The organism is Halopenitus salinus, from assembly GCF_055397165.1.
The window spans coordinates 2400557-2453132 of record NZ_AP043853.1 but is presented as its reverse complement, the minus strand read 5'-3'; the positions used below and the strand labels follow the sequence as shown (position 1 = coordinate 2453132).

General features: G+C 68.4%; 64 protein-coding genes, 3 tRNA genes and 1 pseudogene (1 of these 68 only partly in view). 37 read left to right on the top strand and 31 right to left on the bottom strand.

All coding sequences use genetic code 11. The features are described 5' to 3' along the window. Positions 1 to 137: 137 nt before the first annotated feature. The 3 genes from ACZ5YD_RS14155 to ACZ5YD_RS14145 all read left to right on the top strand — a co-directional run bounded on the left by ACZ5YD_RS14155 (position 138) and on the right by ACZ5YD_RS14145 (position 3560). The gene (locus ACZ5YD_RS14155) at positions 138 to 1490 is read left to right on the top strand and encodes an RNase J family beta-CASP ribonuclease (RefSeq protein ID WP_379740898.1); all 1353 of its coding nucleotides are present in this window, start codon (positions 138 to 140) and stop codon (positions 1488 to 1490) included. Next, positions 1487 to 2539, top strand: coding sequence for a geranylfarnesyl diphosphate synthase (idsA3, locus tag ACZ5YD_RS14150; protein ID WP_379740901.1), 1053 nt, complete (start codon positions 1487 to 1489; stop codon positions 2537 to 2539). Before ACZ5YD_RS14155 ends, idsA3 begins: the two co-directional genes overlap by 4 nt. Before the next feature lie 94 nt (positions 2540 to 2633). Beyond that, positions 2634 to 3560, top strand: a complete 927-nt coding sequence (locus tag ACZ5YD_RS14145; protein ID WP_379741344.1) for a DMT family transporter — start codon at positions 2634 to 2636, stop codon at positions 3558 to 3560. 26 nt (positions 3561 to 3586) lie between these two features. Here the strand turns inward: ACZ5YD_RS14145 and bcp are convergent, their stop codons facing one another. The 3 genes from bcp to priS form a co-directional block, all read right to left on the bottom strand. Further along, a complete protein-coding gene (bcp, locus tag ACZ5YD_RS14140) occupies positions 3587 to 4063 on the bottom strand; it encodes a thioredoxin-dependent thiol peroxidase (protein ID WP_379740904.1) in 477 nt (158 codons plus the stop codon). Positions 4064 to 4164: 101 nt separating this feature from the next. Continuing rightward, on the bottom strand, positions 4165 to 5217 hold the full coding sequence (locus tag ACZ5YD_RS14135) for a DNA replication complex subunit Gins51 (RefSeq protein WP_379740907.1): 1053 nt from the start codon (positions 5215 to 5217) through the stop codon (positions 4165 to 4167). Beyond that, on the bottom strand, positions 5214 to 6377 hold the full coding sequence (gene priS, locus ACZ5YD_RS14130) for a DNA primase small subunit PriS (RefSeq protein ID WP_379740910.1): 1164 nt from the start codon (positions 6375 to 6377) through the stop codon (positions 5214 to 5216). The genes ACZ5YD_RS14135 and priS overlap by 4 nt, the downstream gene beginning before the upstream one ends. 334 nt (positions 6378 to 6711) lie before the next feature. On the opposite strand from priS, the gene ACZ5YD_RS14125 reads away from it, so the two are divergent. Then, the gene (locus ACZ5YD_RS14125) at positions 6712 to 6987 is read left to right on the top strand and encodes a PadR family transcriptional regulator (protein WP_379740912.1); all 276 of its coding nucleotides are present in this window, start codon (positions 6712 to 6714) and stop codon (positions 6985 to 6987) included. A 76-nt stretch (positions 6988 to 7063) separates the two neighbouring features. On the opposite strand, the gene ACZ5YD_RS14120 is transcribed toward ACZ5YD_RS14125, so the two are convergent. Next, entirely contained in the window at positions 7064 to 7384 is a 321-nt protein-coding gene (locus ACZ5YD_RS14120) for a hypothetical protein (protein WP_379740915.1), read from the bottom strand. 114 nt (positions 7385 to 7498) lie between these two features. Here ACZ5YD_RS14120 and ACZ5YD_RS14115 point away from each other — a divergent pair, with 114 nt between their 5' ends. The 4 genes from ACZ5YD_RS14115 to ACZ5YD_RS14100 all read left to right on the top strand — a co-directional run bounded on the left by ACZ5YD_RS14115 (position 7499) and on the right by ACZ5YD_RS14100 (position 10522). After that, the gene (locus ACZ5YD_RS14115; protein WP_379740918.1) at positions 7499 to 8500 is read left to right on the top strand and encodes an HhH-GPD family protein; all 1002 of its coding nucleotides are present in this window, start codon (positions 7499 to 7501) and stop codon (positions 8498 to 8500) included. A 3-nt stretch (positions 8501 to 8503) separates the two neighbouring features. After that, positions 8504 to 9016 carry a SprT-like domain-containing protein gene (locus ACZ5YD_RS14110; RefSeq protein ID WP_379740922.1) on the top strand — a complete coding sequence of 171 codons (513 nt, stop codon included), beginning with the start codon at positions 8504 to 8506 and terminating at the stop codon, positions 9014 to 9016. Between the two features lie 259 nt (positions 9017 to 9275). Continuing rightward, positions 9276 to 9848 (top strand): NADPH-dependent FMN reductase, encoded by a 573-nt coding sequence (locus ACZ5YD_RS14105; RefSeq protein WP_379740925.1) that lies wholly within the window; start codon positions 9276 to 9278, stop codon positions 9846 to 9848. Between the two features lie 134 nt (positions 9849 to 9982). Beyond that, the gene (locus tag ACZ5YD_RS14100; RefSeq protein WP_379740928.1) at positions 9983 to 10522 is read left to right on the top strand and encodes a universal stress protein; all 540 of its coding nucleotides are present in this window, start codon (positions 9983 to 9985) and stop codon (positions 10520 to 10522) included. Here the strand turns inward: ACZ5YD_RS14100 and ACZ5YD_RS14095 are convergent. Next, positions 10519 to 11511 carry a biotin--[acetyl-CoA-carboxylase] ligase gene (locus ACZ5YD_RS14095; protein ID WP_379740931.1) on the bottom strand — a complete coding sequence of 331 codons (993 nt, stop codon included), beginning with the start codon at positions 11509 to 11511 and terminating at the stop codon, positions 10519 to 10521. The genes ACZ5YD_RS14100 and ACZ5YD_RS14095 overlap by 4 nt on opposite strands. Positions 11512 to 11623: 112 nt before the next feature. Between ACZ5YD_RS14095 and cofD the strand changes: the two genes are divergently transcribed. The 8 genes from cofD (at position 11624) to ACZ5YD_RS14055 (ending at position 17247) form a co-directional block, all read left to right on the top strand. Next, positions 11624 to 12694: a 2-phospho-L-lactate transferase gene (gene cofD / locus ACZ5YD_RS14090; RefSeq protein ID WP_379740934.1), complete on the top strand. Its 1071-nt coding sequence runs from the start codon at positions 11624 to 11626 to the stop codon at positions 12692 to 12694. After that, a complete protein-coding gene (locus ACZ5YD_RS14085) occupies positions 12694 to 13560 on the top strand; it encodes a tRNA-dihydrouridine synthase (RefSeq protein ID WP_379740937.1) in 867 nt (288 codons plus the stop codon). Before cofD ends, ACZ5YD_RS14085 begins: the two co-directional genes overlap by 1 nt. Positions 13561 to 13652: 92 nt before the next feature. Next, the gene (locus ACZ5YD_RS14080; protein WP_379741347.1) at positions 13653 to 14513 is read left to right on the top strand and encodes a triphosphoribosyl-dephospho-CoA synthase; all 861 of its coding nucleotides are present in this window, start codon (positions 13653 to 13655) and stop codon (positions 14511 to 14513) included. Beyond that, on the top strand, positions 14510 to 15151 hold the full coding sequence (locus tag ACZ5YD_RS14075; RefSeq protein WP_379740940.1) for a DUF447 domain-containing protein: 642 nt from the start codon (positions 14510 to 14512) through the stop codon (positions 15149 to 15151). The genes ACZ5YD_RS14080 and ACZ5YD_RS14075 overlap by 4 nt, the downstream gene beginning before the upstream one ends. Before the next feature lie 23 nt (positions 15152 to 15174). Further along, positions 15175 to 15369, top strand: coding sequence for a 30S ribosomal protein S17e (locus ACZ5YD_RS14070; RefSeq protein ID WP_379740943.1), 195 nt, complete (start codon positions 15175 to 15177; stop codon positions 15367 to 15369). Between the two features lie 103 nt (positions 15370 to 15472). Continuing rightward, the gene (locus ACZ5YD_RS14065) at positions 15473 to 16708 is read left to right on the top strand and encodes a tripartite tricarboxylate transporter permease (RefSeq protein WP_379740946.1); all 1236 of its coding nucleotides are present in this window, start codon (positions 15473 to 15475) and stop codon (positions 16706 to 16708) included. A gap of 91 nt (positions 16709 to 16799) precedes the next feature. Next, positions 16800 to 16979 carry an HVO_2753 family zinc finger protein gene (locus ACZ5YD_RS14060; protein WP_379740949.1) on the top strand — a complete coding sequence of 60 codons (180 nt, stop codon included), beginning with the start codon at positions 16800 to 16802 and terminating at the stop codon, positions 16977 to 16979. Between the two features lies 1 nt (position 16980). Next, positions 16981 to 17247, top strand: a complete 267-nt coding sequence (locus ACZ5YD_RS14055; RefSeq protein WP_379740952.1) for an elongation factor 1-beta — start codon at positions 16981 to 16983, stop codon at positions 17245 to 17247. Positions 17248 to 17414: 167 nt separating this feature from the next. Here ACZ5YD_RS14055 and ACZ5YD_RS14050 read toward each other — a convergent pair. The 6 genes from ACZ5YD_RS14050 to ACZ5YD_RS14025 all read right to left on the bottom strand — a co-directional run bounded on the left by ACZ5YD_RS14050 (position 17415) and on the right by ACZ5YD_RS14025 (position 20806). After that, positions 17415 to 17488, bottom strand: a tRNA-Thr gene (locus ACZ5YD_RS14050). A 106-nt stretch (positions 17489 to 17594) separates the two neighbouring features. Further along, positions 17595 to 18110, bottom strand: coding sequence for a GNAT family N-acetyltransferase (locus ACZ5YD_RS14045; RefSeq protein WP_379740955.1), 516 nt, complete (start codon positions 18108 to 18110; stop codon positions 17595 to 17597). A gap of 246 nt (positions 18111 to 18356) precedes the next feature. After that, on the bottom strand, positions 18357 to 18986 hold the full coding sequence (locus tag ACZ5YD_RS14040; protein WP_379740958.1) for a CBS domain-containing protein: 630 nt from the start codon (positions 18984 to 18986) through the stop codon (positions 18357 to 18359). A 92-nt stretch (positions 18987 to 19078) separates the two neighbouring features. Then, positions 19079 to 19396, bottom strand: coding sequence for a DUF5785 family protein (locus ACZ5YD_RS14035; protein ID WP_379740961.1), 318 nt, complete (start codon positions 19394 to 19396; stop codon positions 19079 to 19081). A gap of 55 nt (positions 19397 to 19451) precedes the next feature. Continuing rightward, positions 19452 to 19766, bottom strand: a complete 315-nt coding sequence (locus tag ACZ5YD_RS14030; protein WP_379740963.1) for a hypothetical protein — start codon at positions 19764 to 19766, stop codon at positions 19452 to 19454. Beyond that, positions 19763 to 20806 (bottom strand): Mrp/NBP35 family ATP-binding protein, encoded by a 1044-nt coding sequence (locus tag ACZ5YD_RS14025; protein WP_379740966.1) that lies wholly within the window; start codon positions 20804 to 20806, stop codon positions 19763 to 19765. The genes ACZ5YD_RS14030 and ACZ5YD_RS14025 overlap by 4 nt, the downstream gene beginning before the upstream one ends. Before the next feature lie 117 nt (positions 20807 to 20923). Between ACZ5YD_RS14025 and glmM the strand changes: the two genes are divergently transcribed. Continuing rightward, a complete protein-coding gene (glmM, locus tag ACZ5YD_RS14020) occupies positions 20924 to 22288 on the top strand; it encodes a phosphoglucosamine mutase (RefSeq protein ID WP_379740969.1) in 1365 nt (454 codons plus the stop codon). A 30-nt stretch (positions 22289 to 22318) separates the two neighbouring features. Here the strand turns inward: glmM and ACZ5YD_RS14015 are convergent, their stop codons facing one another. The 17 genes from ACZ5YD_RS14015 to ACZ5YD_RS13935 form a co-directional block, all read right to left on the bottom strand. Next, positions 22319 to 23077: an isopentenyl phosphate kinase gene (locus ACZ5YD_RS14015; RefSeq protein WP_379740972.1), complete on the bottom strand. Its 759-nt coding sequence runs from the start codon at positions 23075 to 23077 to the stop codon at positions 22319 to 22321. Then, positions 23074 to 24093: a mevalonate kinase gene (gene mvk, locus ACZ5YD_RS14010; protein WP_379740975.1), complete on the bottom strand. Its 1020-nt coding sequence runs from the start codon at positions 24091 to 24093 to the stop codon at positions 23074 to 23076. The genes ACZ5YD_RS14015 and mvk overlap by 4 nt, the downstream gene beginning before the upstream one ends. 119 nt (positions 24094 to 24212) lie before the next feature. After that, positions 24213 to 25025, bottom strand: a complete 813-nt coding sequence (gene rpsB / locus ACZ5YD_RS14005; protein ID WP_379740978.1) for a 30S ribosomal protein S2 — start codon at positions 25023 to 25025, stop codon at positions 24213 to 24215. Between the two features lie 43 nt (positions 25026 to 25068). Then, on the bottom strand, positions 25069 to 26271 hold the full coding sequence (gene eno, locus ACZ5YD_RS14000; RefSeq protein WP_379740981.1) for a phosphopyruvate hydratase: 1203 nt from the start codon (positions 26269 to 26271) through the stop codon (positions 25069 to 25071). Then, a complete protein-coding gene (locus ACZ5YD_RS13995; protein ID WP_379740984.1) occupies positions 26271 to 26447 on the bottom strand; it encodes a DNA-directed RNA polymerase subunit K in 177 nt (58 codons plus the stop codon). The genes eno and ACZ5YD_RS13995 overlap by 1 nt, the downstream gene beginning before the upstream one ends. A 2-nt stretch (positions 26448 to 26449) precedes the next feature. Next, on the bottom strand, positions 26450 to 26644 hold the full coding sequence (locus ACZ5YD_RS13990) for a DNA-directed RNA polymerase subunit N (RefSeq protein ID WP_379740988.1): 195 nt from the start codon (positions 26642 to 26644) through the stop codon (positions 26450 to 26452). A gap of 12 nt (positions 26645 to 26656) precedes the next feature. Further along, a complete protein-coding gene (locus ACZ5YD_RS13985; RefSeq protein ID WP_379740991.1) occupies positions 26657 to 27055 on the bottom strand; it encodes a 30S ribosomal protein S9 in 399 nt (132 codons plus the stop codon). After that, the gene (locus ACZ5YD_RS13980) at positions 27049 to 27498 is read right to left on the bottom strand and encodes a 50S ribosomal protein L13 (protein WP_379740994.1); all 450 of its coding nucleotides are present in this window, start codon (positions 27496 to 27498) and stop codon (positions 27049 to 27051) included. The genes ACZ5YD_RS13985 and ACZ5YD_RS13980 overlap by 7 nt, the downstream gene beginning before the upstream one ends. Further along, a complete protein-coding gene (locus ACZ5YD_RS13975) occupies positions 27495 to 27848 on the bottom strand; it encodes a 50S ribosomal protein L18e (RefSeq protein ID WP_379740997.1) in 354 nt (117 codons plus the stop codon). Before ACZ5YD_RS13975 ends, ACZ5YD_RS13980 begins: the two co-directional genes overlap by 4 nt. An 89-nt stretch (positions 27849 to 27937) precedes the next feature. Further along, positions 27938 to 28022: transfer RNA gene (locus tag ACZ5YD_RS13970), tRNA-Leu, on the bottom strand. Positions 28023 to 28235: 213 nt separating this feature from the next. Beyond that, positions 28236 to 28988: a DNA-directed RNA polymerase subunit D gene (locus ACZ5YD_RS13965; protein WP_379741000.1), complete on the bottom strand. Its 753-nt coding sequence runs from the start codon at positions 28986 to 28988 to the stop codon at positions 28236 to 28238. A gap of 1 nt (position 28989) precedes the next feature. Continuing rightward, positions 28990 to 29379: a 30S ribosomal protein S11 gene (locus ACZ5YD_RS13960; RefSeq protein WP_379741003.1), complete on the bottom strand. Its 390-nt coding sequence runs from the start codon at positions 29377 to 29379 to the stop codon at positions 28990 to 28992. 6 nt (positions 29380 to 29385) lie between these two features. Continuing rightward, positions 29386 to 29913 carry a 30S ribosomal protein S4 gene (locus ACZ5YD_RS13955; protein ID WP_379741006.1) on the bottom strand — a complete coding sequence of 176 codons (528 nt, stop codon included), beginning with the start codon at positions 29911 to 29913 and terminating at the stop codon, positions 29386 to 29388. After that, positions 29910 to 30449: a 30S ribosomal protein S13 gene (locus tag ACZ5YD_RS13950; protein ID WP_379741009.1), complete on the bottom strand. Its 540-nt coding sequence runs from the start codon at positions 30447 to 30449 to the stop codon at positions 29910 to 29912. Before ACZ5YD_RS13950 ends, ACZ5YD_RS13955 begins: the two co-directional genes overlap by 4 nt. A 58-nt stretch (positions 30450 to 30507) precedes the next feature. Continuing rightward, a tRNA-Ser gene (locus ACZ5YD_RS13945) sits at positions 30508 to 30593 on the bottom strand. A gap of 164 nt (positions 30594 to 30757) precedes the next feature. After that, positions 30758 to 31591, bottom strand: coding sequence for a beta-keto acid cleavage family enzyme (locus ACZ5YD_RS13940; protein ID WP_379741012.1), 834 nt, complete (start codon positions 31589 to 31591; stop codon positions 30758 to 30760). Then, complete coding sequence (locus ACZ5YD_RS13935) at positions 31588 to 31866, bottom strand: hypothetical protein (RefSeq protein WP_379741015.1); 279 nt, start codon at positions 31864 to 31866, stop codon at positions 31588 to 31590. The genes ACZ5YD_RS13940 and ACZ5YD_RS13935 overlap by 4 nt, the downstream gene beginning before the upstream one ends. 161 nt (positions 31867 to 32027) lie before the next feature. On the opposite strand from ACZ5YD_RS13935, the gene ACZ5YD_RS13930 reads away from it, so the two are divergent. From ACZ5YD_RS13930 to ACZ5YD_RS13900, 7 genes and pseudogenes are all read left to right on the top strand, one after another. Further along, positions 32028 to 32486 carry a hypothetical protein gene (locus ACZ5YD_RS13930; RefSeq protein ID WP_379741018.1) on the top strand — a complete coding sequence of 153 codons (459 nt, stop codon included), beginning with the start codon at positions 32028 to 32030 and terminating at the stop codon, positions 32484 to 32486. Positions 32487 to 32488: 2 nt separating this feature from the next. Beyond that, positions 32489 to 33628 (top strand): nicotinate-nucleotide--dimethylbenzimidazole phosphoribosyltransferase, encoded by a 1140-nt coding sequence (gene cobT / locus ACZ5YD_RS13925; protein ID WP_379741021.1) that lies wholly within the window; start codon positions 32489 to 32491, stop codon positions 33626 to 33628. 108 nt (positions 33629 to 33736) lie between these two features. Next, positions 33737 to 36877, top strand: coding sequence for an isoleucine--tRNA ligase (gene ileS, locus ACZ5YD_RS13920; protein ID WP_379741024.1), 3141 nt, complete (start codon positions 33737 to 33739; stop codon positions 36875 to 36877). A gap of 102 nt (positions 36878 to 36979) precedes the next feature. Next, entirely contained in the window at positions 36980 to 37450 is a 471-nt protein-coding gene (locus tag ACZ5YD_RS13915; RefSeq protein WP_379741027.1) for a GNAT family N-acetyltransferase, read from the top strand. Between the two features lie 29 nt (positions 37451 to 37479). Then, the gene (locus ACZ5YD_RS13910; protein WP_379741350.1) at positions 37480 to 38088 is read left to right on the top strand and encodes a class I SAM-dependent methyltransferase; all 609 of its coding nucleotides are present in this window, start codon (positions 37480 to 37482) and stop codon (positions 38086 to 38088) included. Between the two features lie 110 nt (positions 38089 to 38198). After that, on the top strand, positions 38199 to 38612 hold the full coding sequence (locus ACZ5YD_RS13905; protein WP_379741030.1) for a DUF3054 domain-containing protein: 414 nt from the start codon (positions 38199 to 38201) through the stop codon (positions 38610 to 38612). Positions 38613 to 38747: 135 nt separating this feature from the next. Continuing rightward, a pseudogene (locus ACZ5YD_RS13900) lies at positions 38748 to 39905 on the top strand (multicopper oxidase domain-containing protein). A gap of 34 nt (positions 39906 to 39939) precedes the next feature. On the opposite strand, the gene ACZ5YD_RS13895 reads toward ACZ5YD_RS13900, so the two are convergent. After that, positions 39940 to 41262, bottom strand: coding sequence for an MFS transporter (locus tag ACZ5YD_RS13895; RefSeq protein WP_379741033.1), 1323 nt, complete (start codon positions 41260 to 41262; stop codon positions 39940 to 39942). Positions 41263 to 41582: 320 nt separating this feature from the next. Here ACZ5YD_RS13895 and ACZ5YD_RS13890 point away from each other — a divergent pair, with 320 nt between their 5' ends. Further along, positions 41583 to 41834, top strand: a complete 252-nt coding sequence (locus tag ACZ5YD_RS13890; RefSeq protein WP_379741036.1) for a DUF8015 family protein — start codon at positions 41583 to 41585, stop codon at positions 41832 to 41834. Between the two features lie 193 nt (positions 41835 to 42027). Here the strand turns inward: ACZ5YD_RS13890 and ACZ5YD_RS13885 are convergent, their stop codons facing one another. Next, a complete protein-coding gene (locus ACZ5YD_RS13885) occupies positions 42028 to 43095 on the bottom strand; it encodes an mRNA surveillance protein pelota (RefSeq protein WP_379741039.1) in 1068 nt (355 codons plus the stop codon). 259 nt (positions 43096 to 43354) lie between these two features. Between ACZ5YD_RS13885 and ACZ5YD_RS13880 the strand changes: the two genes are divergently transcribed. The 3 genes from ACZ5YD_RS13880 (at position 43355) to ACZ5YD_RS13870 (ending at position 45245) form a co-directional block, all read left to right on the top strand. After that, positions 43355 to 44365 carry an AIR synthase family protein gene (locus tag ACZ5YD_RS13880; protein WP_379741042.1) on the top strand — a complete coding sequence of 337 codons (1011 nt, stop codon included), beginning with the start codon at positions 43355 to 43357 and terminating at the stop codon, positions 44363 to 44365. A 147-nt stretch (positions 44366 to 44512) separates the two neighbouring features. After that, entirely contained in the window at positions 44513 to 44890 is a 378-nt protein-coding gene (locus ACZ5YD_RS13875) for a helix-turn-helix domain-containing protein (protein ID WP_379741045.1), read from the top strand. Between the two features lie 76 nt (positions 44891 to 44966). After that, positions 44967 to 45245 (top strand): DUF7521 family protein, encoded by a 279-nt coding sequence (locus ACZ5YD_RS13870; protein ID WP_379741048.1) that lies wholly within the window; start codon positions 44967 to 44969, stop codon positions 45243 to 45245. Positions 45246 to 45257: 12 nt separating this feature from the next. Here ACZ5YD_RS13870 and ACZ5YD_RS13865 read toward each other — a convergent pair whose 3' ends face one another. Beyond that, positions 45258 to 46019, bottom strand: coding sequence for a TetR/AcrR family transcriptional regulator (locus ACZ5YD_RS13865; protein ID WP_379741051.1), 762 nt, complete (start codon positions 46017 to 46019; stop codon positions 45258 to 45260). Between the two features lie 207 nt (positions 46020 to 46226). Here ACZ5YD_RS13865 and ACZ5YD_RS13860 point away from each other — a divergent pair, with 207 nt between their 5' ends. The 9 genes from ACZ5YD_RS13860 to ACZ5YD_RS13820 all read left to right on the top strand — a co-directional run. Then, a complete protein-coding gene (locus ACZ5YD_RS13860) occupies positions 46227 to 47531 on the top strand; it encodes an amidase (RefSeq protein ID WP_379741054.1) in 1305 nt (434 codons plus the stop codon). Positions 47532 to 47762: 231 nt separating this feature from the next. Continuing rightward, the gene (locus ACZ5YD_RS13855) at positions 47763 to 48614 is read left to right on the top strand and encodes a putative RNA uridine N3 methyltransferase (RefSeq protein WP_379741057.1); all 852 of its coding nucleotides are present in this window, start codon (positions 47763 to 47765) and stop codon (positions 48612 to 48614) included. 4 nt (positions 48615 to 48618) lie between these two features. Next, positions 48619 to 49635 (top strand): 50S ribosomal protein L3, encoded by a 1017-nt coding sequence (locus tag ACZ5YD_RS13850; RefSeq protein ID WP_379741060.1) that lies wholly within the window; start codon positions 48619 to 48621, stop codon positions 49633 to 49635. A 3-nt stretch (positions 49636 to 49638) separates the two neighbouring features. Next, positions 49639 to 50385, top strand: a complete 747-nt coding sequence (gene rpl4p, locus ACZ5YD_RS13845; protein ID WP_379741063.1) for a 50S ribosomal protein L4 — start codon at positions 49639 to 49641, stop codon at positions 50383 to 50385. Continuing rightward, on the top strand, positions 50382 to 50636 hold the full coding sequence (locus ACZ5YD_RS13840; protein ID WP_379741066.1) for a 50S ribosomal protein L23: 255 nt from the start codon (positions 50382 to 50384) through the stop codon (positions 50634 to 50636). Before rpl4p ends, ACZ5YD_RS13840 begins: the two co-directional genes overlap by 4 nt. 2 nt (positions 50637 to 50638) lie before the next feature. Beyond that, on the top strand, positions 50639 to 51361 hold the full coding sequence (locus ACZ5YD_RS13835; RefSeq protein WP_379741069.1) for a 50S ribosomal protein L2: 723 nt from the start codon (positions 50639 to 50641) through the stop codon (positions 51359 to 51361). Then, entirely contained in the window at positions 51358 to 51783 is a 426-nt protein-coding gene (locus ACZ5YD_RS13830) for a 30S ribosomal protein S19 (protein ID WP_379741072.1), read from the top strand. Before ACZ5YD_RS13835 ends, ACZ5YD_RS13830 begins: the two co-directional genes overlap by 4 nt. A 3-nt stretch (positions 51784 to 51786) precedes the next feature. Further along, a complete protein-coding gene (locus ACZ5YD_RS13825) occupies positions 51787 to 52254 on the top strand; it encodes a 50S ribosomal protein L22 (protein ID WP_379741074.1) in 468 nt (155 codons plus the stop codon). Further along, positions 52254 to 52576: the 5' end (the start) of a 30S ribosomal protein S3 gene (locus ACZ5YD_RS13820; protein ID WP_379741077.1), read on the top strand. 688 nt of this gene lie beyond the right edge of the window; only the first 323 of its 1011 coding nucleotides appear in the window; its start codon is at positions 52254 to 52256; its stop codon lies beyond the right edge, outside the window. The genes ACZ5YD_RS13825 and ACZ5YD_RS13820 overlap by 1 nt, the downstream gene beginning before the upstream one ends.

Here is a 52576-nt window from a genome sequence, read left to right as displayed (position 1 = left end):
GGCGAGCCGGTGTCGGCTCGGCCGTAGCGGGGCCCTCGCCGACGCGCTGTAAGACGCCGGGGCCTTGGCCCCCAGATTGCGGGTTTCAGTGAGCAGTATCGCCGTGTACGCGGCTTTGGATGCTCGAGGAGACAACTATGGAAATAGAAATCGCAACGATAGGCGGATACGAAGAGGTCGGCCGACAGATGACTGCCGTCCGTGCGGGGGACGACATCGTCATCTTCGACATGGGCCTGAACCTGAGCAAGGTCCTGATCCACGACAACGTGGAGACTGAGAAGCTGCACAGCCTCGATCTGATCGACATGGGCGCCATCCCGGACGACCGGGTGATGTCCGAACTGGAGGGCGACGTCCAGGCGATCGTGCCCACACACGGGCACCTCGACCACATCGCGGCCATCCCGAAGCTCGCCCACCGCTATGACGCGCCGGTCGTGGCGACGCCGTTCACGATCGAGCTCGTCAAACAGCAGATCCAGGGCGAGAGCAAGTTCCAGGTCGACAACGACCTGATCAAGATGAACCCGGGCGGGACGATGCGGATCGGCGACTCCGAGCAGGTGGAACTCGAGTTCGTCAACGTCACTCACTCGATCATCGACGCGATCAACCCGGTCCTCCACACGCCCGAGGGCGCCATCGTGTACGGTCTCGACAAGCGGATGGACCACTCGCCGGTCATCGGGGACCCGATCGACATGGACCGGTTCCGCCAGATCGGCCGCGAGGACGGGGGCGTGCTCGCGTACATCGAGGACTGTACGAACGCCGGACGCAAGGGTCGGACCCCCTCCGAGTCGGTCGCGCGCGAACACCTTCGCGACGTGATGCGCTCGGTCGAGGACTACGACGGCGGGATCGTCGCAACGACGTTCTCCTCCCACATCGCACGGGTCTCGAGTCTCGTCGAGTTCGCCCGGGACATCGGTCGCCAGCCCGTCCTGCTCGGCCGTTCGATGGAGAAGTACTCCGGGACTGCGGAGCGTCTCGACTTCGTCGACTTCCCCGGCGACCTGGGGATGTACGGCCACCGGAAGTCCGTCGACCGGACGTTCAAGCGGATCATGAAGGAGGGCAAGGAGGACTACCTGCCCATCGTCACGGGCCACCAGGGCGAGCCGCGCGCGATGCTCACCCGGATGGGCCGCGGCGAGACCCCCTACGAGCTGGACGACGGCGACAAGGTCATCTTCAGCGCCCGGGTCATCCCGGAGCCGACCAACGAGGGCCAGCGCTACCAGTCCGAACAGCTGCTCCGGATGCAGGGCGCCCGGATCTACGACGACATCCACGTCTCCGGCCACCTGCGCGAGGAGGGCCACTACACGATGCTCGATGCCCTCCAGCCCCAACACGTCATTCCGGCCCACCAGAACCTCGAAGGATTCGCGCCGTACGTCGACCTGTGTCGTTCCCAGGGCTACGAACTCGGGCGTGACCTCCACGTCACACAGAACGGGAACACCTTCCAGCTCGTCGAATGACGAACGAAGCGACGGAGGAACGGGTACTCGAGACCATCCGCACGCGGCGCGAACTCGTCAACGCCGCGATCGACGAGGAGCTGCCGCTGGCCGAGCCGGAGCGGCTGTACGAGGCCTCGCGATACATCCTCGAGGCCGGCGGCAAACGCCTCCGGCCGACGGTCGCGCTACTGGCGGGCGAGGCGATCGCCGACGTCGACGTCGAGTCGTCGGACGTCGAGTATCGCTCGTTCCCCGCCGTTTCCGGCGACCCCGTCGATCTGATGCGTGCTGCCGTCTCGATCGAGGTCATCCAGTCGTTCACGCTGATCCACGACGACATCATGGACGAGGACGACCTCAGACGCGGCGTTCCGGCCGTCCACGAGGCCTACGACACGTCGACGGCCATCCTCGCCGGCGACACGCTCTACTCGAAGGCCTTCGAGATCATGTCCGAGACGGGCGCCGATCCGAAAAACGGCCTGGAGGCGATGCGGCTGCTCGCCTCGACGTGCACCCGGATCTGCGAGGGGCAGGCGCTCGACGTCGCATTCGAGCGGCGTGCGGAGGTTCTCCCCGAGGAGTATCTGGAGATGGTCGAGTTGAAGACGGCGGTCCTCTACGGGGCGGCCGCCTCGACGCCGGCCGTCCTGTTGGGCGCCGACGAGGAGGTCGTCGACGCCCTGTATCGCTACGGGATCGACTCCGGGCGGGCCTTCCAGATCCAGGACGACGTCCTCGATCTGACGGTTCCCTCCGAGGATCTCGGAAAGCAGCGCGGCTCCGACCTCGTGGAGGGCAAGGAGACGCTCATCACGCTTCACGCCCGTCAACAGGGCGTCGACGTCGACGCCCTCGTCGACGCGGAGACGCCGGCGGAAGTGACCGAGTCCGAAGTCGAGTCGGCCGTCGCCGCCCTCGAGGAGTCGGGATCGATAGACTACGCCCGCGAGAAGGCGGAGGAGCTCACCGAGCGCTCGAAGCGGCACCTCGAGGTCCTCCCCGACAATGAGGCGCGCCGGCGGCTCGCGGAGATCGCGGAGTACCTGATCAGCCGCGGTTACTGACCCAGCGGACCCCAGTCGGTCGTCCCGTGGTCGACATCCGGCAAGTCGTCCGGGGATGCGAGGAGGTATGTCCCCCCGGGCCCGCGATCGGATCGTGTCCCGCTATCGTGATGCGGCCGGATTCCTCCTGCTTTCCACCCTGTGGGGCGGCTCGTTCATCGCCATCGAGATCGGATTAGAGTTCTACCCGTCGGTCCTGTTTGCGGCCTACCGGTTCGATCTCGCCGCGATCGTTCTCGCCGGGTACGCGCTCGGATACCGGGGCGGAGCGCCGCCGCGAACGCGCGATGACCTGCTGGCGATCGCCTTCAGCGGCGGGCTCTCGATCGGCGTCAACAACTCCGTCCTGTTCATCGGCCAGCAGTACACCACGAGCGGCATCGCGGCCGTGACCTACAGCCTCGTACCGATCGCCACCGCCGCGGTCGCCGCCCTGGTCGTCGCCGACGCGCGGATCGACGGCCGCGACGTGGTCGGGATCGGGCTGGCGTTCCTCGGCGTCGCCCTCGTCGCCCAGCCCGATCCGGCGAACCTCTCGTCGGGAGTCACCCTCGGCGTCTCGATCATCCTGGTCGGCGTCATCGCGGCCGCGGTCGGGAGCGTGGGACTCCAGGAACTCGATCCCTCCTTCTCGAGTCTGACGCTCACGGCGTGGGCCATGCTCTTCGGCGCGAGCGTGTTACACGCCTTCAGCCTCCTTCGCGGGGAGCCGCAGATGCCTCCCTCCACCGAGCCGTTGGCGGTCGTCGCGGTCGTTTTCCTCGGCGTGTTCTCGAGTGCGATCGCCTTTGCGATCTACTTCGAACTGCTCTCGCGGCTCGGCGCCTTCCAGATCAACTTGACCTCCTACGTCGTACCGGTGGTGACGACGGTGGCCGGCTGGGCGCTGTTGGGCGAGGCCGTGACGGGCTGGACGGTCGCGGGGTTCGGCGTCATCGTGGTCGGGTTCGTGCTCGTCAAACGCGAGGCGATCCGTCGGGAACTGCCCGGGATCCGGGCGGCGATCGGCGGCCGTCGCTGAGAGGGATCGGTCGTCTCCGGGACGCTTCAATCGTCGGTCGATCGGACTGACCGAAGGTCCTCGAGGATCGCCTCGGCGTGTGCCTCCGGGTCGACGCCCTCGTAGGCGAGGACGATCTCCCCGTCGGAGTCGACGACGTACGTGTTTCGAAACGTCCCGTCGACGACGTTTCCGAAGACGTTCTTCTCCCCGTAGGAGTCGTAGGCCGACGCCACGGCCCCGTCGGGATCGGAGAGCAGATCGAACGGGAGGTCGTGTTTCGCGGCGAACGACTCGAGGTCCTCGACCGGATCGTCGCTGATCCCGACGACGGTCACGTCGGCGTCCGCAAAGGCGTCCCATCGATCACGGAAGCCGCACGCCTCGGTCGTACAGCCGGGCGTGTCGGCTCGGGGGTAGAAGTAGACGACGACGTACTCGGCGTCGATCGACTCGAGCGAGACGTCCTCGCCGCGGTGGTTCGAAAGCGAGAACGTGGGTGCGGTGGCGCCGACTTCGAGCATGCTCCGAGGTGGCGGGGCGGCAACAAAAACACGACGGTCGGAGCCGTTCGGTCGAACCGACCGGTGAACCGGTGCGATCGCGACGGCTCCCGAGGAGGTCGCTACTCGATCCGCTCCGCCGCATCGCGGGCCAAGAGCGGCTCGGCGTTGCTCGAGGGGAGACGCACCACGTCCTCGCTCTCGAGGTCGTACTCGCGCTCGTCGACGCCGAGTATGGATCCGACGTCACGTTTGATCCGAACCGTGGTCCGTTCTGGATCCTCCTCGGCCGCCGCGTCGTCGCTCGGATCCCCGATCGTTCCGTCATCGTCAGGCGGCTGCATCCCCTCGTGGGACCCCGTAGCGGAGCCGGTTGGGGGGCCGTCGGCGTTCGGGCCATCCCCGGCGACCGCATCGCCGCTCGGGACGGCGGCGGGTGAGTCCCCGGACGGATCGTCGGATCCGTCCGAGGCGTCCCCCCCGGCCATCGCATCGGCAAGCATGCCGCCGTCGTCGGGCTTCGCGGAACCGGTCCCGTCCGGCCTTGCCGATTCGGTCCCGTCCGGCCTTGCCGATTCGGTCCCGTCCATCCCGGCCGATCCCGGCGGATCCTCCGGCGGCACGGGTGGCTCATCGTTCGACGGACGCGACCGGGAGTCACCCTCCACGGGGTCGGTCGAGGCCTCTTCAGTCGGATTCGCCTCGAGCGACTCCGGGCGAGCGTTCGGTTCCGCGTCGACGCGGGGTGGATCCGCCGTTGCGTCGGACGAGGCCTCGCCCGCCTTGGTCGTCCCCGATAGCACGTCGAGGACTGACGACTTGTTCCGCTCGATCCGCTCGACGAGATCCTCGAAGAGCGCGCGCTCCTGGCTCGTCATTCCCTCCTGTTCGACGGGCATGTCGGCCGCCGCGAAGGAAGCCAGCTTGACGACCTTGCCGACCCGACGCTCGTAGAGCGCCTCGGCGACCTCCTCTGCGGTCTCGATCTCATCGGAGAGCCGCCGCACGTCGTCGTCGGAAAAGGGGTTCTCCACCTGCTCGGCTCGTCTATCGCGCGCGTCGCGCAGATCCGATATGTAGGCGGCGACGTCGTCGTAGAACGCGTCTCGGAGATGCTGCAGGCTATCCTTTCGGCGCTCCTTCGCCTGGACCGAGCGGAGTTCATCGAGATTCATCGTTCCGGTGCCTTCCTCGCTCGTCCGCGGGCCATCGCGAAGACGCCCACGTACTCCGGGACAGTCGTTTCTCCGGGCTCCAGTATGAAGCTATCGCCACACAGCTCGATCGTCGTTCGTTCTGAACACTCGATCGCGATCGACCGCCCGGTGAATCGGTCGGGAACCGCATCGACGAGGGGATCGAAGGCCGCGAGGTCCTCGCGGTCGATCCGCCGAACCTCGAGGCCGGTTCCGCCGTGGAGGGTCCCCGGAAGGCGGATGAGCCGGTGTGTGTCGGTCGTCACCGGCTCGTCGACGGGTGCGATGGTCTCGTCCGTCACCCGCTCGCAAAGCGCCTCGACGAGCCGTCGAGCGCCCGGGCCGCCCGCCTCGAGGTTCCCCTCCCGGATCGCCTCCGGGTTCCGCCGGAACGCGCCGAGGATCGTCTCGGCGCGTCCCTCGCCGATCCCCTCCAGATCCTGAAGTCGATCGGTGGCCGCCTCGTCGTCAAGCTCGCGCAGCTCCTCGGCGTATCGGACGAGCGCCTCGTGGACGCGTTTGCCCCACCCACCTTCGGTACGAAGCACGCGCTTGTTCGTGCCGCGTTCCTGTACGGTGTGGATCAGCCCGTCGACGTCGAGGTCGATCGCCCGAACGTAATCGACGATCTCCCGTCTCGCGTCGCTCGCAAGCTCCAGGACGTCCGGATCGCGAACGTGGACGTGGTAGCCGCGGCCGCCCGAAAAGACGATCTCGAGGTCCTCGAACGCGAAGTCCTCCTCGAGGAATCGAACGAGCCGGACGAGCGCGTCCTTACACGCGGCGAGCATCTCCGCGTACGAGGCCGAATCGGGGTCGACGCTCGGGAGGTGGTCGGCGTCGAGATCGAAGACGAGATCGGCCGATCGCCACCCCTTCTTCGACATCGTCGACGCGCCGGGAGTGTCGTATCTGGCGGCCGAAAAGTACGCGTGGCGTGGAGCGGTCTCCGCGAAGAACGCGTCCGGGTTCCCCAGATCGAAGAGCGACCGGTGGCGCACCATGGTGGTGCCCGATCCCGGCGTCCACGGAATGTGCCCCCACTCGCGCTCGTTCGCCTGCGGGGGCATCGACGGAGAGGAGACGCGGTAGTAGTCGCCGAACCGGCCGCGGAGGTACTCGCGCGTTCGGTCGTCCATCGCTTTCGGTCGCTAACACCGGTCGGCCTAAAGCCGTTCCGTTCGGGTCTCGACGTCGTACGACTCCCCAGTCTTTCGGATCCCGGATTCGTTCGGGAGCCGTCGCCGATCACGGCTGTCACCCGAGATCGGTTCTCGACTATTGGAATATCGGAACGTCGAGATGCTAACCTGTACGATCGGATATGGATACTGCACGCCGGAGTAGTAAACCATCTGAACGGATCATCAGATGTGATATCCAGACGTATTGGCCGTATACCGTGGCTACATCCGAATAATCGTTCGACATATTTATCATAATACGACAAGAATTATCGAACGGAACTCACCGATGTACGATCTGACAGGATTCCAGCGGGATCTGCTCTACGTGATCGCTGGACTCGACGAGCCGCACGGACTCGCGATCAAGGACGAGCTGGAGGACTACTACGAAAAGGAGATCCATCACGGGCGCCTCTATCCGAACCTGGACACCCTCGTCGAGAAGGGACTCGTCGAGAAGGGCCAACGCGATCGCCGAACCAACTACTACACGCTCACCCGCCGCGGGAAACGGGAGATCGACGCCCGGACGGAGTGGGAAGCGCAGTACGTCGACGCCTGATCGCCTCGAGCGACACGCACGCGTTCCTGTTCGCGACTCGAATCCGATCCGTGCTTCGAATCCTACCAGCCGTGAGTCACATCTGGTAGCGGCGATCGTCGTCGCGCTGTGGATACTGTGATCCGCCGGCCATCTCGTCGTAGCTCATCCCCATCAGGTACTCGTCGTAGGTGACGTCGTACCCGTTTCGAAGCTGGAAGTCGAGGTCGCCGGTGTCGACGGTCGACCGGAACAGCGCGTGGATCCCTCGGCGAACCAACTCCTCGGGATCGGCCTCCATAGCCGCGACCAACATTGCAAGCTCCGTTCTGGTCTCCCGGTCGAGATCGAGTCCGAACGTCCCGTCGAGATCGCCGTAGGCGTCCTCGACGTCGGCGGTTAGATCCTCGAGCGTCATGCTTCCCGACAGCGGCGGCGGCCTCAAACCGGTTTCGCATCCGTCGTCGACGACGGAAGCACTGCCCGTGAAGGGACCACCACCGTATAAACGAGCGAAGCACGTAGCGGCGATATGACGAGTTCGGGGAACGGATCGACGCCGGCCTCGGGATCGGATGTGACCACGACCGGTTCGGCCGAGGACGGCGGCCCGGAACCGACCGACGATGGCGAGTTGATCCCGGAGGACGCCACGGAGATTCGCGAGGGGCTCATCGAGTGGTACCGCGAGGACCACCGCGAGTTTCCGTGGCGCGAAACCGACGACGCCTACGAGATTCTCGTCTCGGAGGTGATGAGCCAGCAGACCCAACTCGACCGGGTCGTCCCCGCCTGGGAGGACTTCCTCGAGACGTGGCCGACGGTAGAGGACCTGTCGAAGGCGGACCAAAGCGACGTCGTCGCCTTCTGGTCGGACCACTCGCTCGGCTACAACAACCGGGCGAAGTACCTGTCGGAGGCCGCTCGGCAGGTGGTCTCGGAGTACGACGGCGAATTCCCGGAGGAGCCGGCGGAACTGCAGGAGCTGATGGGGGTCGGGCCATACACCGCCAACGCCGTCGCCTCCTTCGCGTTCAACGCCGGGGACGCCGTGGTGGACACGAACGTGAAACGGGTCCTCCACCGCGCGTTCGGGGTTCGAGACGACGAGGACGCGTTCGAGACCGCCGCACGAACGCTCATGCCCGAGGGCGAATCGCGCGTGTGGAACAACGCGATCATGGAACTCGGCGCGGTCGCGTGTGGGACGACACCGCGGTGTGAAGAGGCCGGGTGTCCCTGGCGCGGACGGTGTCGCGCCTACGAGACCGGCGACTTCACCGCGCCCGACGTTCCCACTCAGCCGAGCTTCGAGGGGAGCCGTCGCCAGTTCCGCGGACGGATCGTCCGGACGCTCGGAGAGTACGACGCGCTCGCGTTCGACGACCTCGGACACCGGATCCGGGTCGACTACTCGCCCGAGGGCGAACACGGACGCGAGTGGCTACGCGGGCTGCTCGAGGACCTCGCCGCGGACGGGCTCGTCCGGATGGACGAGTCGCGCGATCCGCCCGTGGCACGGCTCCGGGAGTGATCCATGCCGCCGATCGACCGATACGCGATCGAATCCGGCTGTTCGGACGAGGAGCTGCTCGCGGTCACGCGGGTGTATGCCCGGGACGTCGTCTCCGAACACGATCTCACCGTGTCGGTCGGGGACCTGGAGTGGCGGCTCAGCACCCGCGCGAAACGTCGTGCCGGGATGGTCCGGTATCGAGACGGCGAACCCCGATCGATCGTCCTCGCACGGCGACAGTTCGAGAACAGGGGGTGGAACGCACTGGCCGCGACGATCCGCCACGAGCTCGTTCACGCCCATCTGTTGAACGAACGCGGGGATCCGAGCCACGGCGATGCGTTCGCTCGACTCGCCGCGGAGCTCGAGACGCACGTCCGCTGTGAACGCTTCGTCGACCCGAGATGGTGGGTCCGCTGTGTCGACTGCGGCGATCGGCTGGCGCGATACCGCCGATCGAAGCTCGTTGAACGACCCGAGGAGTACCGCTGTGGGAACTGCGGAGGGCGGTTCCGCGTCGTTCGAAACGAGTGACCGGCGTCCATCGAACGATCGAAGCCGAACACGGCGCCGAATCTGGGCCTCCGCTTGATGTGGACGACTGAACCGGATCCGTGGATGGCGAACAGCCGGCACGTGTGCGATCCGATGGTGGCCACGACGGCGTGCCGGACTCCCGCCTCGACCGTCGTGGTCCGTGTTCAACTCACGGCGGCGACGGTGGGGCGCGATCGGTGATAAACCTCCGGCGACGGGTCGTCGGTTTTTTGGTGTCACGAGTCGGGGTCGATCTATGAGCGATCTGCACGTCGTCGGCGTCTCCGGGAGTCTGCGTTCGGAAAGTCGGACGCGGGCTGCCGTCGAGACCGCGCTCGCCGGCGCGGAGCGGGCGGGAGCGAGCACGGAACATCTCGATCTTCGACGGTTCGACCTCCCGCCGCTCAACCCGGATCTGGACGAACAGGGCGACGCCGAGGAGTTTCGCGAATCCGTCGCGAGGGGAGACGCGGTCGTGTTGGGAACGCCGATGTACCACGGCTCCTGTTCGGGAGTGTTGAAGAACGCCCTCGACCACTGCGGATTCGACGAGTTGGAGGGAACGACGATCGGATTACTCGCGGTCGCCGGCGGCGCGTTTCCGATCACCGCGCTCGACCACCTGCGCTCGATCTGTCGAGCGTTCAACGCCTGGGTACTTCCCTACCAGGCGGCGGTTCCGCGTTCCGAGTCAGCCATCGTCGACGGGGAATTCGCCGACGAGGACCTTCGCGAGCGGGTCTCGACCCTCGGCGAGCGGACGGTCGCGTACGGATCGATCGAGCCGGAGCCGCCGACCTTCGAGAGCGAGCAGAACGAGGGAGGGTGAGTCGAAGCGCCCGCGAGGGGACGGTCGCGGGGAATCGCAGGCGCTCGCGGGGGAGAACGAACGACCATGGACGAGAACCGGCAAAACGTGCAAACAGTTATGGGGGTTCATCCGCTACCGTGTGGTATATTGCCATGGTTCTCTACGACCGGATCCTGGTTCCGACCGACGGATCGACGGAGGGACGGCGAGCGGTGCGCCACGCGCTCGAATTGGCGGCGGTTCACGGCGCGAGCGTCCACGCGCTCTACGTTGTCAACGTCTCGAGTTACGCCGGGCTCCCGATGGAGACGACGTGGGACGGCGTCGACGATCTGCTTCGCTCCGACGCCGAAACCGCCGTCGAGGAGGTCGAGTCGATCGCGGCGGACTACGAGGTTCCGGTCGAGACGGCGATAGTCGAGGGGTCGCCGAGCCGCGAGATCATCGACTTCGCCGAGCGGGAGGACTGCGACCTCGTCGTGATGGGGACCCACGGTCGGGGCGGGATCGACCGGCTCCTGCTCGGAAGCGTCGCGGAGAAGGTGGTACGTGGCTCGAGCGTTCCCGTGTTGACGGTTCGCGTCGACGCCTCCGAGGCGGCGGCCGAGGCCGAAACCGAGGTCGCCCCCGCGGGCGAGGAGACCGAGACAACGAACGCCGCGACCGGCTCCGAGGCCTCCGGAAGCAGCTAGCCGTCGGGGTTGGACCCGCGTCCGGATCCGGATCCGGAGTCCACCTCCTCGATCGGTCGTAGGTGCCGACAGTCCCCGGCGAGAACCCTCCGTCGTCCCGAGTCGGTTCGCACGACGAGCGCGCCAGGGAACTCCACGTCGACTGCCGTCCCCTCGATGACGTCGGTCGTCGTCTCGACGCGGACACGCTCCCCGATCGTCATCGCGCGGTCGCGCCAGTCGGGAAGGACGTCGTCGGGCGTCTCGATCAGCTCGTGGAGCCGCTCGAGTAGCCGCTGGAGGAATCGCCGTCGGTCGACCTCGTGGCCGAGTATCGACTGCAGGCTCGCCGAACCCGGCGGGAGATCCGCGGCGTCGACGTTCGCGTTGACGCCGGTGCCGACGATCATCCAGGAGACGCGGTCGGACTCACCGGTCATCTCGGTCAGGATGCCGGCGAGCTTGGCACCCCCGCGCTCGCCCGCACCGTCGGGATGGAGGACGTCGTTCGGCCACTTGATCCGCGCGTCCACGCCGAGTTCCCGACAGGCGTCGGTCGTCGCCACGGCGGCCGCGAGGGTGACGATCGCCGCGTGCGCCGGCGGGAGATCCGGACGGATCACGAGCGAGGCGTAGACGCCGCCGGACGGCGACGTCCACTCTCGATCGAGGCGCCCGCGACCGCCGGTCTGTTCGTCGGCCACGACGGCGACGTCGGTCTCGCCCGACTCGGCCAGCTCCCGCGCTCGCTCGTTCGTCGACTCGATCGACTCGTGATACTCGATCCCGTAGGGAGCCTCGAGTCCGAACCGGATCGCCTCCGAGCCGTACTCCGGGACCGATCGGACGGCGTATCCCTCCTCCCCGGCTTCGATCCGGAATCCGTTCGCGCGCAGCGCCTCGATCTGCTTCCAGACCGCCGCCCTGGATATTCCGAGGTGATCGGCGAGTTCGGGGCCCTCGACGGGACCGGTAGAGAGCGCATCGAGCAGGGCACGACGCGTGTCCATACGTCCTCTGATCGGCGCTGCGAGATAGGGGTTCGGGTCCCCGCCGGACGCGAGCGGCGTCTCGAATCGCCGACGACGCAGCATACATACCGGTGGGAGGCCATCCCTCGATATGGTCACGTTCCTCGCGGGCGGGACGGGGACGCCGAAGCTCCTGCCGGGGGCGAAATCGGTCTTCGATCCCGACGCGATCACGGTCGTCGCGAACACGGGCGACGACGTCGAGATCGGCGGCCACCTCGTGTGTCCGGACGTCGATACGGTGCTGTTCCACGAGGCCGGCCTCCTCGATCGCGAGACGTGGTGGGGGATCGAGGGGGACACGACGGCGACACACGAGGATCTGTCCCGGCTCGCCGAGGCGGCCGACCTCGATCCGGGACCGCGGTACCTCCCGGAGGCCGCACAGACGGCGGGTCGGGACATCGCACGGTGGCGGCGGTTTTCCGGCGTCGGCGAGTTCATGGAGATAGGCGACCGCGACCGGGCGGTCCACATCACGCGAACGAGCCTGCTCGATGCGGGACGCTCGCTCAGCGAGGTCACCCGTACGCTCGCGGACGCGCTCGGGGTCGACCTCGAGGTGGTTCCCATGTCCGACGAGCCGGTGGCGACCATCGTGCACACGGACGCCGGCGAGATGCACTTCCAGGAGTACTGGGTCGGGAGGCGGGCGTCCCCCGCCGTCGAGGGCGTCGAGTTCCGCGGCGCCGACCGTGCGGAACCGTCCCCGGCGTTCGAGCGGGCGCTTTCGGACCCGGTCGTGATCGGTCCGTCGAACCCGGTAACGAGCATCGGCCCGATGCTCGCGCTCCCCGGCGTCGAGGAGGCGCTGGCTCGAACGCCCGTGGTCGCGGTCTCGCCGTTCGTCGAGGACACGGTCTTTTCGGGGCCCGCCGGGAAGCTCATGGCCAGCACCGACCGGGAACCGAGCACTCGGGGGGTCGCGAACGCGTACCCGTTCGTCGACGCCTTCGTGCTCGATGCTGACGACGGAACCGAACTCGAACGCGAGGTGGTCCGAACCGACACGCGGATCGACGACGAGGCGGACGCGGAACGCGTCGCGCGGGCGTGTCGACGTGCGCTCGATGCAGTCGAAGCCGGCGCGGACCGAGATGGAGCCGGATCGGATCCGAATGGAGTCGACGCGACCGGTCGAACGACGGAGCCGGATCACTGATGACCCGAGCCGAATCACGCCGGCGGAAGGCGGGAGTCCCCTTCGATCCGCCGGTCGCCGCCGCGAGCCTCAGCGGACGCTCCGATGCCGCGTGGGCGCGAACGGCCGCGCCGTACGTGGGGTGCGCGTTCCTCGGCGGGATCGCCCTCGATCCGGAGAGCCGTTCCGCGGCGCGCGATCTCGTGGAACGCGACCGCGAGGAGTTCCTGCCTCCCGATCCGGTCGCGTTCGTCGACGCGCAGCTCGAGGCCCTCGCCGAGGTCGACGTTCGCCCGGCCGTGAACGTTCGAAGCGCCACGATCGAGCCTGTTCGCGAGGTCGCCCGCGTATGTGCGGACCACGAAGCGATCCTGGAGATCAACGCCCACTGTCGACAGCCCGAGCTGTGTGCCGTCAATTGCGGGGAGTCCCTTCTGGCCGACCGCGACCGCCTCTCGAGATACGTCCAGGCCGCCGCCGAGACGGGCGCGACGGTGAGCGTGAAGGTCCGCGCGGAGGTTCCCGGCGTCGACCTCGCCGTCGTGGCGGCCGCGATCGAGGACGCGGGTGCGGCGATCGTCCACGTCGACGCGATGGACTCCGAATCGGTGATCGCGGACGTGGACCGCGCGGCGGACCTGTGGACGATCGCCAACAACGAGGTCCGCGGCGCGGAGAGCGTCCGCGAGTACCTCGCGTTCGGCGCCGACGGCGTGAGCGTCGGCCGTCCGAGCGACGATCCGCGGGTGCTCGAGCGCGTGGCGCGTGCGGTCGAGAGGTTCGCCGCGGCGGACGAGGATGTCGACGCGTCCGATGATACCGTCGACCCGTCAGACGACGGGAGAGACGAACGACTCCGAACGGATCCGGAGGGCGCCGAGCCGTGAGCGACCGACGCCACGCGGACGGCGAGCGCGCGACCACTTCGCCCCTTCCGTCCCGGGATCGAACGCCCGCGGAGAACGCACAGCTCGCGCTCCTGCTCGAGGTCTCCGGGACGCCGAAGCCGGGGAACGTGGACCGCGAGCGTGATCTCGGCGACCTGCGGTTCGAACACTTCATGGCCGGTGCTGTCGGGTCCGGACGCGGCCTCCGACGCGCCGAACGCGGCGCGACCGTCGGCGTCGCGTTCGAACGCGCCGTCGCGGGGATGAGCCGGCAGTCGGGCGGGAACACGCAGTTCGGCTGCCTGCTCCTCTTGACGCCGCTCGTCTCCGCAGCGGCCGACGGCGATCTCACGCCAGAGGGCGTATCTCGGGTCGTAGAGCGGACGACGGTCGAGGACGCGGCCGCGTTCTACCGTGCCTTCGAGCACGTGGACGTCGCGGTCGCGGACCCGCCGCCGGACGCTGACGCCCTCGACGTTCGCCGGGGCGCCGAGGCGGAACCGGCGCTTCGAAGCCGTGAGCTGTCGCTCCTCGACGTCATGGAGCTGTCGGCACGACCTCAAAACGCCGCCGAGAGCGCGGTCGAAGGGGCTGGCGAACCCCCCGACGAGGCCCGGGTCCCGGACGGGAACGCGATCGAGTGGACGACCGGCTTCGATCGGACCTTCGAGGCCGCGGAGGCGATCCGAAACGACGACGGCCCCGTCACGGACCGGGCCGCCAGGGCCTTCCTTCGGATCCTGGCTGATCGGCCGGATACGCTCGTCGCCGCGAGCCAGGGCGCCGAAACCGCACGGGGGGTCACCCGGCGCGCCGCGGCGATCGGCGAGGACCTCGAAGCCGCGGCGGAGCTGGCAGCGGAGTTCCACGCCGAAGGGATCAACCCGGGAACGACGGCGGATCTCACGGCGGCGGCGCTGTTCGTCGCGCTCGAACGGGGGCTCCAGGTGTGACACGTGAGGGAAGGGTCGACTCGAGTGACGGGGAAGCGACCGCGGCGGGCTGGCCGGTCCGTCTCCGCGGCGTCACGGAGTCGATCGTTTCGACGCTCGGGCCCAACGACCGGTGGAACGTGGCCGCGCTCGGACTCCACGCCCCGGACGACGAGGACGAGACGGTGACGGCACGAACCTACGGTCGAACGCGCACGCGAGGCAACTTCGAGCGTCGCGGCGGCGGCGTCGTCCAGTTCACGGTCGATCCCCGCACGTTCGTGGAGGCGGCGCTCGCCATCGAGGAGCGTTCGGAAGCGATCCTTCCGGAGGCCGACGCGTGGGTCGAGATCGAGGCGACCCGCGTCGGGATCGACCACGAGGGAGACACCGAGATCGCGACATGGGAACTCGATCCGATCGAGTCGGCGGTGATCGCCGAGCGCGTTCCGACGATCAATCGCGGGTTCGGCGCCGTGATCGAGGCGACGGTGGCCGCCTCGCGTCTCGACGTCGCCGCGTATGACGAGGGAGAGTTGCTCGCGCGCCTCGGTCGTCTCGCGGGGACGGTAGACCGCTGTGGGGGTCCCCGCGAGCGGGAGGCGTTCGCCCGGATCGACGAGCTGACGGGGTGGCGAGACCGGAACGAACCCTTTTAGTTCGAGCCGAGGATACCGCCCGTATGGCCATCAAGCCCAAGTACATCAAACAGCTGGGTAACGTGCTCCTCGAGGAGTATCCCGACTCGTTCAACACGGACTTCGAGACGAACAAGGACAGCGTCGAGGCGTTGACGACCGTCGAGTCCAAGGGCGTTCGCAACCGCATCGCGGGCTACGTCACCCGCAAGAAGACCCAGACGAACGCCGCGGCGTAAGCGCTTTTCCGAATTTACCTCGACGACGATCGGATCCCGAGCGGCGCCCGAAATCGAAACGACTCCGGAGGTTTATGTCCGAAGCCGCGGCCAAGTCCGCGGGATGGACCCCATCGTGCGCCCGGTCGTGGATCCGAGCTTCGCGGCCGCGGCGATCGCGTTCCTCCTGGGAGGAGCCGCGCTGGGCACGGTGAGCGGTCTCGTTCCCGGGCTCCACGCCAACAACTTCGCGCTGCTTCTGGCCAGCGTGGCTCCGAGCGTCCCCGCCGATCCCCTCTTGATCGGCTGTGCGATGATCGGCGCCGGGGTGGTCCACACCTTCCTGGACGTCGTCCCGGCTTTGGCGCTCGGGGTCCCCGATGCCGCGATGGCCGTTGCCTCCCTGCCCGGCCACCGGCTCGTGATCGCCGGGCGCGGCCGGGAGGCTATCCGGCTCTCGGCGGTCGGTTCCGGGCTGGCGGTCGCGTTGGCCGTGCCGCTCGCGATCCCGATCACCTGGGGGATGGTTCGTGCCTATCCGACGATCCGAGCACACATCGTCCTCGTGCTCGCGTCCGTCGTCGCGTTCCTCCTCGTCACGGAGTCCTCACGCCGGGCGGCGATCGCGGGGCTCGTCGTCTTTCTGGCGAGCGCCGTGCTCGGAGCGGTCACGCTCGACGTCGATCCCGACGCCCCGCTTTCGACCGGCGGCATGCTCGCGCCGCTCTTCGCGGGACTCTTCGGCGCGCCCGTCCTGATCGACGCGATCGACGGAGCCGGCGTTCCGCCCCAGTCGGACGCGCGGATCGCGATGGAGCGACGGGATCTCGGCGTCGCGGCGTCCGCCGGATCCCTTTCGGGCGCCATCGTCGGCTACCTTCCCGGAGTCTCGGCGGCGATCGCTGCGACCGCGGCGCTTCCGGCGATCCCGCGGTCGGCCGCCGATCGGGGGTTCGTCGTCGCGACGAGCGGCGCCTCGACGAGCAACACCGTCTTCGCGCTGTTCGCGCTCGTCGCCCTCGGAACGCCGCGGACCGGGGTGATGGTCGCACTCGAGGAGGCGACGGTCCCGTTCGCCCTCCCGATGTTGCTGGCCGCGGTCGCCATCGCCGCGGCGATCGGATTCTGCGTGCTGCTCGCCGTCGGTGACGCCTATCTCCGGGTGGTCGGCCGAGCCGACTACGCCCGGCTCTCGATCGGCGTCTTGACGCTTTTGGTGGGCCTCTCGTACCTCTTCGCCGGGGTGACCGGCGTGGGAACCTTCGGCGTTGCGACGCTTCTCGGGATGGTGCCGCCGCGAGTCGGCACCCGTCGCGTCCACCTCATGGGGGTGTTGATCGGACCGCTGATGCTCGGGTGATGTCGGGGAATCCCCGATCGAACGACGTCGGCGGGCGAGGCGGCGGGTGCAAAGAACAACCGTTAAAAGCCGCGCACGGGTTCGTTGTACCATGAGCCAGAGCGAAGAAGAGGCGGCACAACAGTGTGTCTCCTGTGGGATCCAGGTCGCCGGGATGAACGCCGCCCGGTTCAAATGCCCCGAGTGCGGCACGAACATCAGCCGGTGTGCGAAGTGCCGAAAGCAGAGCAACCTGTATGAGTGTCCCGACTGCGGGTTCCGGGGGCCCTGAGATGGGAGACGTCGCCGCCAAAATCAAGGTCATGCCGGACAGCCCCGAGATCGACCTGGACGAGCTGCAGGAGAAGCTCGAGGACTCGCTGCCCCAGGGCGCGAAGATCCGCGGGTTCGAGCGCGACGACGTCGCGTTCGGTCTCGTCGCGCTGTTGCCGACCGTCATCGTCCCCGACGACGCCGGCGGCACGGAGGCCGTAGAGGAGGCCTTCTCCGGCGTCGAGGGCGTCGAGTCCGTCGCGGTCGAGAACGTCGGCCGACTCTGAGTTCGCGACGTTTCGGATCGCGATCGGGAGGCGAGTCCATCGCTCGTCGGGATTTTTCACCGCTTCGTTCGACTTGGCGAGCCGCGGCGTCGTCGGCCACGACGCCACGACGTCGAGTCACGGGAGAAGTCGAACGGTCGCGAGAAGCCGCGAGGTTGACCGCCACGAGCCAGGGCGGGGATTTGAACCCCGGAAATCTCGATTACAAGTCGAGTGCATGAACCGCCCATGCTCCCCTGGCACGGATTCGGGTTGTATACCCTCCCTTGAGTCAGTATCGCTTCGTCCCTCGATCGGCCGTCCTCGGCCCCGGTCGAACCGACTCGCCTCGTCGAACACGAGTCGACTCACTTCGTCCCGTTCGAATCGATCGGCTTCTCGAACTCGATCCGTCGTGGATCGTAGCCCCGCTCGCGGTAGAACCGACGTGCGTCGTCGTTGTCCGCGAGCGCCTCGAGAGCGACGACGTCGACTCCGCGGTTCGAGAGCCGCGTTTCGGCGGCGTCAAGCAGTCGCGATCCGATCCCGAAATCCCTGTTCGCCGGGCGGACGAACACCGCATCGATGATCCCCCGCGTGAGGTCCTGTTCGTAGACGCCGCGTTCGATCGAGAACATCACGAACCCAAGCGGCGTGGCGTCCCCGTCGTCCGTCTCCGAGATCGCCGTCCCGATCGCGACCAGGAGTTCGTCTCGGACGACGCGTCGTGCGATGGTCTCGCGGACGGCCGTCCGGTTCGCGTCGGCACGGAGATGTGACCCGTGCCGTCGCTGATCCGCGGCGAGGTCGACCCACAGATCCACGACGGCGTCGACGTCCGCCCGTGTTCCCTCCCGTATCTCGACCGTCGTCGATCCGTCCATGGATCAGCGGCGGCGCTCGATGCCGTCGAGTCTTCCGGTTACGAGGGCGGGTCCGGGACCGGATCCGAATCCCGATCGGAGTTCCGATCCGAATTCGGATCCGGGCTTCGATCCGGTTCCATCTTCCGACACGGGTTCCGACCCGACTGCCAATCCGATATCGGATCGACTCGTCGGAGGGCGAGAACGCGGACGATCGTCGAGGGGTCGGAGCCCACCTCGAGGGAGTACGCGCTTCGCGGTCACTCAAACCTCCCGACAGTCCGGACAGACCAGCTGTCCGTTCACGTTCGAGAGGGACGCGGTGAGCGTTCCACAGACCTCACAGATGCTCTGGGTCGCCTCGCGGGTGGCCTCGGGCTCCCGATCGCGGTCGGGAGCGGAGGTCGCCTCCGACTCCCGGACCCGGTCCGTGGAGGACCGCAGCTCGCGTGCCGATCCGGCCTGCGAGTCGGAAGCCGGTTCCGCGCGTGCACCCGGCGGGCGCGTCGCGAGCACGTCCCGTTCGGTGAGTACGCCGACGGCCTCGCCGTCGGCCGTGACGACGAGTCGACTCGATCCGTCGGAGAGCAGTCGGTCCTCGGCGAGCGTGAGTCCCTCGTCGGCGTGGATCGTGGGCGCCGGATCGGCCATCACCTCGCCGACGGTCGCTCCGTGATCGGAGTCGCTTTCGCCCGCGGTCGCATCGCCGACCAACATCGCCTCGAGGGCGTCACGCGGGGACAGACAGCCGACGGGATCGCCGCCGCGAAGCACGACGAGACAGTCCGCCTCCTCGCGAACCAGGAGCTCCGCGGCATCCCGGAGCGAGTCGGACTCGCTGACCCCGAGGAACTCCCGGTTCATGATTTCCTGTACCGTGATATCGTCCCGCATACTCGTAGATCGAACGCGGGGGTGTAAAACTTGCCTGCAGTACAGTTAACACGGACCGGGGCGTAGAGTACGGTTCGGACGACGATCGCCGGTCAGGCCTGCGAGCCGACGAAGGTTTCCGAACCCTCGTAGAACCAGTGGCCGGCCTCGCGCATGGCTCGGCCGAGCTCCTGGTGGAACTCGACGAAGTCCTCGAACTCCTCTCGATCGACGTTCTCGAAGATCTCGGCCACGGAGACGACCGTCTCGTGGTCGATCCGAACCGGATGGTCGCCGTATTCCTCGACGTACTCCGCCGCCGAAAGCGGGAAGTCCTCCTCCTCGTCGATCTTCTTCGCGAGGACGGCGTGGCCGTATTTTCGACCGCCCTCGCTCCCCTCCTCGCCGTCGGGGTCGTGTGGCCAGTCCATACCCGACGTTCGCGATCGGGTGGCATAGTCGTTACGTTCGCCCACGAGGCGACCGTCAGCGATCGAGGCCGCCGCGGGATTTGGTCTCGACGATGTGTTCGACGTTCCGGTAGATCTCCTCGGGCGAGGTGTCCTCCGCGGGGTCGTACAGATCCGAAACCCGCTGGAGGAAGGCAGCGACCTGTTTGCTCTCGGAGCTGTCAGCGCGGATCTCCGAGGCGATCCCACGGAGGAACCGTCGCTTCTCGGGGTCGTCGCCGAACCGCGCGTCGGAGGTTGCGCCGTCGACGTCGACGTCCGGATCGGCGTCGAGGCCCGGATCGTCGTCGGGTGTCGAATCGGTCCCGGCTTCCGGATCGCGATCGCTCACGATCCCTCGCTCACCTCACGTCTGCGAACGATTCCGGCGTTGTTCGCGACGGTCTCCGCGATCTCCGAGAACGCCGCCGCCGTCTCGCCCGTCGAGAACGCGATCGGCTCGCCGCCGTCGCCGCCGGCTCTGATCGCCGGATCGAGGGGGACGGCTCCGAGGAACGGCAGGTCGTGTTGGTCCGCGAGCTCGCGGCCGCCGCCCTCGCCGAAGACGTCGTGGACGCTCCCGCAGTCGGGACACCTGAATCCGGACATGTTCTCCGCGATGCCGAGCACGTTCGTGTCGTGTTCGCCGAACATCCGCAGCCCCTTCGTCGCGTCGTCGATCGCCACGTCCTCCGGGGTCGTCACGATCACGGCGCCGGTGAGCGGCAGCGTTTGGAGCACGGTGAGCTGCGTGTCGCCGGTGCCCGGCGGGAGGTCGACCACGAGGTAATCGAGCTCGCCCCAGTCGACGTCCTCGACGAGCTGGGTCAGGATCTTGTGGACCATCGGGCCACGCCAGATGACCGGGTCGTCCTCGCCGGTGAGAAAGTCCATGCTCATCACGCGCAGCCCGTACTGTTCCGGCGGGACGATCGTCTCGCCGTCGGTTCGCGGCGGCGTGTCGGCGCCGACCATCCGCGGGACGTTCGGGCCGTAGACGTCGGCGTCGAACACTCCGACGCGCGCGCCCAGGTCCGAGAGGCCGGCCGCGAGGTTGACCGCCACCGTCGACTTGCCGACGCCGCCCTTTCCCGAGGCGACGGCGATCACGTTCTTGATCCCCGGAAGCACCTGCTCGCCCGGGGGAACGTCCGTCGGGATCCGCGCCGACAGCTCCGGGTCGATCCCTTCGGCCGCGAGCGTCGAACGGACCCGTTCGGCGATGGCGGTCTCGGTCGGCGAGTAGGGCGCCCCAAGCGCGAGCGAGACGTGGACCGTCCCGTCCTCGTCGTCGACGTCGACCTCGTTCACGAGACCCAGGGAGACGACGTCGTCGCCGAGATCCGGGTCCTCGACCGCGGAGAGGAGATCGCGTATCGCGGATTCGTCCATGTCGGTCGGAGGGGGTTCGGCCGAATAAGCATGACGTCCGGGGAGGCGTTCGGCGTGGCTCTCGAACGCTTTGGAGATCCCGAGCGCTTTTTGGCCCGCCCGCGCCCATCCGGAGGCATGTTCGGAACGAGCGGGGTTCGCGGGCCCGTCGGCGAGACGGTCACGGCGGAGCTGGCCCTCTCCATCGGACGGGCGCTCGGCGCCGAGACGGACGCCGTAGTCGTCGGACGCGACGTCCGCGACTCCGGGCGGGCGCTCCTCGACGCGCTCGCGGCGGGGCTGATCGAGTCCGGCGTCGACGTCCGCGAGGTCGGCGTCGCATCCACGCCCGCGATCGCCCGCGCGGCGGCGACAGGCGACGCCGACGCCGGCGCGGTCGTCACGGCCTCACACAACCCGCCCGCGGACAACGGGATCAAGCTGTGGACCGCCTCGGGGATGGCCTTCGGCCCCGAGGACGGCGACCGGATCACGGAGCGGATCGAACGCGAGGCGTACGACCTGGCGGCCTGGAACGCCCACGGGCGCCGCCGGGAGTACGCCGACGCCGCCGGAACGACCGCCGCCGCCGCCCACCGAAACGCGATCGTCGAATCCGGCGATCGGACGCTCCAGTCGCTCGGAGTTACGCTCGAAGGGACGACCGTGGTCGTCGACCTCGGCAACGGAACGGGCCGGGTGACCGCGGACGCGCTCGTCGATCTCGGCGCGGACGTGGAGACCCTCAACGGACAGCGGGACGGCCGATTCCCGGCACGCCCCAGCGAGCCGACCGCCGAGAACTGCCGATCGCTTGCCGCCCACGTGGCCGCGACCGACGCCGATCTCGGGATCGCACACGACGGCGACGCCGACCGGATGATGGCGGTGACGGGGGACGGCGAGTTCGTCGGCGGCGACGCGCTCCTGGCCGTGTTTGCACGCGAGGCGGTCGAGGCGGGACGGGACGGCGATCGGGTCGCGGCGCCGGTCAACACGAGCCTCGCGGTCGACGACGCGCTGGAGACCGTCGGCGGGGAAGTCGTACGGACGCCCGTCGGCGACGTCTCCGTGGCGCGCCGAACCCGCGAGGACCGCGTCGTCCTCGGGGGCGAGCCCTCCGGGGCGTGGATCTTCCCGGAGGAAACGCCGTGTCCGGACGGACCGCTGGCCGCCGTGCGGCTGGCGGCGCTCTCCGCCGCAAAGCCACTCTCCGACCGCCTCGATGCGATCCCGACCTATCCGATCCGACGCGGACACCTCGAAGTGGCGGATCGAACCGCGACGATGGACGCCGTCCGCGATCGGGTTCGAGGGGAATACGCCGACGTCGAAACGCTCGACGGCGTCCGCGTCGAGACGGACGACGGATGGTTCCTGATCCGGGCCTCCGGGACCCAGCCGCTCGTCCGACTGACGGCGGAGGCGCGCGATCCGGAGGCGAGCGAGGTGCTGTTGGCGGAGGCGCGGGGGATCCTCGAGGACGCGATCGCGTCCCGCTGAGAAGGCAGCCTCCGGGAGAATCGACCCCCGTCACTCGATCCGCGTTCCTGGCTCCTCGCCGCGGAGGAACCCGGAGAGATCGTCGGGGCCGAACACGGACGCCGGCGCCTCGAGCGCGAGCAGCTCGCGAACCTTGGCGGCCATTCCGCCGGAGACGTCCGTCGAGTCGCTTTCCCCGAGGGCGTCCGCCACGTCCTCGAAGGCCGTGATCGAGGGGACCACCTCGCCGTCCTCGAGCACGCCGGGGACGGTCGAACAGACCCCGACGCGATCGGCCTCGAGAGCGCTCGCGAGTTCGACGACCAGCTCGTCGCCGGAGACGACGGTCACGCCCGCCCCGGCGGTGGCGATCCCGTCGCCGTGGAGGACGGGGACGAACCCCTCCGAGAGCAGCGTTTCGGTCGACTCGACCGGCAGCGCGAGGTCGCCCTCCGCCCCCTCCGGACGGGCGGCGAGCGAGAGGGGATGGACCGGGACCGCCTCGACTCCTCGATCGTGAAGGCGATCGAGGACGAAGCGGTTGAGCGTCGCCATCGCCCCGTGAACGTCCATCACGGCGCCGGCGTCGTGGGTCCCCGCGGTCGTCGAGACCCCGTGTTCGCTGGCGTGATGGTGGCCGAAACTGCCGCCGCCGTGGACCACGACGAGCCGCGAAACCGCCCCGTCGACGAGCGCGCCCGCGATCGCATCGCAGGCGGCATCGAGGGCCGGGCCGTCGAGCGTCTCGGGGCGGTCCTTCTCCGTGATCACGCTGCCGCCGAGCTTCACCACGACGCGGTCGCCGGTCATCGCCGGTCCTCCCGGCGGACGCCCTCGGTGGCGAGCTCCGCGCGGAACGCGTCGACGCAGCCCTGGGTGAACGACAGCGCCGTCTCCGTCTCCGGGGACGAATCGAGCGCGACGATGCAGCCGCCGCCGCCGGCGCCGGTCAACTTCGCGCCGTGGGCGCCGGCGTCGCGTGCCGCCCAGACCATCGAGTCGAGCGAGCGCGCGGAGACGCCGAGCGCGGACAGGAGCCCGTGGTTGAAGTCCATCAGCTCGCCCAGGCCGTCGAGCAGCTCCGAATCGGGACCGGCGTCGGGGTCGGCCGCCGCGAGCAGGCGTTCTCCCTCGCGAACGATGTCGCCGATGGACGCCACCGTGTCGGCGGCGAACCCGTGTGTGTCCTTCAGATCGCGAACGCCGGCGACGAGCTTCCCGGTGTCGCCGGCCCCGCCGTCGAATCCGACGACGAGGGGGAGGTTCGGCGCCTCGAGAGTGGTGCAGTCGTCGCCCTCGACGCGGACCGCGCCGCCCACCGCCGAACAGAAGGTGTCCGCGCGCGAGGCCTGGCCGTCCTGGACCTCGTACTCGGCCCGGTAGGCGCGCCGGGCGATCTCACGGTCGTCGATCGGCTCGCCGAGCGCGCGCGTGGCCGCGTCGATCCCGGCGACGACGACGGCCGCCGACGATCCGAGTCCGGCCCCGAGCGGGATGTCGCTCTCGACGGTGATGTCGAAGCCCGCCTCCGGCGCGTCGGCCGCCTCGCGGGCCTGCCTGACCGCCGCGTCGACGTATCCGGTCGCGGCCGAAAGCAGCGACTCGTCGACGTCGACGTCGGGCTGGGTTCGCGTCGACCCCTCGTACTCGACCGTGAACCCGTCGAGCGAGAGGTCCTCCGCGACGACGCGAACGTGGTCGTCGGAGCGCGGCTCGACGGAGACGCGCGCGCGACGCTCGATGGCACACGGAACCGCGGGCTCGCCGTAGACGACGGCGTGTTCGCCGAAGAGGTACACCTTCCCCGGCGCGCTGGAGACGGTCATGGTCGTCCAGACAGGCTCCGAGATAACAGGCGTTGCGCTTGTCGTCGAGCGCGCGAGGAAACGGGGTCGATCGTCGTTGGGAAGTCGAAACGAATCGAGATCGAAACGTCTCGTTCGCGTTACAGCTCGGCCTCGAAGTCCTCGAGGGCGTAAAGCGAGTCGGCGCCGCGGCGGTCGAGCGTCTCGTTGGCGAGCAGCCAGTAGACGACCGAGAGCGCGCGGCGACCCTTGTTGTTCGTGGGGATGACCAGGTCGACGTTCGAGAGCTGGTTGTTGGAGTCGCACATCGCGATGACGGGGATGCCGACCGTGATGGCCTCCTTTACCGCCTGGGCGTCGCCGATGGGGTCGGTGACGACGACGACGTCCGGCTCGATGTAGCCGGCGTAATCGGGGTTCGTCAGCGTGCCGGGGATGAACCGTCCGGTGCGCGCGCGGGCGCCGATGGCGTCCGCGAACTTCTCGGCCGGGAACCGGCCGTACTGCCGCGAGGAGGTGACGAGCACCTGCTCGGGCTCGTAGTCGGACAGGAAGTCTGCGGCGACGCGGATGCGCTCGTCCGTCTTGGAGACGTCGAGCACGTAGAGTCCGTCGTCGCGAACGCGGTGGATGAACCGCTCCATGTCCTGGGTCTTCTGTTGGGTGCCGATGTGGACGCCGGCGCCGAGGTAGTCCTCGACGGGGATGAGGAGGTCGGCCTCCTCGTCGGGCATGACGTCCTCGTCGAACGGCGAGCCCGCCTCCTCCGCTTCGGCCTCGGCGTCCGCATCCGCGTCGGCCTCGGCTGCTTCGGTCTCCGCCTCCGTCGGCGTCTCCGCCGCGTCGGCGGGCTGTGCGTCCGTCGTGTCGGTCTCGTCCTCGGCGACGTCGGCGTCGGCCTCCTCGGCCGCCGCGTCCTCGTCGAGTTCGACCGCGTCGTTGTCCTCGGTCATCGGTTGTCCGTTGTCGTGGTTGTCGTTCGTCGGCTCATGGATCTCACACCGCCCCGTCGGCGATCCGGATCAGCTCGTTGAGCTTGGCGGTTCGCTCGCCGCCGACGGTCCCCGTCTTGATGTAGGGGGCGTCGGTCGCGACGGCGAGGTGTGCGATGGTCGTGTCCTCCGTCTCCCCCGAGCGGTGGGAGATGACGGAGTCGTACCCGTTGCGGGTGGCGAGCTCGACGGCGTCGAACGCCTGCGAGAGCGTTCCGATCTGGTTGGGCTTGATCAGGATGCTGTTTGCCGCACCCACGTCGATCCCCTCCTCGAGCCGATCCACGTTGGTGACGAAGAGGTCGTCCCCGCAGATCAGCGTCCGATCGCCGACGCGCTCGGTGAGCGTCGCGAACCGGTCGTAGTCGTCCTCGTCGAGCGGGTCCTCGACGTACGCGAGGTCGTACTCCTCTATGAGCCCCGCGACGTACTCGACCTGCTCGTCGGGCGAGCGGGTCTCCTCGCCGTAGACGTACGCATCGGCGTCGGCGTCGTACAGCTCCGCGCCGGCCATGTCGAGGCCGAACCGGATCGAAAAGCCGACCTCCTCGGCGACGCGGTCGGTCGCCTCGGCCATCACCTCGAACGCCTCGGCGTCCGAGATGGACGGCGCGAGCGCGCCCTCGTCGCCCTTGGCCGCCGGAACGCCCCGGTCGGCCAGGATCGACGCGGCGGCCGCGTGGACGGCGGCGTTCGCGAAGACGGCCTCCGAGACGCTCGGAGCGCCGACCGGCGCCGCGAGGAACTCCTGAATGTCCGTCGCGTCGGCGGCGTGTTCGCCGCCGCCGATGACGTTCCCGAGCGGGACGGGGAAGTTCTCCCCGCGGAAGGCCCCGCCGAGGTGTTGATACAGCGGGGCGCCGATGACGTCGGCAGCGGCCTTGGCGGCCGCCATCGAGATCGCGACCGCCGAGTTGGCGCCGATCGCGGAGAAGTCCTCCGTGCCGTCGGCGGCTCGAAGGGCGGCGTCGACCTCGCGCTGGTCGCCCGCGTACAGCCCCTCCAGGCGGGGAACGGCGTGCTCGCGGGCCGCCGCGATCGCCTCCGAGGGCGGCCGTTCGACGGCCTCGTACTCGCCGGTCGAGGCGCCGGATGGCGCGGCCGCGCGGCCGAAGCCGCCCGACTCGGTGAGGACGTCCGCCTCCACCGTCGCGTTGCCGCGCGAGTCGAGCACGCGCCGCAACGCGATCGAGGTGATGCGCGTCATTACGCCTCCTCCCGACGGACCGTGAAGGGGAGGACGCCCGCATCGTACTCCTCGGCCGCGACGAGGATCGGCTGCGTCTCGTCGGTGTCGATCAGCACGGGTGCGCCGTAGGACACCTGCAGCGCTCGCGCGCCCAGGATGCGTGCCTTCTCGTAGCGGTTGTGGTTTCGTGACATGGTCACTGATACGGCGAGACGACGTCGACGAGGTCGGTGTGGCTGACCATCATCCGGCGACAGCAGTGCCGGTCGACGCCGAGATCGTCGAGCACCGCTCCGGGGTCCTCGTCGCCGTCGCGAGCGCGTTCCTTGAACTCGTCCCAGTGTTCACCGATGACGTTGCCGCAGGTGAAACACCGGACAGGGATCATCATGGGTGGATCACCTCAGCGGTAGGACTTCTGGTAGCGGGCACGCGCGCCGGGTCCGCCCCACTTTTTGGGCTCGGACTGGCGGACGTCGTTGACCAAAAGCGTCCGGTCGAAGTTCAGATACGCCTCGCGCAGCTCGGCGTCGCCGAGGTGCTGCACCAGCCCGCGGGCGATGGCCGTCCGGGCGGCGTCGGCCTGTCCGCTGAAGCCGCCGCCGTCGACGGAGACGTCGATGTCGACGCCGTCGCGAAGCTCCTCGCCGGCGATGCGGAACGGCTCCAGCATCTTGAGGCGGGCCTGCTCCGGCTCGACCAGCTCGACGGGCTGGGAGTTGATTCGAACGCGACCCTCGCCCTCGCGAACGGTGGCGCGGGCGACGGCCGTCTTCTTCTTTCCTGAGGTATTCGTTACCATGTGACGTTAGCACCCAGACTCTCGGAGACGTCCCCGATCGTCGTGAACTTGATGTTCGACAGCCGATCCAGCGAGGTTCCCTCCAGCACGACGGCCTCGTGGTCGTCGTCGCGCTCGTAGGGGTTGCCGACGTACACCCGAACGTTCTCGAACGCCTCGCGGCCGCGGTCGGTCTTGTAGGGGACCATGCCGCGGATCGTCCGCTTGAAGATGCGGTCGGGACGCTTCGGGAAGTAGGGCCCGCTGTCGGACCCGAGTTCCGCTCGCGTCTGATAGGTGTCCATCGTGTCCTCCTCGTTGCCGGTGATCACCGCGTGTTCGGCGTTGACCACGGCGACGCGATCGCCGTCGAGGGCTCGGGTCGCCACGTTCGAGGCGACGCGGCCGAGGATGCAGTCGCGGGCGTCGACGACGACGTCCGCGTCGAACTCGGACAGGTTCATCGGATCACCCGGACGTTCGAGCCGCTGGGGTTGCGTTCGACGAACTGTTCGAGCGACACGGCGTCGCCGGCCTGTTCGATCTTCTTGCGGGCGGTTCCCGAGAAGTCGACGGCGGCGACGGTGACGTTCTTCTCCAGCACACCGCTTCCCAGCACCTTGCCGGGAACGATGACCGCCTCGTCCTCCTGGGCGTACCGTTCGATGCGGCCCAGGTTGACCTCAGCGTGGGTGCGCCGGGGCTTTTCCAACCGATCCGCGACGTCCTGCCAGACTGCGGCGTCGGACTCGCGGGATGCCGACTTGAGGTCGGCGATGAGGTTCTGTAATCGTGGATTCGTCTTGCTACTCATTGGTCTCCTCCAGTATCGAAGGTCGTGAATACGCGTGGGGCCGAGCGGCCGGAGGCCGCGCGATCCCGGTCGAGTCGGTAAAAGTGGAGTGCAGGGAGCAGGATTTGAACCTGCGGACCTCTACAGGACAGCGCCCTGAACGCTGCGCCGTTGGCCTGACTTGGCTATCCCTGCGTGCACTCCACGCTACCGCGTCGCCCTTCAAACCACTTTCGGTCCGCCGTCCCCCCGCGATCGCGGGCGGGAAAGCGGGGACTCCTTCGAAACGGGCTCGCTCCCTCGACGGGAAGCCGCTGGCTCCCCGTGACGCGTCGGCGGCGACCGCCGGCGCATCGAGGGCGCGCGTCCGTTTCGTGGTGGTTCGAAGGGTCATGGTCGTTCTCGTGTTCAGACGGCGACCGTCTCTCGCAGTTCGTCCGCGCGGGACTCGATCGTGTCGATCGCGCGAAGCAGCAGTTCCTCGACGTCGACGGAGCCGTCCGTCTCGATGTGGAAGACGAACGCGCCGGGGACGTCCTCGACGTGCACCTCCGTGTCGGGGTATCGCTCGGAGAGGTCGTGGCCGAACTCCTCGGTCGGGACGACCTCGCCGTCCTCCGTCTCGATGACGCCGCGGAGGATCCGCGCCTCCTCGTCGTCGAACTCGCCGAGGTCGTCGCCGACGGAGACGCGCTGGAGGTGCCGGTAGCCGACGGAGACGCCGCCCTGGTGTTTGGCGTGCTCCTTGCCGGTGTCGAGTACCGCGTCGGCCTCCAGCTCGATCCGCTGTCCCTCCTTCAACTCGATGATGGGGACGTTCTCGTCGGCGGGCTCGACGAGCGGCTCCGCGGTCTCGAGGTCGCCCGAGTAGGCCGTCGCCGGCCCCTCGACGTCGAGCGCGAGGGTCACCTCGTCGCCGATCTCGAAGTCGTCGATCGGCGTCGTCAACGGAACCAGCCCGAGCCGAAGCCCGAGCATCTCGTCGAACATCACCGACGAGTTCTCGAGGAACCGGACGGTGTCGATCGAGAACGTGGGGACGTCCGCGATCATCGCCCGGCGAATGCCGTTGGCGAACGCCGGCGAGAGCCCGCGGATCAACACCCGCGCGCTCCGGTCCTCGCGTTCGATGTACTGCACGTCGAAGTCGGCCTCGCTCATGTTAGATCCGTTTGTTCTTCGGCGCCTTCGTTCCGTCGTGCGGGATCGGCGTCACGTCCTCGATCCGGCCGATCTCGACGCCGGCTCGCGCGAGCGCACGGATCGTCGCCTGTGCGCCGGGACCCGTCGACTTGTTGAGGTTGCCCCCGGGGCCGCGCACGCGAACGTGAACGCCCTCCAGGCCGGCCGCCTTGACCTCCTCGGCGACGACCTCGGCCATCTGCATGGCCGCGTACGGCGACGCCTCGTCGCGGTTCTGTTTCACCACGGTCCCGCCGGACGACTTGGCGATCGTCTCCGCGCCGGTCTCGTCCGTGACCGTGATGAGCGTGTTGTTGAACGATGCGTAGACGTGGGCGATTCCCCACTTTTCGTCTTCTGTTTCGCTCATGGGTGGTTACTCCTGTGCGTCCGCACGCTCGGGGTGTAGTTCGTCGGCGAGCGGGCTCGTCTCGTCGAAGGCGACCGTGTCCTCCTCGGTCGTGTCGACCTTCTTCGAGGGGCGCGTGACGCGGGCGCCGTCGACGGTCACGTGGCCGTGGACGATGAACTGTCGCGCCTGGCTCGTCGAGGAGGCGAGGCCCTTCCGGTAGGCGACCGTCTGGAGTCGACGCTCGAGCAGGTCCGTCACGTCGAGCGACAGGACCGACGAGATGTCGTCGTTCTCCCCGAGAATGCCGAGGGTTCGAAGCCGGGTCAGGAACTCCGAGCCGGCCTCCTGGGCCGCCTCGACGTCTCCCTGTGCGTCCCCGAGCAGGCGTCGCGCCTCGCGACGCATGTTCCGCAGCTCGGATTGGGCTCGCCAGAACTCCTCTTTGTTCTTCAGCCCGTACCGCGAGACCAGGTCGGCCTCCTCGGCGATCCGCTCGCCCTGGTACGGGTGGTTGGGCGTCTCGTAGGCCTTGGTGTTGTTGCCGGTCGTCATTCCTCATCACCGGCCGATTCGGCCTCCGCGGCGGCCTCCTCTTCGGCCTGTTCCTCGCGGATCTCCTCGACGTTGACGCCGATGGTGCCCTCGGTCCGTCCCGTGGACTTGGTCCGCTGTCCGCGGACCTTCTGGCCGCGCTTGTGTCGGAGTCCCTTGTAGGATTCGATCATCTTCATGCGGTTGATGTCGTGTCGTCGCTGTTCGGAGAGATCGGTTCCGATCTTGTGGTCGGTCTCGCCGGTGAAGAAGTCCTTCTGCCGGTTGACCATCCACGACGGAACGTGATCCTCGAAGTTCTCGACGACGTCGACGACGGCGTCGATCTCGTCGTCCTCGAGCGCGCCGAACGTGGCCGTGCGGTCCACGTCGGCGGCGTCGGCGACGATTCGCGCCGCTCGCGTGCCGATACCGTTGAGTTCTGTCAGACTTCGCTCGACGGTCTTCGTCCCATCGAGGTCCGCGCCCCCGATGCGAACGAAGTACTGGAGGTCCTCCTCCTCCGCCGGGTCGTCCTGTGGTTCTTCTGCACTCATTTGTGGTGGAGTGTCGGTGCGGTCGACGGTCTCCCGTCGTCCGCGGGGTCGGTTCGAGCGTTGCGGCGGGGATTCGAACCCCGGAGGCGTGACCGCCACAGAGTTAGCAACCCTGCGCCTTGGGCCAGACTTGGCTACCGCAACCCTATCGTATCGTCGCCCTTCCGGACTCGGGGCCCCGCTGCCCCTGCAGTACGTGCGTGTGAACGAACCCGTCATCGCCACTTAAACATCACGGATGTCGCCGCCCCGTGCGTCGGGGTGACACGAGGAACGCGGCCCGCTACCGTTCCATCTTCAGCCCACGGCTACAACTTCAGGATCTCACGCGCTTGCGTCGGCGTCGCGACCGGTCGCCCGAGCTCCTCCGCGATGCGTGCCGTTCGCGAGACGAGCTGCTCGTTCGTCGCCAGCTCCCCGCGCCGGAGGTATCTGTTGTCCTCGAGTCCCACGCGAGCGTGGCCGCCGAGCAGGATCGACTGGGTCGTCATCGGGAGCTGGTGGCGTCCCAGGCCGATGACGTTGAACTCGGCCTCCGAGGGGAGGTTCGCGACCGCGTTCTGCAGGTTCCGTGGATGGGGCGGGGAGGTCGTTCCGCCGCCGAAGAGCAGGTTCAGATACGGGGGATCCGCGAACTCCTCGAGGATCGAAAGCGCCTCGTTGAGGTGGCCGTCGTTGAACACCTCCAGTTCGGGCTTGACGTCCCGCTCGCGCATCTCCGCGTGTAGCGAGGCGACGAGCCCACGCGTGTTCTCCGAGGTCAGCCGCTCGTACCGATTCAGCGGGCCCATGTCGAGGGAGGCCATCTCCGGGGCCGGATCGGTTCGCAACGGCTCGTGTCGGAGGCCGTCCGGGGCGGCGGTCCCGCCGGTCGAGTGCTGGACGATCACGTCGTCGGTCGCCGAGCGAACCGCGTCCGTCACCGCCTGGAACCGCTCGCGCGAGAAGGCCCGTTCCCCGTTCTCGCGGCGGGCGTGCAGGTGGACGATGCTCGCGCCGGCGTCCTCACAGGCGGCGGCCGCCGTTGCGATCTCCGCCGGCGTCTCCGGGAGGTCCGGATGCGCCTCCTTGCCGTGGACGCCGCCGGTGAGCGCCGCCGTGATGATCACGGGCTTCCCCTCGAGGTACTCCTCGTAGGTCATTCGGTCGCCCCCGAGTCGTCGCCGTCCGGCTCGGCGTCGGGTTCATCGGTCGATTCGGCGTCGAATTTGCCGTCCGATTCGGCGTCGAGTTCATCGTCCGGATCGACGTAGAACTCGCAGTCGGTCTCCGGATCGAGGCCGTAGCGGGCGTTGCAGACGTCCGCGCGCATCGGCTGTACGAACGAGCCCGTGACCGTACAGTACGCCCGTGGCGTCTCGAAGGCCCGATCGCCGGACTCACGCCGGTACTCCAGGTGAACGCAGTCGTCGGTCATCGTCCGTCTGACGGGCCGGGACGCCTTGAAACACGGGGGCGACGAGGGAACGCCGGGGCGATTCGGGCGACCGTCGGCGGCGCGAATCCGCCGGCCCGCGTCACGTCCATTCGACCGACGCAGTCGACGCACCTTTGGCCTCGTCGCGAGAACGGAACGGTATGTCCCTCGACGTGACCGTACTCGACCCGCCGGAGCTCTCCGAGGTCGATCCGAACGAGTACGACGACGCGGAGGTCGCGGGCGGCGACTACCGACGCGCGGAGCTGTCCGCGTTCCTCGAGGAGGGCGCCTGGGAGGAGGCCTTCGAGGAGTGGGCGGCGACGAGCGACCTCGACGAGTCGGAGTGGGCGATCGTCGCCGACCTCGATCTCGTCTCCAGGTTCGACTTCTTTTGGGACTCGTTTGCCGACCGCGTCGGCTATCACGCTCCGGGACTTCCCGAGGACTGGAAGGAGCGCGACCTCCACCCCGATCTCGACTCGTGGGGGACCGTCTCGGGGATCAACGCGGGACTGACCGAGCTCGGCCAGGTCGTCTGTGAGACCCTGAAGGAGGAGTACATCGACTGGGAGAGCGACTACGAGGCGCCCGACGACCTCCCGGACTTCGAGGCCTGAAAATGGGGGACCGATCGTCCATGGAGAGCGTCGAGGAGAGCGAAAGCAATCGCCGCGGTGGGGAGTCCGTCGATCCCGATCTTCCGGCCGTGCCGCCGGTCGACGGGGCCGCCGAGCGCGCGGCGCTCGAGCGCCAGCCGACTCTCACGAAGCCGCCCGGGAGCCTCGGTCGTCTCGAGGACCTCGCGGTCGCGATCGCCGGACTCGTCGGCGCTCCCCGTCCAGAACTCGCCGAGGCGACCGTCGTCGTCGCCGCCGGCGATCACGGCGTCGTCGATCGCGGCGTCTCCGCGTACCCGCAGGCGGCCACGCGCGCGATGCTCGAGAACTTCCTCGAGGGGGGAGCGGCGATCAACGCGATCGCCGGCGCCGTGGACGCCGAAACGCTCGTCGTCGACGCCGGGATCGCCGGGAATCCGGTTCCGGGCGCACTCGACGTCCGGATCGATCGGGGGACCGACGACGCCTCCAGCGCCCCGGCGATGTCCCGCCGGGACGCGGTGGCGGCGATCGATGCGGGCCTGCGGATCGCGAGCGAGGAGCTGGCCGACGCCGACGTCGTCGCGCTCGGCGAGATGGGGATCGGAAACACGACGATCGCGGCCGCGATCACGGCTGCCCTGACCGAGGCATCGCCGGGGGAGGCGACCGGCCACGGAACCGGGATCGACGACGGCGAGCTCGATCACAAGGTCGCGGTCGTCGAGGAGATGCTCGAGACGAGCGCACTGGATGCGAACGAGCAGGCTGCGAACGAACAGGACGCGAGCGCGCGTGTCGACGACGCGATCGACGTCCTGGCCGGCGTCGGCGGGTTCGAGGTCGGGGTCCTCGCCGGAGTGGCGATCGGCTGTGCGGCCGACCGGACGCCGGTCGTCGTCGACGGCGCGATAAGCGGGGCGGCCGCGCTTTTGGCCGACGCGCTCGAGCCGGACGTTCGGCCGTTCCTGCTTCCCTCGCACGCGGGCGTCGAGCCCGCGTGCGCGATCCAACTAGACGCGCTCGGACTGGAGCCGCTTTTCGCCTACGACCTCCGGCTCGGCGAGGGGACCGGCGCCTGCCTGGCGCTGCCGATCTACCGGTCCGCGTGCGCGACGCTTCGCGGGATGGCGACCTTCGAGGACATCGGCCTCGCGGAGTGAGGCGACGCGGCTCGACCGTCCGATGGGACGGCGAACCGATGAGGACTCCCTCGAAGCGGCGAAACGCGACTCCGTCGTATTCAAATACGCGGCCGGACACGCACGGATATGGAGCAGATCGACGACCAGTACGCGCCCGCGGACGTCGAGTCCACGGTCGACGCCTACTGGGACGACGCGGACGCCTACGAGGCGGCAAAGGAGGCCCACGCCGACGACCCGCCGTTCTTCTTCGTCGACGGCCCGCCGTACACCTCCGGGCAGATGCACCTCGGGACGGCCTGGAACAAGACGCTCAAGGACGCCATCATCCGGTACAAGCGAATGGACGGCCACCGGGTGACGGATCGGCCCGGCTACGACATGCACGGGCTCCCGATCGAGGTCAAGGTCGAGGAGGAGCTGGGCTTCGAGTCCAAACGCGACATCGAGGAGTACGGGATGGAGGCGTTCATCGAGGAGTGCATGGAGTTCGCCGAGTCCAACCGCGAGGCGATGGACGAGGACTTCAAGTCCATCGGGGTGTGGATGGACTGGGAGGACCCCTACAGGACGGTCTCGCCGGAGTACATGGAGTCGGCCTGGTGGGCGTTCGCAGAGGTCGCGGACCGCGGGCTCGTCGAGCGGGGAAAGCGGTCGATCTCCCAGTGTCCCCGGTGTGAGACCGGCCTCGCGAACAACGAGGTGGAGTACGAGGACGTCGAGGACCCCTCCATCTACGTGAAGTTCCCGCTTTCGGACCGCGAGGGGAGCCTCGTCATCTGGACGACGACCCCGTGGACGATCCCCGCGAACACCTTCGTCGCGGTCGACCCGGATCTCACCTACAACGCGGTTCGCGCCACCACCGGCGGCGGGAAGGGCGAGGAACTGCTCTACGTCGCCGCCGAGTGCGTGGAGGACGTCCTGAAGCAGGGCCGCTACGAGGACTACGAGATCGAGGCCGAGCTGTCCGGCGAGGATCTGGTCGGCTGGGAGTACGACCATCCGCTCGCGGATCACCTCGCCGAGTACCCCGACTTCGAGGGGGCCGGGCGGGTGTACGCCGCCGACTACGTCGAGGCCGACCGGACCGGCCTCGTTCACTCCGCGCCCGGCCACGGCGAGGTCGACTTCGAGCGCGGGACCGAACTCGGGCTGGAGATCGCCTGTCCGGTCGAGCCGAACGGCGAGTTCACCGACGCGGCCGGCGAGTACGCGGGACAGTTCGTCCGCGAGGCCAACGACGACATCATCGAGGACCTGGTCGCCGACGGACACATGCTCGCCCACGGCACGGTCGAGCACAGCTACGGCCACTGCTGGCGGTGTGACACGGGCATCATCCAGCTCGTCACGGACCAGTGGTTCATCTCCATCACCGACATCAAGGACGACCTCCTCGAGAACATGACGGACTCCGAGTGGTTCCCGGAGTGGGCCCGCGACCAGCGGTTCCGTGACTTCATCGAGGACGCCCCAGACTGGAACGTCTCCAGACAGCGCTACTGGGGCATCCCGATCCCGATCTGGGTCCCCGAGGACGCGGAGCCGGGGGACTACGGCGAGGAGATGATCGTGATCGCCACGCGCGAGGAGCTGGCCGATCGCGTCGACCAGTCGATCGACCCGGCGGACGTCGACCTCCATCGCCCGACCGTCGACGGGTTGACGATCACGGAGGACGGGACGACCTACCGGCGGGTCGAGGACGTCTTCGACGTCTGGCTCGACTCGTCGGTGGCGTCCTGGGCGACGATCGGCTACCCCGGCGAGACCGAGGCGTTCGAGGAGCTGTGGCCGGCCGACCTCATCGTCGAGGCGCACGACCAGACGCGCGGGTGGTTCTGGTCGCAACTCGGGATGGGAACGGCGGCCTTCGGCGAGACCCCCTACGAGCAGGTGTTGATGCACGGGTTCGTCAACGACAGCGAGGGGCGCAAGATGTCGAAGTCCGTCGGCAACATCGTCACCCCCGAGGAGGCGATCGACCGCGCCGGCCGGGATCCCCTCCGGACCTACCTGTTGAGCCACGATCAGCAGGGCATCGACCTGGCCTTCGAGTGGGACGGGCTGGGCGAGATCCAGGGCAAGCTCAACATCCTCTGGAACACCTTCCGGTTCCCGCTTCCCTACATGGATCTGGACGGCTACGACCCCGCCGAGGCCGACCTCACTGACGGCGAGCTCGAACTCGTCGACGAGTGGGTCCTCTCGCGGCTCCAGTCCGTCGAGCGCGAGGTCGAGGACGCCTGGGAGGACTACCGGGTCAGCGACGTGGTCAACGAACTGATCGAGTTCGTCACCCAGGACGTCTCGCGGTTCTACATCAAGGCGGTCCGCGACCGGATGTGGGAGGAGTCCGACTCGGCGTCCAAACGCGGCGCCTACGCCACCCTCGCGACCGTCCTCGACGAGACGATCAGGATGCTGGCGCCGATCGCGCCCTACGTCACGGAGCGGATGTACCAGACGTTCGACGGCGACGCCGCGACGGTCCATGCGCTCTCGTACCCGGCCCCCGATCCGTCCCGCCGTGATCCCGAACTCGAACGGGACGTTGCGGTCCTCCGCGAGGTGGAGGAGGCGGCGGCGAACGCACGCCAGCAGGCGGGACGCAAGCTGCGCTGGCCCGTCTCCCGAGTCGTCGTCGAGAGCGACGACGGGGACGTTCGCGAGTCGATCGCGCGCCTCGAGGTCCTCATCCTCGAGCGCGTGAACGCGCGCGAGCTCGCGGTGACCGACCGGTTCGACGAGCTCGTCGAGGAGGCCGAGCCGCGGATGTCCGAGATCGGCCCCGCCTTCGGCGGCGACGCCCAGAAGGTGATGGACGCCCTGGAGGGTGCCACCCGCGAGACGGTCGAGGGCGACGGCGTCGTCGTCGACGGCGAGCCGGTCGAACTGGAAGACGAGATGGTCGAGTACGTCTCGACGCCCCCCGAGAACATGTGGGGGGCCGACTTCGAGGACGGAACGGTCTACGTCGACACGACGCTGACCGAGGAGATCGAGGCGGAGGGCTACGCGCGCGACGTCATCCGGCGGATACAGCAGATGCGCAAGGACCTCGATCTCGAGGTGGACGCGGAGATCCGGTTGGCGCTCGACGTCGAGGACGACCGGATCGCATCGTTCGTCGAGGAACATCGCGAACTCATTGACGAGGAGACGCGCACGAGCGAGCGGCTCGCGGACCCCTCCGACGCCTCGCACACGGAGGAGTGGGAGATCGAGGGCGTGGACGTCACGATCGGGATCGACCCGCGATAGTCCGGGCGCTCCCGATCACCGTCCCGGGTCGTCCGGGGCAGACCGCCGCGGCTCGCGACGGTCGAAAGATATTCGACGGTGTCGCACATCCCATCGGACACGATGCACGTCCGACCGGCGCGTCCCGGCGACGCCGAGGCGCTACGGGCGGCGGTTTCCCGCGCGGGAGAAACGGCCGTTTTCGACGATCGTGAAGTACAGGTCTTCGACGTCTCCGCTGCCGGCGTTCGGGAGGCGGCCGTCGCCGCCGACTGCGGCTACCTCGTCGAGGTCGACGACCGACCCGTCGGGCTGGCGATCGCCCACCCCGACCGCGACGGGTCGGCGGCGGAGCTTCTGGCGTTGTGGGTCCACCCCGACCACGTGGAGACGAACGTCGACGGGCGACTCCTCGAGCGCGTCGCCCGCGACCTCGCGCGCGAGGGCGTGGAGACGCTCCGCGTGTCCGTTCCGACCGAGGAGCCCGCCGCGACGGAGTTCTACAGGGCCAACGGGTTCGAGCCCGAGGACACCCGCCGCGGACACGGCGGCGAGGAGATACGCTTGAGCGCCCCCCTCGATCGCTGGCTGTGACCCGTTCTCGACGGAGCGGATCGGCGGGGATCCACGGCGTCGGCGACGTTCGATTCTTCGACCGGCTCGCGCGCCTGTACGACCTGGTGATGCCCGCCGCGGATCCGGTCGGCCTCTCGGACGCCTTCGATCTCGCGAACGTCCCGGTCCGGCGCGTCCTCGACGTGGCCGGCGGGTCGGGTCGCGCGTCGCTGGCGATCGCGAACCGTCCCGACGTCGAGCGTTCGATCGTCGTCGACGTGTCGGCGGGGATGTTGGATCGCGCCTTCGATCGCGGGCTGGCGGCGATCCGGGGGGACGCGCGGGAACTGCCCGTCGGGTCGGACGCGGTCGACGCCGCGATGATCGTCGACGCCCTCCATCACGTTCCGGACCGGGACGCGGCCCTCGCGGAGATGTACCGCGCCATCAGGCCCGGCGGCGTGGCCGTGATACGCGAGTTCGATCCGAGCCATCCGCTCGGCCGGCTTCTCGCGGTCGGCGAGTCGGTCCTCGGGATGGGATCGACGTTCGTCGCGCGCGACGAGCTCCTGGCGGCCCTCAAGGCGTCCGGCTTCGATCCGGTCCTGCTCGAGGAGGGGTTCGTCTACACCGCCGTCGGCCGGGTTCCGACGGACGTCGACGACACCGACGCGTGAGACGACGTCGAGCGACGATCGCCGATACCAGGGGAGGGGTTCCGCGCCACACGAAACGAGTGGCGTCACGAATCGCACGAAACAAGGGGCGTCCCGACACAACTCCGTGTATGCCCGAAGACGGCTTCCTGTCGAGGCGTCTCGACCGCGGCGCGCTGCCGCTTGCGGTCGGGGACGTCCTCGCGATCCTGGTCGTGTTGTCGATCGGCGCCTCGAGCCACCACGAGACCGCGTTCCTGCTCGAGAACCCCCTCTATCTGGCCGGGATATACGCGCCGTTTCTGATCGGCTGGGCGATCGCGGCGCCGCCGATCGGAGCGTACTCGCCGGGGGCAGTCGAGTCCGCGAAGGCCTCCGTCCCGCTCGCGATCCGGTCGTGGGTTCCGGCGGCCCTGATCGGCGTCGGACTGCGGTGGGTCGGACTCTTTCACGGCGGCGCCGAACCGGTCTTCGTCCTCGTGATGGTGGTGACCGGCTCCGTGGCGATCGGGGTCTGGCGGGCCGTCTACTTCCGAGTGCGGTGAAATCGGTTGACAAAAAGGCCGAATCGAACACGTTCCGCTATTTATAAGGAATCGGTCGAATACGTTCGCCCGCCTTCCAGCGGGCCGAGAACGCGCGACCGCCCTATGTAGTGACGCTCCCTCCGTCAATACGTGATGAGAGATCGGATCGGCGCACCCGGAACGGCGGTATCACGACGTGAGTTCCTCGCGATCACCGGAAGCACGGGCGCGGCGTCGCTCGCGGGGTGTCAGGCGCCGGTGAACCGAGTCGGCGCGGGCGCGGACGACGCCGCCGGTGCCGACGGGCGCGAGCAGGTCGACGAGGAGCTGCCGCGGACGAGCCCGCCCGAGGTCGTCAACGCCGACGAGCAGGGCGGCTCCGTGACGCTCAGGACGCAGCCGGCGGTCCACGAGGCGCATCCGCTGGAGACGATGGGCGGCCCGGTGCGACTGCCGCGGGTCTGGGCGTTCCAGGCCGCCGGCGGCGAACCGAGCGTCCCGGGACCCATCATTCGGACCACGTAGGGCGAGGACGTCGAGGTCACGCTCGACAACGTCGACGGGCACCTGCCGCACACCGTCCACTTCCACGGCTCGCGCAAGGCCTGGAAGGACGACGGGGTGCCGACGACGACCGGGATCACCGTCGATCCGGGCGAGGAGCACACCTACACCATCCCGGCGAACGTGCCCGGGACGCATCTGTATCACTGCCACTTCCAGACCCAGCGGCACATCGACATGGGGATGTACGGGATCTTCCGCGTTGACCCGGCCGGCTACGAGGAGGCCGACCGGGAGTACTTCCTGTCGGTGAAGGACTGGGACTCCCGGCTCAACCGGATGATGGCCGGCGAGGACGTCTCCTACAGCCCGCGAAACCGGAATCCGGACGTCTTCACCGTGAACGGCAAGGTCGCGCCGCGAACGCTCCACCCCGAGGACGGCTCGCCGATGATCGTCGAGCACGGTGACACCGTTCGGATCCACTGGGTCAACGCCGGCTACATGAACCACCCGCTGCACGTCCACAACCACCGGTTCACCCGGATCGAAAAGGACGGCGGAACGATCCCCGAGGCGGCCCGATACGAGATGGATGTCTGCGACGTCGCGCCCGCGGAGCGGCACACGGTCGAGTTCACCGCCGACGCCGACCCCGGCATCTACCCGATGCACTGTCACAAGGTCGATCACGTCATGAACGGGACCGTCTACCCGGGCGGGATGCTCTCCGCGGTCGTCTATCGCGAGGCGATGGGGACGGACGTCTTCGCCGACCTGATGGAGTACGCCGGCTACGAGGGGTGACTCGGTCCTCGACCGTGCGTCGATCCTCCCGCGCTCACGGACGGGCGTTCTTGCGACCCAGATACAGCCCGGTCGCGGCGCCGACGGTCGCGAACCCGGCCAGCGTGAGGAACAGGGCCGGCTCCGAGAGATACTCGAGGATCACGCCGGCGACCGTGCCGCCGAGCGCGCCGACGCCGAAGACGCCGAGGTAGGTGTACCCGTACGAGAGTCCGCGGGTTCCGGCGGGCGTGTACTCCGCGACCGTCGCCTGATAGAGCGGCTGGACGACGAACAGGAACATGCCCATGAACACGCCGACGACCGCCAGCGGGCCGAGCCCCAGCGAGGCCGCCGGTAGGAACACGAGCGCGAGGACCGCGAGCCCGCTGAATCCCGCCGCGAGCCCGTATTCGACGGGGAAGCGGTCGGTGAGCTTGCCGCCGACGTACTGGCCGACGACCCCGACGAGCAACAGTCCCGAGTAGAAGTAATCGCCCGGCGCGAGCGTCTCGCCGCCCGACGCCTGAACGCCGAGGAGGGACCGAAGCGCCTCCGGGACCAGGGACGCGACCGGGATCGGATCGAAGCCCTCGATCCGGCCGAGCAGCTCCGGCAGGAAGGTGAGGAAGCCGCGGTAGAACAGCCCCGAGCACATCACGACGAGGAAGACGAGCGCGAAGCTTCCGGCGAAGAGCGTGCGGGACTCGGCGACGAACTCGCCGAGCGAGTCGACGCCGGCGTCGGCCTTCGAGTCCCCGCCGTCGCCGGCGGCCGAATCGGAATCGACCGCGGCCTGCGGGTCGATGTCCGCGCGGGAGGCGTAGAGGGCCGCGATCACGGCCGGGACGGCGAGCACGGCGGCCACGGTCCGCCACTCCAAGAAGAGCAGCGACGTGGCGGCCACGAGCGGTCCGACCCCGATCCCAACGTTCCCGGCGATCCCGTGGTAGGCGAACCCGGTTCCGCGGTCGGCGACGCCCTTCGAGATCAACGACAGTCCGGCCGGGTGATAGACGGACGCGGAGACGCCCCAGAGCACGAGCGCGAGGGTGATGGCCGTCACGCCCGGCGCGACCGCCAACAGCGCGAACGATCCGGCCATTCCGAGCAGACAGACGGTTATCAGTCGCCGAGAGCCGAGGCGATCGACGAGGATCCCGCCGGGGAGCGCCCCGAGACCGAACAGGCCGTACCCGGCGGTGACGACGACGCCGAGCGTGGCGGTCGTCACCTCGAGGGTGACGATTCCGAGATCGATGGTCGAGAACTCGAGCAGCCACAGCGCCACGAAGATGGGGATCGACAGCTCGTAGGTGTGGACCATCCCGTGTGCCACCATGACCAGCGCGGTGATGGCGCGATCGTTCGTGTTCACTACAGCCGTGTGTGACTCGCGGCGAGTTTAACGGTTCGATCGATCACGCCCCTCGGTGGTGGCCGACCATGCTCATCGGCAGTGATCGAACACGCGCTTCGGTGGTGATCGAGCGATTGTGTGGATGGCTGCCCGATCGAGCGCGTACTGGGAATCACGTTTCAACCGTACTGGAAATCGCGTTTCAACGTCGCTAACGCGTGTATTCGCGCCTTCGATCGTTCATAAGTTATGAGAAACCATCAGGAATGGATCGGAATAGTGATTCCATACCCATGGGAAACAATTATATACCCATGTCTCATACTATAGAGTATATTATGACTGGATACTACGACTACGTTCTCGGACTCATTCCGGCCGCGCTCATCGGCATCACCGCTGCGTTGACGATCGTCGGACTCCCCCTCGTCTCGGCCGTTCCCGTCGGCGCGACCGTCGCCATCGGCCTCATGGGCCACGCGATGTTCGTGAACGGTCCGGTCGCCGGAACTCCGTCGGTTCGCGCGGGCGGGTCGAACACGACCGGACCCGCCGTCACGTCCCAGCCCGGCCCGACGAACGCCGACTGAATCCGGTTCGGATCTCTTCGACCTTCCTTCCGCTTCTCCGCTCGTCGACTCCGATCTCGTTTCCCGTTCCCGACCTCGTTTTCCGTCTCCAACCTCGTTGTTCGTTCCCGACCTCGTTTCCCGCTCCGAGCCGATCACCGTTCCAGGAAGGCGCTCGACTGTACGAGCACGGATCTCGATGGAGAGGGGGCGGTCACTGCAGCCGATATCGAAGCAGCGCGGCGATCCCGCCAAGCGCCGCGAGCTGCTCGCCCGGCGCGAACTCCGAGGAGAGGACGACGACGTCGCCGCCCTGACGTTCCACCGATCGAACCACCTCGTTGACGTCGATCTCCCAGTCGCCCTCGCCCTGCCGCTCGCGGCGGAGCCGATCGTCGACGACGAGCAGCGTCTCGACCGCGCCGAACTCGGCCGCCTCCGCGACGTCCTCGGGCCCGTAGGTCGCCTTCGTCCCCTCCGCCATTCGTTCGGTCAGCTCGTCTATGAGCTCCGCCTCCCTCGAGATCCGCGTCTCCCGTTGGACCTCGTCGACGGCGCCGCGTTTCAACACCTCGTGAACGCCGCGATCGCCGGCGCTCGATGTGTCGACGACCGTGATCGACGGCTCCAGGTCGGGAAACTCCTCGGAGAGGTAGTCGTTGGCGTCCCGCTTCGTGAACCCCGGTCCCGCCAGAATGACCGCGTCCGCGTCCAGGTGTGAAAGCGCCTCGCCGAGCTCCGCGAACAGCTCCGTGCGCGGGCGGGCGTACTCGCCCTTGCCCGTCGGGCGCGTGAAGGAGGCGTACTCCTCGGTGCCGTACTGCTGGACCGTGTGGACGTACGCCTCGCCCTCCTCGACGGTCGCGATGGCCACGTCGGGGTTCTCCGCGGCCTCGGTCGCCTCCTGAATGCGTTCGAGCTGGTCGGGTTTGAACCGCTTTTCGATCGTCACCTCGTCGTGCTCCTCGACGTTCAGCGTGTGGTGTTGGCCGAGCTGGTCCTCGCGGGAGCACTCGGCGATCACCCCGCCCACGCGGAGCCGGTTCGCGAAGCGCGCGAACTCCACCGTCTCCACCTCGATGGTCACGAACAGGTGTTCGCGCTGCCCGCCGGTGTCCCGCATCTCGTCGTCGTCGCGCTGGATGCGTCGGGTCGTGTCGCCCTCGATCCGGTCACCGGGCTCGAGGACGTGCGAGAGGTGCCAGAGGTCGTCGACGTTCTCCGGAACGAGGCCGATCCGCTCGCGGCCCTCCTCGCCCGGAGACCGATCGGTGATGCGCATACCCGGCGTTCGGTCCCGGTCGTATCAACGCTTGGCTTCTCTCGGCGTACGTGTGCGACGATCCGGCCGTGGCCGGTATCCGTGACCGCACTCCCGAGGTTTATGTGCGATTCCGCACAACCGTCGCCCATGTCCGAAGACGCCCCTTCCGTCGTCCCTCCCTCCGACGTCGTGTTCTCGTCCTGCCCCCTCGCCGTGGGGCCGCGAGAAGTACGGCTACCACGGGGAAGTCGAACACCACAGGGAGGGGAGATCGGCCGTGCCGGATGACGGGAAGATCTCCCGGGGGTTCTTCGAGACACACGTCGCCTCCCGGCTCGGGGCCGACCGCGAGGACGTCGCGCTCGGTCCGAAACACGGCTGCGACTTCGGCGTCATCGACGCCGGGGGCGGAAGCGCGACCGTCCTCGCCACGGACCCGATCTCGATCCTCCCCGATCTCGGCTTCGAGCGCGCCGGACGGTTCGCCCTCCACATCGTGCTCTCCGACGTCGCCGTCTCCGGGATCCCGCCGAGCCACCTCTCCGTGGCCTTCGCGCTTCCCTCCGAAATGGCGAACGAGGAGTTCGACCGCGTCTGGGGGGCGATCCACGGGGAGTGTCGACGCCTCGGGGTGGCGATCACGACCGGACACACCGCCCGCTATCCGGGGAGTGAATACCCCTGGGTCGGGGCGGCCACCGCGATCGGAGTCGGCGATCCGGACCGGATCGTCCGGCCGGACGGGACGCGCCCCGGCGATCGGATCGTCCTCACGAAGGGGCCGGCCGTCGAGGCCACCGGCCTCCTCGCCTCGCTTTTTCCCGACGCGATCGATCTTCCCGCCGAGACGGTCGCGACCGCCCAAGCGCGGCTGGATGAGGTCCGACTCGTCGGGGACGCCCTGGCGATCACGGAGCACGACGGCGTCCACGCGATGCACGACGCGACCGAGGGCGGGCTGCTCGGGGGGCTCCACGAGATGGCGGACTCGGCGGGCGTTCGCCTGCGGATCGACTCCGAGGCGGTGCCGTATCGCCCCGGCGTCGAGGCGACCTGTGAGGCCCTCGGGATGGATCCGTGGCGTGCGACGACGGCGGGGACGCTGCTCCTCGCGGTCGACCCGGACGACGTCGATGGCGTCCTCGACTCCCTCCACGAGCGGGGGACGCCCGCCGCCGAGGTCGGCGTGGCACGCACGGGGTCGGGCGTCGAGGTCGACGGCGAGGAGACCTCGCCGCCCGACGGGGACGCCTCCTGGCCGGTGTACGCCCGGCTGTCGGGACGGTGACCCCCGACAGTCAGCGATTCCCTCGCAGTCGTGCATCTCCCGGTCGGGGGTCGAGAGATCGCGTCCGCTCGCGGAACCCGAACCGGTTCGGTCGCCGCGGCGAGCGGATCGGGAGGATTTAACCGACGGCGACGACACCCTCCGACCATGGTGCGGGACCCGTCGTCGCGCGAGGAGGAGCCGGATCCACGGGACGTGTTGGCCGCGCTGAGCGACGACGCCGCAGCCGAGATCATCGCCGCGCTGGACGGGCCGAAGACCGCGAGCCAGATCTCCGAGGAGTGCGACATCCCGCTTTCGACCACCTATCGAAAGCTGGAACGGCTGACCGACGCCGACCTGCTGCGCGAGTCGACGGAGATACGCCGCGACGGACAGCACACGACCCGCTACAGCGTGGCGTTCGATTCGGTGACCGTCGAGCTCGACGAGGAGAACGAGCTCACCGTGGAGCTATCCCGACCGGAGCCCGCGAAGGACGAGCGGCTCGCCGCGCTCTGGTCGGAGGTCCGAGAGGAGACCTGAGAGACGAGGAACCACGACGAGACACACGAACGAGAGAGAAACGAACGAGAAACTGACGAAATCGAGGACACGACACATGGTAATGTATATCGACCTGCTCATCATCGTCGCGAAGACCGCCATCCTACTGCTCGGTGGCAGCATCACCTACTACGCCACGCGCGCGTACAGACGGACCGGCGACCGGTCCCTTCGCGCGCTCGCGATCGGCTTCGGGTTCGTGACGGTCGGCGCGCTGTTGGGCGGGATCCTCGATCAGGGGCTCAACTGGGACATCGCGATCGGGATCGCGATAAACAGCGTCCTCACGGCGTTCGGGTTCGGCGTGATCGTCTACTCGCTGTACATCGAGTGACACGACGGGCGGCTACGCCGGATCGGTCGGATCTCCACCGCGCGATTCCCGGTCGGTTTCGTCGACGTCGGGAGCGCCGGACGCCCGCGATGACGATCCCGACCGACAGGTGTAGACGTCCGAATCACGGGGCAGCATCACGTCGACCTCCGAGAGCGCCGGCAGCCGGGTCCCCTCGGTCAGGATCGGCTCGACGAGTTCGGCGACGACCGCCTCCGCGACGACCCTGGTGTAGGTGTCCCCCTCGATCGCCATCCCGTCGAGGGTGATCTGCCTGGTCCTCGCGCCGTCGAGGGCCGCAACGAGGAGGGCGGCGCGCTCGCCGGAATCGACCGGACGGAACGCTCCCTCCTCGATGCCGTCCTCGATGACGTCGGACACCGTCTCCCGAAACATCCGGTCGCTTCGGCGCAGCTGGGCGCGTATCCGGTCGTTGAACGGACCCTGGGATCGAAGCTCCAACAGGGCCACGTGGAAGTGCTCGCGGTCTGTCGCGTCGGGACCAAAGGTGAACCACGCGATGAACTCGGCGAGCCGCTCCGGCGCCGGCCGATCCGCGCCGCGTTCGACCTGCCACTCGAACGTCGAGATGAGTCGATCGAGGAAGGCGACGAGGAGGTCCTCCTTCGTGTCGTAGTGGTAGTGCAGCAGGGACTTGCTCTTCGAGCACGCCTCGGCGATGTCGCGCATCGTGAGGTCGGCGTAACCGTGTTCTCGAAGCGCACGGTGAACGCCGGCCATGATCTCGTCCGTGGTGCTCGAGTCGGTCGTCATCCACCTCGTCTCGGTCGAGCACGCGTATAGATGCGTTGGAACCGGCCATCGGTCGACGTTGCGGGACCGGAGTCGACCCGAACGACCCGACCCGAACACAACCAAACCGAATCGATCCGAACCGAATCGATCCGAACGCAACCGAACTCGAGGCGGCATCGACGCGACGGGAGAACCGTTAAGCCCCCCGCCCCCACAGACGACGGCATGACGGAGCTACTTGGTGACACGTCGCTCGCGTCGATCTCGCGATCGCTGCGGTACGACACGACCGACCTCGAGGCGCACTATCGGGACGCCCGCGAGCGCGCGGAGGCGGTCGACCCGAGGTTACGGGCGTTCGTCGACGAGGAGAACCGATGGGAACGGATCGATCGGGCCCTGGAGCGGGTTCGATCGCGGTTCCCGGACCCGGAGTCCCGCCCCCCGCTTTACGGCGTTCCCGTGGGCATCAAGGACGTCTTTCGGACGGCCGACCTGCCGACGCGTGCGGGATCCGACGTCCCGGCCGAGGCGCTTTCCGGGGCGGAGGCCGAGGCGGTCTCGCGGCTCACGGACGCCGGGGCCGTCGTCCTCGCCAAGACGGTGACCGCGGAGTTCGCCTGCTTCGAGTCCGGTCCGACGCGGAATCCCCACGATCCGGACCACACCCCCGGCGGATCGAGCAGCGGATCCGCCGCCGCCGTCGCGGCGGGTCTGTGTCCGCTGGCGCTCGGGACCCAGACGATCGGGTCGACGAACCGCCCGGCGGCCTTCTGTGGGATCGTCGGCGTCAAGCCCAGCCACGACCGGATCCCGATCGACGGGACGATCGCGGTCGCGCCGTCGATCGACCACGTCGGGTTCTTCACCCAGCACGTCGAGGGTGCCGAGCTGGCGGCGGGCGTCCTCTACGACGACTGGCGAGCGGGGGACGACCCGCCGGATCTGTCCCGGATCGGGGTCCTCGAGGGACCGTATCTCGAGCAGGCCGAGGACGTCGGGCGCGAGCACTTCGAAGCGCACGTCGAGCGTCTCGAGGCCGCCGGGTACACGACGGTCCGGATCGACCCGTTCGGCGAGGACATCGAGGAGATAAACGAGCGACACGAGGCGATCATGTCCGCGGAGATGGCGATCGGTCACGACGCCCGGTTCTCCGAGTACGGGGACCGATACGCGGACGCGACGGCGGAGTTCGTCCACGAGGGACGGGAGACGTCGGTCGAGACGCTCGCCAGAGCTCGAAGCGGCCGGTCGAAGCTTCGCGAGCGACTCCACGAGACGTTCGAGACCCACGACCTCGACGTTCTGGTGAGCCCGGCCGCGCCGGGCCCGGCGCCCGAGGGGCTCGAGTCGACCGGGGATCCGATCATGAACCTGCCGTGGACGCACTCGGGGCTCCCGAGCGTCACGGTTCCGGCATCGAGGACCGATGACGGGCTGCCGATGGCGCTGCAGTGCGTGTCGCGGTTCGGCCGCGACGAGTGGCTACTGTCCTGGTGTCGCTCCATCGAGGACGCGCTTCGGTGAGCTCCCGATCGATCGCCAGGACGGATCCACGTTCGTGGATCGCGAGATCGCGGTAGGGAACCGCGACGGCGACCGGGTGCGGGGACGATCGTGGCGGATCATCGTCGATGGCCTCCCCCCCGTGAACGCCTCTCAATCGGCGTGTGAACGGTCCTCAGTGGCGAACTCGTTCCGCTACCCTTTTAGGATCGGATCCGGAATGGAGTGTACAGTCTGGTGACGAGGCGACCCATGGACGGACTCACGTTGTGTGTTCCGTCGTCGGTCGTCCGAGAGGCCGAGGACCAACGCGAGGCGACTCGCAAACTCGGCTACGTGGCCCGCGCGGCCGCGGTCTTCTCGGCGACCCGGCTCGTCGTCTTCCCCGACGGGGAGGGCGAACGCCGATGGGGCGGCGAGTTCGTCGCCACCGTACTCCGGTACGCCGCGACCCCGCCCGATCTGCGATCGGGCATCTGGGACCGTCGCGACGAACTGGCGTACGTTGGCGTCCTTCCGCCGCTTCGCCTCCCGTCACGGACCGGCTCGACCCCCGACGGGGACGAGTCGAAAACACAGGGACTCGTGACCGAGGTCGGACCTGACGGCCGCGTTCGGGTCAATTCCCCGCCGTGGGAACACCCGATCTCGCTGCTCGTTCCATCCGGTATGGAACTCGAGCGGGGGGAGCGCGTCACCATCAGGATCTCTTCGAGAGAACCGGTCCGCGCCCGCATCACCGGGAAGCCGGAGGACGGCTTCCAGGTCGTGGGCGCGGACCTCCCGGAGGTGCTCGCCGACGGCGGGTACGCCATCGCGACGTCGCGACACGGGGAGCGGCTCTCCGTCTCGCGACTCGGCGAACTCGTCGGAACGGTGGCCGACGTCGACGATCCGATCGTCGCGTTCGGCTCGCCGGGCAGGGGACTTCCGGAGATGCTCGGGGTGGAACCCGAGGCAGTCCGGGCCGCGAAGGGCGGCCCCGTCGAACCCGATCCGGGGTTCGACCTCTGGGTGAACACGATCCCGAACCAGGGAAGCCAGGTGGTGCGAACGGAGGAGGCGATGTTCGCGTCCCTCGCGTCCCTCACACTCACGGAGTAAACACATGCCACAACCAAGCCGACCACGCAAAGGCTCGCTGGGCTTTGGACCGCGCAAACGCGCGTCGAGCGAGGTGCCCCGCATCCGCTCGTGGCCCGACGACGACGGAGCACCCGCGCTCCAGGGATTCGCCGGCTACAAGGCCGGAATGACCCACGTCGTCATGGTCAACGACGAAGCCAACTCGCCCCGTGAGGGAATGGAGGAGTCCGTTCCCGTCACGGTCGTCGAGACGCCGCCGATGTACGCGGTGGCCCTGCGCGCCTACGAGGACACGCCGTACGGCAAGAAGCCGGTGACCGAGGTCTGGGGCGGCGAGTTCCACGAGGAACTCGACCGCGCCCTCGACCTGCCGGCGGAGGACACCTTCGAGGAGGACGCGGAGGAGCTCGAGGAGCTCCTGGATGAGGACGTCGTCGACGACGTCCGCGTCATCACACACACCGCCCCCTCGGAGCTCGCGAACGTGCCGAAGAAGGAACCCGACGTCATGGAGACGCGAGTCGGCGGCGGCTCGCTCGAGGAGCGCGCGGAGTTCGCGCTCGAGCTCGTCGAGGAGGGCGGCGCCCACGAGTTCGGCGACGTCTTCCGCGCGGGCGAGTACACCGACGTCTCCGGCGTCACGAAGGGCAAGGGAACCCAGGGCCCCGTCAAGCGGTGGGGCGTTCAAAAGCGGAAGGGCAAACACGCCCGCCAGGGCTGGCGGCGCCGGATCGGGAACCTCGGTCCGTGGAACCCCTCCCGGGTCCGCTCGACGGTTCCCCAGCAGGGACAGACCGGCTACCACCAGCGCACGGAACTCAACAAGCGCCTCATCGACTTCGGCGAGGGCGACGACGCCTCCGTCGAGGGCGGCTTCGTCAACTACGGCGAGGTCGACGGCTCCTACGCGCTCATCAAGGGTTCGCTTCCGGGTCCGGACAAACGACTGCTCCGGTTCCGGCCGGCCATCCGACCGAACGACCAGCCGCGCCTCGACCCCGAGGTCCGGTACGTATCAACCGCATCCAACCAGGGATAACCCATGAAGGCAACAGTACGAGACCTGGACGGCGACGACGCGGGCGAGGTCGACCTCCCCGACGTCTTCGAGACCGCGTTCCGCCCGGACCTCATCCGGCGTGCGGTCTCCGTCGCACAGGCAAACAGAAAGCAGGCGTACGGTTCCGACGAGTTCGCCGGGCTTCGAACCCCGGCGGAGTCGCCCGGCTCCGGCCGCGGGATGGCACACATCCCACAGGAGAACGGTCAGGCGCGCCGCGTCCCGAACGTCGTTTCGGGGCGGCGCGCCCACCCGCCGAAGACGGAGAAGGACCGCTCGAAGAAGCTCAACGACAAGGAGCGACGTCTCGCCGTCCGCTCGGCCATCGCGGCCACGACGGACGCGGAGATCGTCGCCGAGCGCGGGCACGCCTTCGACGAGGACGTCGAGCTTCCGCTCGTCGTCTCCGACGAGTTCGAGGACCTCCAGAAGACCCAGGAGGCGCTCGCGTTCCTCGAGACGGTCGGGCTCGACGCCGACATCGAGCGCGCCGAGGACGGCCGATCCATCCGAGCCGGCCGCGGGAAGACCCGCGGTCGAAAGTACCGACAGCCGAAGTCGGTGCTCGTCGTGACGAGCGAGGAGCCGTCGCGGGCCGCCCGCAACCTCGCGGGCGTCGACGTCGCGACGGCCGACCAGCTCGACGCCGAGGACCTCGCTCCCGGCGCACACCCCGGACGGCTCACCGTCTGGACCGAGAGCGCGATCGAGGGGGTGGCCGACCGATGAGCTCGATCATCGAACACCCGCTCGTGACGGAGAAGGCGATGGACGAGATGGACTTCGACAACAAGCTCCAGTTCCTCGTCCACATTGACGCCACGAAAGGCGACGTTCGCGACGCCATCGAGACGCGCTACGGCGTCGACATCGAGAACGTGAACACGCAGGTGACGCCGAAGGGGAAAAAGAAGGCCACGGTCACGCTCTCGCCGGACGACGACGCGACCGAGGTCGCCTCCCGAATCGGGGTGTTCTGAACATGGGACGACGAATTCAAGGACAGCGGCGTGGACGCGGCGGCTCGACGTTCCGAGCCCCGTCCCACCGCTACAAGGCGGAGCTATCGCACAAACAGAACGAGGGCGACGATACGATCGCCGGCGAGGTCGTCGGCATCGAACACGACCCGGCCCGCTCGGCTCCGCTCGCGGAGATCGAGTTCGAGGACGGCGATCGTCGACTCGTGCTCGCGCCCGAGGGCGTCTCGACCGGCGAGACGATCCAGGTCGGCGTGAGCGCCGAGATCAAGCCCGGAAACACGCTGCCCCTGGCGGAGATCCCCGAGGGCGTTCCGGTGTGTAACGTCGAGAGCCAGCCGGGCGACGGCGGCAAGTTCGCCCGCGCCTCCGGCGTCTCGGCGACGCTTTTGACCCACGACCGCGACGTCGCGGTCGTCCAGCTTCCGAGCGGCGAGGTCAAACGGCTCAACCCGCAGTCGCGCGCGACGATCGGCGTCGTCGCCGGCGGCGGCCGAACCGAGAAGCCGTTCGTGAAGGCCGGCAACAAACATCACAAGATGAAGGCGCGGGGCACGAAGTACCCGCGCGTCCGTGGCGTGGCCATGAACGCCGTCGACCACCCGTTCGGCGGCGGCGGTCGCCAGCACCCCGGACAGCCGAAGTCCGTCTCGCGTGACGCCCCGCCGGGACGGAAGGTCGGCGACATCGCATCGAAGCGGACCGGACGAGGAGGAGACACATGAGCTCGGAATACCGCATCGGCCGCGAGGGCGAGGAGTTCGCCTACCGCGGTCACACGCTCGAGGAGCTGCAGGAACTCGACGTCGACGAGGTCGCGGAACTGCTTCCCGCACGCCAGCGGCGAACCATCGAACGAGGGCTGGGCGCCGAACGGCGCAAGCTGCTCGAGACGGCTCGCGAACGAACCGAGGAGGGGACGGCCAACGACCCGATCCGAACGCACCTTCGCGACATGCCGATCCTGCCGGAGTTCGTCGGGTTGACCTTCGAGGTCTACACCGGACAGAGCTTCGAGCGCGTCCGGGTCGAACCCGAGATGATCGGCCACTACCTCGGCGAGTTCCAGCTCACGCGAACGTCCGTCGAACACGGGCAGGCCGGCATCGGCGCGACCCGGTCCTCGAAGTTCGTGCCGCTCAAGTAACCCATGGGAATCAACTACAGCGTCGAGGCCGATCCGGAGACGACCGCCAAGGGGATGCTCCGCGAGCGGCCGATCAGCCTGAAGCACAGCAAGGCGATCTCGCGAGAGATCAAAGGAAAGACCGTCGCGGAGGCGCGGACGTACCTCCAGGCGGTCATCGACGAGGAGCGCTCGGTTCCGTTCCGCCAGCACAACACCGGCGTCGGTCACCGATCGGACATCGACGGCTGGGACGCGGGACGGTACCCCGAGAAGGCCTCGAAGGACTTCCTCAAGCTCATCGAGAACGTCGAGAACAACGCGACCGAACAGGGCTTCGACGGCGACGAGATGGAGATCAAACACGTCGCCGCCCACAAGGTCGGCGAACGCCCGGGACGACAGCCCCGCGCGTTCGGCCGCGCCTCGCCGTGGAACACGACCCTCTGTGACGTCGAGCTCATCATCGAGGAGACGGAGGACGACGAATAATGGCAGACGAACACCAATTCATCGAGAACGGCCTACAGCGGGCCCAGATCGACGAGTTCTTCGCTGACGAGCTCGGTCGTGCGGGCTACGGCGGCATGGACATCGCCAAGACGCCGATGGGCACCCAGATCGTGTTGAAGGCCGAAAAGCCCGGCATGGTCATCGGGAAGGGCGGAAAGAACATCCGGAAGATCACCTCGACGCTCGAGGAACGCTTCGACATGGACGACCCGCAGATCGACGTCCAGGAGGTCGACGAGCCGGACCTCAACGCCCGGATCGTCGCCGACCGCCTCGCGAACGCGCTCGAGCGCGGCTGGTA

What these genes read in the sequence shown, in the direction of transcription:
- ACZ5YD_RS13995 (WP_379740984.1), bottom strand. Translation starts at nt 26,447, where the DNA reads ATGTCACGAAACCACAACCGCTACGAGAAGGCACGCATCCTGGGCGCG.
- ACZ5YD_RS13975 (WP_379740997.1), bottom strand. Translation starts at nt 27,848, where the DNA reads ATGAGTAGCAAGACGAATCCACGATTACAGAACCTCATCGCCGACCTC.
- ACZ5YD_RS13860 (WP_379741054.1), top strand. Translation starts at nt 46,227, where the DNA reads ATGACGGAGCTACTTGGTGACACGTCGCTCGCGTCGATCTCGCGATCG.
- ACZ5YD_RS14055 (WP_379740952.1), top strand. Translation starts at nt 16,981, where the DNA reads ATGGGAGACGTCGCCGCCAAAATCAAGGTCATGCCGGACAGCCCCGAG.
- ACZ5YD_RS14085 (WP_379740937.1), top strand. Translation starts at nt 12,694, where the DNA reads ATGACCCGAGCCGAATCACGCCGGCGGAAGGCGGGAGTCCCCTTCGAT.
- idsA3 (WP_379740901.1), top strand. Translation starts at nt 1,487, where the DNA reads ATGACGAACGAAGCGACGGAGGAACGGGTACTCGAGACCATCCGCACG.
- ACZ5YD_RS14065 (WP_379740946.1), top strand. Translation starts at nt 15,473, where the DNA reads ATGGACCCCATCGTGCGCCCGGTCGTGGATCCGAGCTTCGCGGCCGCG.
- ACZ5YD_RS13915 (WP_379741027.1), top strand. Translation starts at nt 36,980, where the DNA reads ATGCACGTCCGACCGGCGCGTCCCGGCGACGCCGAGGCGCTACGGGCG.
- ACZ5YD_RS13950 (WP_379741009.1), bottom strand. Translation starts at nt 30,449, where the DNA reads ATGAGTGCAGAAGAACCACAGGACGACCCGGCGGAGGAGGAGGACCTC.
- ileS (WP_379741024.1), top strand. Translation starts at nt 33,737, where the DNA reads ATGGAGCAGATCGACGACCAGTACGCGCCCGCGGACGTCGAGTCCACG.
- ACZ5YD_RS13955 (WP_379741006.1), bottom strand. Translation starts at nt 29,913, where the DNA reads ATGACGACCGGCAACAACACCAAGGCCTACGAGACGCCCAACCACCCG.
- ACZ5YD_RS13965 (WP_379741000.1), bottom strand. Translation starts at nt 28,988, where the DNA reads ATGAGCGAGGCCGACTTCGACGTGCAGTACATCGAACGCGAGGACCGG.
- ACZ5YD_RS13930 (WP_379741018.1), top strand. Translation starts at nt 32,028, where the DNA reads ATGTCCCTCGACGTGACCGTACTCGACCCGCCGGAGCTCTCCGAGGTC.
- ACZ5YD_RS13990 (WP_379740988.1), bottom strand. Translation starts at nt 26,644, where the DNA reads ATGATGATCCCTGTCCGGTGTTTCACCTGCGGCAACGTCATCGGTGAA.
- mvk (WP_379740975.1), bottom strand. Translation starts at nt 24,093, where the DNA reads ATGACCGTCTCCAGCGCGCCGGGGAAGGTGTACCTCTTCGGCGAACAC.
- ACZ5YD_RS13855 (WP_379741057.1), top strand. Translation starts at nt 47,763, where the DNA reads ATGGACGGACTCACGTTGTGTGTTCCGTCGTCGGTCGTCCGAGAGGCC.
- ACZ5YD_RS13885 (WP_379741039.1), bottom strand. Translation starts at nt 43,095, where the DNA reads ATGCGCATCACCGATCGGTCTCCGGGCGAGGAGGGCCGCGAGCGGATC.
- ACZ5YD_RS13935 (WP_379741015.1), bottom strand. Translation starts at nt 31,866, where the DNA reads ATGACCGACGACTGCGTTCACCTGGAGTACCGGCGTGAGTCCGGCGAT.
- cobT (WP_379741021.1), top strand. Translation starts at nt 32,489, where the DNA reads ATGGGGGACCGATCGTCCATGGAGAGCGTCGAGGAGAGCGAAAGCAAT.
- ACZ5YD_RS13875 (WP_379741045.1), top strand. Translation starts at nt 44,513, where the DNA reads ATGGTGCGGGACCCGTCGTCGCGCGAGGAGGAGCCGGATCCACGGGAC.
- bcp (WP_379740904.1), bottom strand. Translation starts at nt 4,063, where the DNA reads ATGCTCGAAGTCGGCGCCACCGCACCCACGTTCTCGCTTTCGAACCAC.
- ACZ5YD_RS13905 (WP_379741030.1), top strand. Translation starts at nt 38,199, where the DNA reads ATGCCCGAAGACGGCTTCCTGTCGAGGCGTCTCGACCGCGGCGCGCTG.
- ACZ5YD_RS14035 (WP_379740961.1), bottom strand. Translation starts at nt 19,396, where the DNA reads ATGGACTGGCCACACGACCCCGACGGCGAGGAGGGGAGCGAGGGCGGT.
- ACZ5YD_RS14135 (WP_379740907.1), bottom strand. Translation starts at nt 5,217, where the DNA reads ATGAATCTCGATGAACTCCGCTCGGTCCAGGCGAAGGAGCGCCGAAAG.
- ACZ5YD_RS14015 (WP_379740972.1), bottom strand. Translation starts at nt 23,077, where the DNA reads ATGACCGGCGACCGCGTCGTGGTGAAGCTCGGCGGCAGCGTGATCACG.
- ACZ5YD_RS14125 (WP_379740912.1), top strand. Translation starts at nt 6,712, where the DNA reads ATGTACGATCTGACAGGATTCCAGCGGGATCTGCTCTACGTGATCGCT.
- ACZ5YD_RS14115 (WP_379740918.1), top strand. Translation starts at nt 7,499, where the DNA reads ATGACGAGTTCGGGGAACGGATCGACGCCGGCCTCGGGATCGGATGTG.
- cofD (WP_379740934.1), top strand. Translation starts at nt 11,624, where the DNA reads ATGGTCACGTTCCTCGCGGGCGGGACGGGGACGCCGAAGCTCCTGCCG.
- ACZ5YD_RS13830 (WP_379741072.1), top strand. Translation starts at nt 51,358, where the DNA reads ATGAGCTCGGAATACCGCATCGGCCGCGAGGGCGAGGAGTTCGCCTAC.
- ACZ5YD_RS13840 (WP_379741066.1), top strand. Translation starts at nt 50,382, where the DNA reads ATGAGCTCGATCATCGAACACCCGCTCGTGACGGAGAAGGCGATGGAC.
- ACZ5YD_RS13985 (WP_379740991.1), bottom strand. Translation starts at nt 27,055, where the DNA reads ATGGTAACGAATACCTCAGGAAAGAAGAAGACGGCCGTCGCCCGCGCC.
- ACZ5YD_RS14060 (WP_379740949.1), top strand. Translation starts at nt 16,800, where the DNA reads ATGAGCCAGAGCGAAGAAGAGGCGGCACAACAGTGTGTCTCCTGTGGG.
- ACZ5YD_RS14095 (WP_379740931.1), bottom strand. Translation starts at nt 11,511, where the DNA reads ATGGACACGCGTCGTGCCCTGCTCGATGCGCTCTCTACCGGTCCCGTC.
- ACZ5YD_RS13825 (WP_379741074.1), top strand. Translation starts at nt 51,787, where the DNA reads ATGGGAATCAACTACAGCGTCGAGGCCGATCCGGAGACGACCGCCAAG.
- ACZ5YD_RS14105 (WP_379740925.1), top strand. Translation starts at nt 9,276, where the DNA reads ATGAGCGATCTGCACGTCGTCGGCGTCTCCGGGAGTCTGCGTTCGGAA.
- ACZ5YD_RS14110 (WP_379740922.1), top strand. Translation starts at nt 8,504, where the DNA reads ATGCCGCCGATCGACCGATACGCGATCGAATCCGGCTGTTCGGACGAG.
- ACZ5YD_RS14040 (WP_379740958.1), bottom strand. Translation starts at nt 18,986, where the DNA reads ATGCGGGACGATATCACGGTACAGGAAATCATGAACCGGGAGTTCCTC.
- ACZ5YD_RS13890 (WP_379741036.1), top strand. Translation starts at nt 41,583, where the DNA reads ATGACTGGATACTACGACTACGTTCTCGGACTCATTCCGGCCGCGCTC.
- glmM (WP_379740969.1), top strand. Translation starts at nt 20,924, where the DNA reads ATGTTCGGAACGAGCGGGGTTCGCGGGCCCGTCGGCGAGACGGTCACG.
- eno (WP_379740981.1), bottom strand. Translation starts at nt 26,271, where the DNA reads ATGACGCGCATCACCTCGATCGCGTTGCGGCGCGTGCTCGACTCGCGC.
- priS (WP_379740910.1), bottom strand. Translation starts at nt 6,377, where the DNA reads ATGGACGACCGAACGCGCGAGTACCTCCGCGGCCGGTTCGGCGACTAC.
- ACZ5YD_RS14070 (WP_379740943.1), top strand. Translation starts at nt 15,175, where the DNA reads ATGGCCATCAAGCCCAAGTACATCAAACAGCTGGGTAACGTGCTCCTC.
- ACZ5YD_RS14100 (WP_379740928.1), top strand. Translation starts at nt 9,983, where the DNA reads ATGGTTCTCTACGACCGGATCCTGGTTCCGACCGACGGATCGACGGAG.
- ACZ5YD_RS14025 (WP_379740966.1), bottom strand. Translation starts at nt 20,806, where the DNA reads ATGGACGAATCCGCGATACGCGATCTCCTCTCCGCGGTCGAGGACCCG.
- rpl4p (WP_379741063.1), top strand. Translation starts at nt 49,639, where the DNA reads ATGAAGGCAACAGTACGAGACCTGGACGGCGACGACGCGGGCGAGGTC.
- ACZ5YD_RS13835 (WP_379741069.1), top strand. Translation starts at nt 50,639, where the DNA reads ATGGGACGACGAATTCAAGGACAGCGGCGTGGACGCGGCGGCTCGACG.
- ACZ5YD_RS13980 (WP_379740994.1), bottom strand. Translation starts at nt 27,498, where the DNA reads ATGAACCTGTCCGAGTTCGACGCGGACGTCGTCGTCGACGCCCGCGAC.
- ACZ5YD_RS13940 (WP_379741012.1), bottom strand. Translation starts at nt 31,591, where the DNA reads ATGACCTACGAGGAGTACCTCGAGGGGAAGCCCGTGATCATCACGGCG.
- ACZ5YD_RS13960 (WP_379741003.1), bottom strand. Translation starts at nt 29,379, where the DNA reads ATGAGCGAAACAGAAGACGAAAAGTGGGGAATCGCCCACGTCTACGCA.
- ACZ5YD_RS13865 (WP_379741051.1), bottom strand. Translation starts at nt 46,019, where the DNA reads ATGACGACCGACTCGAGCACCACGGACGAGATCATGGCCGGCGTTCAC.
- ACZ5YD_RS13850 (WP_379741060.1), top strand. Translation starts at nt 48,619, where the DNA reads ATGCCACAACCAAGCCGACCACGCAAAGGCTCGCTGGGCTTTGGACCG.
- rpsB (WP_379740978.1), bottom strand. Translation starts at nt 25,025, where the DNA reads ATGACCGAGGACAACGACGCGGTCGAACTCGACGAGGACGCGGCGGCC.
- ACZ5YD_RS13870 (WP_379741048.1), top strand. Translation starts at nt 44,967, where the DNA reads ATGGTAATGTATATCGACCTGCTCATCATCGTCGCGAAGACCGCCATC.
- ACZ5YD_RS14155 (WP_379740898.1), top strand. Translation starts at nt 138, where the DNA reads ATGGAAATAGAAATCGCAACGATAGGCGGATACGAAGAGGTCGGCCGA.
- ACZ5YD_RS14045 (WP_379740955.1), bottom strand. Translation starts at nt 18,110, where the DNA reads ATGGACGGATCGACGACGGTCGAGATACGGGAGGGAACACGGGCGGAC.
- ACZ5YD_RS14120 (WP_379740915.1), bottom strand. Translation starts at nt 7,384, where the DNA reads ATGACGCTCGAGGATCTAACCGCCGACGTCGAGGACGCCTACGGCGAT.